Source organism: Shewanella sp. MF08487 (assembly GCF_050848685.1).
GTDB lineage: Bacteria > Pseudomonadota > Gammaproteobacteria > Enterobacterales > Shewanellaceae > Shewanella > Shewanella glacialipiscicola.
This window is the reverse complement of the sequence record NZ_JBOZPB010000002.1, coordinates 57,672-115,342: the sequence shown is the minus strand read 5'-3', so window position 1 is coordinate 115,342 and position 57,671 is coordinate 57,672. Positions and strand designations below refer to the sequence as shown.

The following is a 57,671-nucleotide window of genomic DNA, read 5'->3' as shown; positions in this document are numbered from 1 at the left end:
ATAGGTTTGTAATTTAACCGCATCCGCACCAGCCTTTTTTGCTTCTTCGATTATTCGTAAGGCTCGCGTTATATCACCATTATGATTTGCAGAGAGCTCGGCGATAATATAAGGAGGGTGATCTATCCCAATTAGGCGACCATTGATACTTATCTCTGTTGTCATACTTATCTCACTTTATTGGCGCCCGAATAAATATTTCGCTTGTGACTTGCTGATAGTTTGCCGAGGTAAACAATTGCTGCGATGCCGAATTATCTTGCATAACCCGAGCATGAATTGTCACATCCCGATGGATAATGTCAATGATCGCTAATGCTCTAGTCGCTATTTTTTGCCCATAATAACTAGGATCAATAAAAATCGAAATAACATATTCACATTGAGCAATACGGTTCAATCTCACCACGCCTAGATTAAGGTTACTGACATTATCAATAATCAGATAAAAGAAATGTTCCGCATTGGATAATTGGTTCTGCATCCACACTTGGTGCTCTAACCAACTTGGGGATTGAGGGTTGGGTGAATATTGCCGTGTCTGTGGTTGAATTTGCCAATTATAAACCTGTTCTATATCGTCATGAGTGGCCTTACGTAGGCCCAATGTCGATGGCAGATAACTAAGCAGACCATTGAGCTCAACCAATACCCGTTTTACACCTAAACCATCACATAATACTAAGTTTCTAGCTCTGAATTCGGTTAAGTTCGCAGTTAAAAATGCGTATTGCACAGTTAACTTAGTCGTAATCTCATCCAGCTCAAGATAAATAGCAGCGTTTGCTGCAACGAGATTATTGCAAATAGCTCTCTGATTATCGGCAAGGGGAATAAGGATACTCGGCAGTCCAAGACATGCCCTTTCTAATGCGGTTGTCCCTGCAGCACCAATTGCGAGATCATGCTGAACCATGATTTCTGCCATATTTTCTACATAATCAAAGTGTTTGGCTTTATTGCCCAATACCTTGATATATTTTTTAACGACTTGATAATGCGGTGCATGTTGCCCCAATAATACTGTTATTTGTGGACGGTCATCGGCCGGCAGCTGCAAAAAGGCTTCTAGCACTTTACCTGTTGCATTAGGCAGATCCATAGCGCCCATAGTAATCAGTACTCTGGGCTGCACAGTCGTCACGTGTCGATGCATGATGGTTTCGCGTATTGGCGCAAAGTTATCCGCTAATAAAGCATAATCACTGCCCGCTAAAACACGTTTGATAGTGCTCTGCAACACATATGCAGAATCTTCTCGCATTGGGGTTTGGTCTAATAACAGATCGGCAGCATGTAATCTGAGTAAATCGTCGATTATAAATAACTTACAATCCAGTACATTCCTAACATATTGCTCCCATTCGATATTAATGCCGTAATGATCGACTATTAATAGATCAACATCCTTTATTTGTGCCAACAAACTGTCTGCATCTTGCTGCCAAGACACTCCTAGCCAACTGGCGGCATAGTCAGCTTCAGCATTAGATTCTACGGCTACATTTGGCGTTAAGTTAACCTCATTAATAACAGGAGACGCTAACTCAACCACAGATAAACCGCGTCGTTGAATTAATCCAATAAGATCGCCCGGTTGACGGCGGCAAGCAAAGCTAACGCTATACCCTTGGTTAGTTAATTCCTTCGCCAATACAAGACAGCGCATAATATGACCACTGCCAATTTGTACTGCGGCATCTGCACGAATGACAATATTCATTTGGCTATAAACTTATCTGTATGTGACAACGCATATAAAGCTTCAGCAAATTCCCAGTCTTCTAAGGTATCAATATCTTGTACCCGTTTCCTAGGGAGTAAAACGACTCTTGCATTCGGAGAAAATATTGGTTTGCCTTGTTTAAATGCTGCAACCCTTCCCCAATAAAATTGGCCTGCATCATGATAGGCCTGAGGTAAATCTTGCGAACGAGTATTAAGATGCTTGGGGTCAAACATGCTGACCTCTCCCCCTACAGATAAGGTAATAGCTCTTTGAATAGGGAAAGAAAACGTTGTGGCACTAAAAACATAATCAATATCATCAGAGATTAAAGTACTCAAACCTTGTTGTAAGTCATGAGGTTGTACAAATGGCGCAGTTGCATAAAGACAACATATCAATTCTGGTGCCCAATCTTGCTGTTCACACCAAATAATCGCATGCTGGACAACAGTAAGCGTAGTGGCAAAATCATTAGAAATATCTGCAGGCCTAACAAAAGGTACTTGGGCGCCATAGGCTAATGCAACTTCAGCAATATGTTCATCATCGGTCGACACAATTACCTTATCAAAACATCCAGACTGAATTGCAGCCTCAATAGAATAGGCGATGATTGGTTTGCCGAAAAATGGTTTGATATTTTTATGCGGAATACGTTTACTGCCACCACGGGCCGGTATAATCGCTATTTTCACCGTGTTAATTCCTACCCTCATGACACTATTTTATTTATTGAGGCTTTTGCGGTTAAGCCATCAAGTCGCTAAGCTATATAACCATTAACCAAACAGATATTTCACAAGTAAAAGATACAATATCTAAATAATCAAGAAATTGTTTTTTATAACTTAAAGTAAGCAGCGAATGAGTATAAACGACAGCTTTACGTCGACACATGCAGTAACAGACGCTCGACAATAGCTTCAACTTGCGCTTGAGACACGCCGGGGTGAAGCGGTAAGGTCATTATTTCACGGTAAAATGCTTCCGCTTGCGGAAAGTCGCCCGCTTTAAATCCTAAAGTCATATAATAGGGTTGTAAATGCACGGGGAAATAATGTACGTGTACTTGAATATCATCTGCATGCATTTTTTCAAAAATTGTGCGTCGGTGAATAGGCTCAGGTAAGCGTACAATTTGCAAATGATAAGCGCTCAAACTATTTGATAAGGGCTCAACTGGCACAATAGAAGAACCCAAAAGTGCACGACTATAGCACTGAGCGAGTTTATTTCTGGTTTCAACATATTGAGTTAGACGACTCAACTGACTAAGACCTAAAGCTGCTTGCATATCTGTCATTCGATAATTGAAGCCCAGCTCATGTTGCTCATAATACCAAGGACCTTCATCTGGGCGTTGCATCTTATCAGGTATTTTGGTAATTCCATGACTACGATACAATGCCATTTTTTCGGCTAAGCTGGCATCGTTAGTCGTTGCTACACCACCTTCAGCCGTAGTGATTATCTTAACCGGATGAAAACTGAAAACGGTGATAGACGAATACTGACAAACGCCAATCGGCTTTTCAGCATAATATCCACCTATAGCATGGGAAGCATCTTCAATTACAGCTACGCCATACTCGGTTGCCAATGCGCCAATAGCTTTCATATCACAACTATGCCCTGCCAAATGCACGGGAATAATCACCTTAGGTAAGCGCCCTAAACGCTTGGCTTGCTGCAGTTTATGTTGAAGCATGACAGGACACATATTACCACTGCGAACATCTACATCGACAAAGTCTACCTCGGCTTTGCAATACAAGGCACAATTTGCAGATGCAACAAAGGTAATAGGTGAAGTCCACACTAGATCACCTTCACCCACCCCTAACGCCAAACAAGCAATATGCAGTGCAGAAGTCGCACTATTGGTTGCGACAGCATAATGAGCATGAGTATGCTGCATCACTCCTTGTTCAAACTCGGGAACCTTAGGTCCCTGTGTCAGATAATTAGAGTTCAATACCTCGACGACAGCATTAATATCCTGTTGGTTTATATCTTGTTTACCATATAAAATCATGCATTAGCATCCATAGAAATAATTTCACTTGGTGTTAAAAAATGTGTATTTGTGCCCGAGTGATATTCATAGCCCGATACTACCGGTAGTCCTTTTTCGCCCAGTTTATTGCAGCTGTAATCATTGTTACCACTAAAAAACTGAATACTTGGAGTGATCACAAAGTGATCGTCAAATTCCAAAGTATGGTGTGAGTCATCACTAGGGCACATAATCTCATGCATTTTTTCCCCAGGTCGAATACCGACTATATCTTGCTTTAAATTAGGTGCGTAAGCAGTCGCTAAGTCAGTCACTTTAATAGACGGTATCTTAGGGATAAAAATCTCTCCACCTTGCATCCTAGCAAAATTCTTTAAGACGAAATTCACACCATCTTGTAGCGTTATCCAAAAACGTGTCATGTCAGGATGCGTAATGGGTATAGACTCAGATCCATTGGCAACCAGCCCTTTAAAGAAAGGCACAACAGACCCTCTAGAACCGACGACATTACCGTAACGCACAGCTGCAAAACGTGTACTTCCCGAACCAACGATATTATTGGCCGCCACAAAAAGTTTATCGGAGGCCAGCTTAGTTGCCCCATAAAGATTAATAGGATTAGCGGCTTTATCTGTCGATAACGCAATGACTTTCTGCACATTATTGGCAATAGCAGCTTTAATCACATTTTCAGCACCATATATATTGGTCTTAATACACTCCATAGGATTATATTCCGCAGCTGGCACTTGCTTAATAGCTGCTGCATGAATGACATAATCAACATCACGGAAAGCCTGCATAAGACGATCGCTGTCACGTACATCACCGAGGAAATATCGCATACAAGGAGCATGGTAAGTCTGTTGCATTTCGTACTGTTTTAACTCATCTCGAGATAAAATAATGAGTCTTTTGGGCTTATATCTTTCAAGAATTGTTTTAGTGTATTTCTGTCCAAATGAGCCAGTACCACCGGTTATTAAAATCGTTTTATTATCAAACATTAGGGCTCCTCAGAGACTCAATTAACTTGGATTATTAAGCTGCGACAATGGAAAATACAACTGACACCCTGTTGTCTATTCAAAATAAATGCAAAGAATAAGCCAAGATGTCTACATTGATATACTTACTTAGGGTTTACTCAACCACAAAGCTCTTTTAGTATAGGCAGTTACCTGTAGAACTTACACAGTTTCATCGTCTAATTCCAGTTTAGCAGTGTAAAATGGAGCTGTAGCTAAACAATATCGCAAAGAGAGATAAAAATGGCTCCTTCTAGCCAAGTCATTATCTTAGTGAGAACATTTGCGGAGTAACAGTAGGTATCCTAAAGCAACCAAACGAGTTTGACTTATTGCACAAAGAGGAATGTATATACCAATGAATAACATATTAAATACCTTTTCGATAAGTCGATTCAACGAATATTATTTACCCAGCATTAATCGTCATACATTCGAAAACCTTGATTCTAAAACGCTTTATGATAAGAGATTCAAACGAGCATTTTCTCATCAAGATAAGCTTAATATTATCGTGGGAGTCGACTCTGGACTACTCGCTAATTACGTGCTTGAAAGTGATATAGCGGATGGCACTCAATTTATCTTTATAGAACTAGAACAAATACTACAATTCCTGACTATAGATATACCTGTCAATAGACAAAAAAATGTCAAAGTGTTAACTGAAACAGAGTTTCTTGCGGAACTCAGTAAAAATGATATAGAAATATACATAGCCAAAGGTGAGTATGAAATTTATGCATCACTTGGCGTTGCATCACAACATCTAGACATATACAGCGAACTATTCAATCGAATTGAAAACAAAATTAAAGATGAGTATTTTAATCACAGTATTGGTTTTACACAAAAAATATTTTTCAAAAAACAACTAGAGAACATCGCTGACAACCATACCCCAGCAAAAATCCTTAAAAACACATTCCCCGGCAAGACTTGTTTAATTATTGCTGGAGGCCCATCATTAGATGAAAATATTGATTGGATAAAATTGCATAACGATGATCTATTTATCATTGCTGTAGCAAGAATTGCAGGAAAACTAACAAAGAACTTTATTAACTTTGACATTATAACTTGTGTTGACCCTCAGGAATTAAACTTCGATGTTTGCCGAGAGATTTTTGCGATAAGTAATAATATTCCTCTAGTAAACTCTTATCACATCAGCTCCAAAATCCTTTCTCAGTGGCAAGGACCGAGCTTATATTTAGGACAACGATATCCATGGGCTAGCCACGGGGATAATGACAACATTATTACCTTAGGTCCTACTGTCACAAACAGCTCAGTACGTTTAGCGATTGAAATGGGGTTTTCAAAAATTCTCTTAACTGGAGTTGACTTTTGTTATTCAAAGTCTGGTTTTACCCATGCAAATGGGACTGTTGAAGCCAATCTAGGCCCTAACCTTGGTCATGACGGGAAATGGATTGAAACCTATGCCGGCTATCTTGCAGAAACCCCAATACAATTAATACATGCAATGACATCACTAGCTGAAGAAGTTAAAATTTATCCAGAGGTTGAGTTTATTAATCTGTCGAATAGCGCGGCAAAAATAGAGAGTATTTCTTATACAAATAAGAACAATATTAAACTTGAAAAATTTGGTAGTAAAGCACTTAAAAACGTAACAACACTAAGCTTAAAAGAAAAAGAATTAGACTTAAAGGATTGTCAGCAACATTGCCTAAAAGCAGAAGAAAAATTAAAGAGCCTCTACACTCTAATACAACAAGCACTAAAGCTATCCGAAAAATTAAATACTAACTCGACCAAAGCGGAAGAAGTGATAACTCAACTTGACAAAATAGAGTCTAAAATAAACAAAAAACACTCTAACTTCGCAACCCTAATAAAATTCTATGGATATTTTGAGTTTTCTAAATTCTTGACCACACGAGAGCTAAACTCATGGGATCAAAAACATATTAATAAAATGACAGTAAACTATTACACTGCGTTTAATTTAATTTGCAAAGACATTTTATCCTTAGTAAATCAAGCTAAAGAAGTTTTATGGTTGAGACAAAAAGAAATAGCACCAACATCATTAATAACACTTGCAAACGAATGGCTAAAAAAAGGTCAACCAGGCAGGGCTATAATTTGGCAACATGATCATGAAAGTAAAAAATTAAATCATGATGAAAAGGTTATATTAGCTAGATTAGGCACCCTATTTAATAAGAGTACGACTCAAGTAAACCAAGTGTATATTGACGCCTTAAACAAATCCTCATCAATGGAACAAGTCTACAAAAAAATTATTGGGCTAAATGCGAATAAAAATGGATATGCTTTATCCCTTACCGTAAAAAATTTATTGCCACTGATTGAGACTGATCTCGAGGCTAAAAGATTATATCATCTTGCCTTATCCTTCCAGCTCAACCTAGAGCAACAACCCCAACAAGCATTAGATGCCTTGCTTGCTCTACCCGAGGAACTTTGCACTGAGATGGAGTTAAAAAATATTATTTTGCTCGCTCTCAAATTGAGTAACCTTGAACTAGCGGTAGCAACATTGGTCAAAATTTTGGCTTATAGTGATGAATACATGCCGCAGTATGCACATATTTTAAAGCTTCAAGGCAAAATACAACAATCTGTCAACACCTACTTAGATTACTTAGAAAAATATCCATCGGATACGCAAACATGGATAAAGCTAGGGTTATTTATGATTGAAATCAATCAAGTAGAAGCATCCCACACTGCATTTTCTAATGCGACTGACGCCGATCCTAACAATCAAGTCGCACAAGAATATTTAGCAGAGCTCACGCGATTAATGACTTCTTCGCAATAATGTTATAAACCCGCACCGAACACTAATATTCGTGTTCGGTAATTTCACTATTACCTCACTAGATCGTATAATTAAGCTCATTTCAGCATTGCCCACTCGCATACCCAAGGAGATTTTGTTTGGCTCATACCTATATACCTTTAGATATTTACCGCCGTAAGTGGATTTTCAACCACAAAGACTTACCTGTTACCGATGAGGATAAGGCGCATATCCTACCGTTAACGGATAAAAGTGCTATGGAGGTTTGGAACCAATGGATCAGCAATAAAAGTAGTCGTGCGGAGCAATTTACTAAGGGAGATTGGGCAGCCAAGGCTGATGCTTGGACTGAAACAGATGGCTGGCAAAGTATTTGGGACAGTGAAGATAGCAGTTTACCTGCTATGTTAGCCGATTTCATTCAATGGCCAGATGAAACGCCGGTGTATTTTTGCTATGAAAAGTATCAAGTAATTGAAACACGTTGGGATGTATTTGTCCGCAATTGGAAATGTTTTTTGTTCTTCGATGACGGTCCAATTCTGATCTCTTCAAAACAAAAACAAGCAGTCATGTTCGAACAAAATGGGCAGTACAAGCTAGGTACTCGCGGTTAATTTAATCTTGTTTACACACAAATGGCATACTAATGCTTAACGCGAGTATGCCGAATTTTCCCATCACCACCTCATGCTTAAACGTTATTGGTCTATCACTCCCCCTTTCTTTAGATTAACATCCGTTTGCATTGTTGAGTGTTTGCGCAATCGATACCAACGTTTTGCAAAAATACTCATCAAAATCAGCTTTAAACCCAATAATTAGAATCTAAAAATGAGGTGTATTATGAAGTTACTCTCCACGCTGACTCTCGCAACAGCGCTATTATTACCTAACGCAGTCATTGCAAAAGACGTTTCAGGTGTGCAAGTTGCCGATAGTGTGACGTTAGATAGCCAAATTTTACCACTGAATGGCGCTGGCGTTCGTAGTAAATTCTTTATGGATTTATATGTGGGAAGCCTTTATGTACCGACAGTCTTAAATAACACAGCAGCAGTCATCAATGCTCCGATTGCAGTCATTCGGCTCAACATTACTTCAGGCATGATCACCTCCGAAAAAATGCGCGATGCGATCATCGAAGGGTTTGAGCACGCCACAGCGGATAACACCGTCGATATCCAACCGCAAATAGATGCTTTTATGGCGCTATTTAATGAAGAAATTAAAGCTGGCGACCAATTTACCTTAGTCGCCAATAAAACCCGCGGCGTAACGGCCTACAAAAATAGTCAAGAACAAACGACTATCGAAGGTGAGATGTTCCGTCAAGCACTGTTAAAAATTTGGCTAGGTGATAAACCTGCCCAGAGCAGCTTAAAAGAGGCCATGCTGGGCAAATAAATTAACTTGGCGTTAGAATTTGAAGCCGATATCCAAGGCAACTGCACCTTGGTTATCGATTTCAAGAGCCGTTTGGTTGGTCACTTCTACTTCACTATCAAAGTAGTAACCCGCGTACAGGTTAACAGAGAGCGCCGAAGTCGCTTGCCAACCGCCGCGCAGATAACTGACCCATTCGTTAGTTTCTACTACGGTATCATCATCTTCGATGAGGAAACGCTCGGTACGGCGCGAGCTACCAAAACCCATATTCCAAGTAGGATTAAATTTATAGCTTAATTCTAATCCTGCAGGGCCACTAAAACCGGCTTGGAAAGGGTTAGCCAGCGCCCAATGTTCATCTATCTGCCAGCGCATGGCGAGATAAGGCACTGTCCGTACCTCATCGATATCATTAAGATACGCAACCCCAAAACCAATCATATTGCCCGATTTTAATGCATACATTACCGATGCCACAACACCATAACTCTGTGCTTGGTCAGCCGATGCAGTATCAGCGTAAGCATATTGGATCTGCGGTGCTAACGAAAAAGACCAGCGTTTATCCATGCGGTAGTTTAAAGAAACCCCAGCACGATAACGATTAATGTGATCCCAACTTTGTCCGTCAATGCCAAATAATGATGAAACATTATTGGGTCCAGTAAGACTAATATTGCGCCAATCATAATTAAGTCGATCGTAACCGACATTAAAACCCACTGACCATTGCTGATCTAGCGGCATATTCATTCCAGCACTGAGCAATAGGCTGTCTCTTTGCAGATCGGTATTGCCATTGGCAACCTCTGCACTTTGAGTGCTCACCTGGGAGATATTTAATCTAAAAGGCTTTCTCTCCTGCGAAGGTTTATCTGCCGCGACCACTGCTCCACTGATTAATGGCAACAGTAATAGACCGCTTTTTAGTGTGAGGTACTTAGTGCTCAATTGTGGAAGTTGTTGATTAGCCACGCTCAATCCTTACATATAAATGTCGAAATATATTTTGCGCATATGATACGCGCTATCAAACAGAAAAGTTCATACATCCAATATTTAGATACAAAATGATACTTCTCAACTAGATTAACTAGATTAACTAGATTAACTAGACTAACTAGACTTTATAACTATAGTCGATGCGCCTTTAAAAACATTTCAGCACACCCTAAAATATATTTTTCTCTGTCACCAAGGAGTTCATCGACGGCCAATCCCAGCTCCAACTTTAATTTAAGTTCACCAAATAACATTAAACAAAAACGCACTGCACTATGGTGGGCATCACCAAAAAAATATTTGCCAAGTAAATCTACAGCAGCCAAATAATCAGCCAATATTGCCACAATATGTTGAGGCCCTGCCTCAAAAAATAACCGCGACACTTCGGGATGGCTTTCGGATTGGGCAACACAAGTTTTAAACACAGTGATGGTCTCTGGGCTAACTATCATCTCACCAAACTGCAGCGCAAATTGGGTCAAGGCTAATTCAGGCTCTGTTGGGTCACTTAACAAACCATCATTAAGGTTATGACTAACGCATTTAGACTCGATTGCCGCAACAAATAGCTCATCTTTACTGCCGAAATAGGAATACACGGTTTGTTTTGACACTCCCGCGAGTTTTGCAACTTCATCCATGCTGGTATGGGGAAAACCTTGACGACAAAATAAATCAATCGCAGCCACAAGCACTTGCTGACGTTTTTGATCGCTACGGCTCAGCGGTAACTGTGGTTCAGAGGAATGCGTCATATCAACTACCCACTCGTTAAACAGAAATAAGTTTACATTAGTTAAGCACAAAATAGACTAGACAGTCCAGTTCCGCACAATTAGACTAACAAGTCTAGTTACATTGCATTAACGTTTAACCTACAGTGGAAATACTGATTATGGATCTCACAGCAAGGCGCTTTTGGCGCACGACTCACATTTGCGTGTTTGCGTTTGCATCATTAACGGCCTGTCAAAAAGAAGTGACCGAACACGCCACTACAGTCATGCTGCCCACAGTAACGAGTCAAACGTTAATCTTAACGCCTAGTTATCAGCGTATTCAAACCTATACAGGCACAATCCGCGCTGGTAATACGACGGGTGTCGGTTTTGAATTAGCCGGCAAGTTAAACGAACTACAGGCCGATTCAGGCATTAAAGTGAAGCAAGGGCAAATACTTGCAGTACTCGATACCCGCCTACTCGAAGCGGAGCGTCAGGAGATCCAAGCCAGTCTGGCGCAAACCCAAGCCGATGTTAACCTCGCCACCAGCACCTTAAAACGTAATCAACAATTGAAAAAGTCGGGTTATGTCTCTGAGCAATTATTAGATGAAAACCATGGGCAATTAAGTAGCTTAGCCGCAGTGAAAAACCGTCTACTCGCCTCACAGTATGCCAACCAACTTAAGCTCGACAAATCCATCTTAATGGCGCCCTTTGACGGCACGATAAGCCAAAGACTACATAACCTAGGCGAAGTCATTACCGCAGGCAGCCCTATCTTTACCTTGGTGGGAAATATCAATTCTGAAGCCTATATTGGCATTCCTGTCGCGTTAGCGGATCAATTCTACGCCGGTCAGCAAGTACAAGTGAGTGTGCAAGATCAAATCTTTACCGCCAACATTGCCGGTATCAGCGCGGAAGTCAATCCCGTTAGTCGCACCCTACAACTCAGAATAAGTCTGCCTAAAGATGTCCGTGTGATTAACGGTGAAATAGCGTACCTGCATCAACAACAGCAAGTCGCACAAGCAGGCTATTGGGTGCCGATTTCGGCGCTGACGGATGGTATTCGGGGATTATGGAATCTATATGTCATCAAAAACCAGGAGCAGCAATCTGTCATTGAGCGGCGGGATGTGGAAATTCTCTACACCACCCAAGACATGGCTTACATTCAAGGCGCAATTGAGCCCAAAGAAACCTATGTCACCCAAGGGCTGCATAAACTGATTGTGGGTCAAGTCATATCTCCAAACCCTAATGCGCCGAGCCCATTATGATTAAAGCCTTTGTTGAAAATGGTCGTCTAGTTAGCCTCATTATCGCGCTATTAATTGTGGCTGGCTTTGGCGCCATATCGAGTCTGCCGCGTACTGAAGACCCAAATATTACTAATCGTTTCGCCTCAGTGATCACGCCTTATCCCGGTGCTTCGGCCGAGCGGGTCGAAGCCTTAGTCACTGAAGTGCTTGAAAATCAACTCAGACGCCTTGAAGAAATCAAGTTGATCCAGTCGACCTCTCGGCCGGGGATTTCAGTCATTCAATTAGAATTGAAAGACACGGTCACAGAGACAGATCCCGTATGGTCTCGGGCGCGGGATTTATTGGCTGACGCAAAAGTAAGCCTACCGGAGGCTATACCATCTCCAACTTTGGATGATCAAATTGGTTATGCCTATACTGCCATTTTAAGCTTAGTGTGGGATGCAAAAACACCTCTTCGAGTTGATATACTCAACCGCTACGCCAAAGAATTACAGAGTCGACTTCGGCTATTATCGGGCACTGATTTTGTGAGGCTCTACGGCGCACCGGCCGAAGAAATGCTCGTACAGCTTGACGGCAATAAGATGAGCCAATTACAACTCACCCCTGCCACTATTGCCCATATCCTCAGCAGCGCCGACAGCAAAATTGCCGCGGGTGAAATTAATAATGATCACTTTCGCGCCTTAGTCGAAGTATCAGGCGAACTCGACTCACAAACGCGTATTCGCCAAGTGCCACTCAAAATCGATGCCCAAGGCCAGATTATTCGACTCGGTGACATTGCTACGGTGACGCGCCAAGTCAAAACCCCCGCAGACAGCATAGCGTTAATCGATGGTGAACAGGGCGTTTTTGTCGCCGCGCGTATGCTCAATAATAGCCGCGTTGATCTCTGGCAAGCACAGGTTGAACAAGTGGTTAATGAGCTTAATCACGACCTGCCGGCCAATGTTCGTATCCAATGGTTATTCGAGCAAAACAGTTATACCAGCGAACGCCTCGGTGGATTAGTTATCAATCTCCTGCAAGGGTTTGTCATTATTTTATTGGTACTGTTACTCACGCTTGGGCTAAGAAATGCCGTTATCGTGGCGATATCCTTACCACTTACGGCTCTATTTACCTTAGCTTGTATGAAATATATTGGTTTACCGATACACCAAATGTCGGTAACGGGGCTTGTTGTCGCCCTTGGGATCATGGTGGATAATGCCATCGTGATTGTCGATGCCATATCACAAAGACGCCAACAAGGGATGAGTCGTCTAAGCGCAGTGAGTGAAACCTTACATCACCTTTGGCTGCCGCTTGCGGGCTCAACACTCACCACCATTCTTGCTTTTGCGCCCATAGTACTCATGCCTGGTGCTGCGGGAGAATTTGTCGGTGGCATTGCCATGTCAGTGATGTTTGCGCTGCTGGGCTCTTACGTGATTTCCCATACGTTAATTGCAGGGCTCGCGGGACGTTTTAGCCATGAGGGCAAAAATGATGTTTGGTATCAACACGGGATCAACCTGCCGCGGCTAAGCCAGTATTTTCAAACAAGCCTTAGAATCGCCCTCAAGCGCCCTATTCTCAGCGCATTAATTATTGGTATTACTCCCGCCTTAGGTTTTTACGCATCCGGTAAAATGACGGAGCAATTTTTTCCGCCATCGGACAGGGATATGTTTCAGATTGAAATCTATCTTGCGCCCCATGTGAGCTTAGAAAATACTCTGCATCAAGTGCAACTGATGGATAAACAACTTCATACCATTACAGGTATTAGCCAGGTCGATTGGGTGGTTGGCGGTAATACGCCTTCATTTTATTATAATTTAACCCAGCGCCAACAAGGCGCCAGCAATTACGCCCAAGCTATGATTAAAGTGACTGACTTTCAGCGCGCCAATCAACTCATTCCTGAATTACAACAGCAATTTGATCGCAGTTTCCCCGAGGCGCAAGTGCTGGTACGCAAATTAGAACAAGGCCCACCTTTTAACGCCCCAGTAGAGTTAATGATCTTTGGTCCAAATCTAGATACCTTGCGATCGATTGGCGACGAAGTGCGAAATATTCTCGCTAAAACACCGGACGTACTGCATACACGCGCAACACTCAGCGCAGGTGCGCCTAAGCTGTGGCTACAAGTGAATGAAGATGCCAGCTTAATGAGTGGTTTGAGCCTTACGGATATTGCCAAGCAAATCCAAATGTCGACCACTGGCGTTATCGGTGGCAGCGTGCTAGAGCAAACAGAGTCTTTACCTATTCGGGTTCGGTTAGGTGATAGCAGCCGCGAAGAAACCAGCCGTCTGGCAGAAATTCAACTCGTGGCGCCTTCGGGTGAGGCAATTGCATTATCAGCTTTATCTCACAGTGATGTGCTTGTAAGCCGCGGCGCGATCCCAAGGCGAAACGGCCAAAGAGTCAATACCATTGAAGCCTATATCGTCAGCGGAGTGCTCCCAGCCCAAGTGTTGAATGAGGTTAATGATAAAATAGCTCAACTACAGCTACCCTCTGGCTATCGAATTGAAATCGGTGGCGAAAGCGCTAAACGCAACGAAGCGGTAGGGAATTTATTATCAAATGTCATGTTAGTAGTAACCCTGCTATTAGCCACTGTAGTGCTGTCTTTTAACTCCTTTAGACTGACTGCGATTATCCTTCTAAGTGCCATACAATCGGCTGGGCTTGGGCTGCTCGCGGTATTTGTATTTGGCTATCCGTTCGGATTTCCAGTAATCATAGGATTACTAGGGCTAATGGGACTGGCCATTAACGCAGCAATTGTGATCTTAGCCGAATTAGAAGATATGCCGAGCGCTCGACTTGGCGATACAGAAACCATCATTACCACCGTCAGTCGTTGTGGCCGCCATATCAGTTCGACAACCATTACGACTGTTGGCGGTTTTATCCCACTCATCATAGCTGGCGGTGGCTTTTGGCCGCCCTTTGCTATTGCGATAGCGGGCGGAACATTACTCACCACGCTACTCTCACTTGTGTGGGTACCAACTATGTACTTACTGTTGATGAAACAGCGTAACCTGAAAACGCTAAGTGTTAAATGATGGCGCAAACAAAGTAAGGCTAAAGTAAAAAAATCTAAAAGTGCACAACAAAAAGTAATAACTAAAAACAGCTTAATACATCATCATTTCAAAAAAGTGGTGATGTATTAATCTAAAGGGTAAACAGTTACTTGATAGCCACTTTTAAATCCCTAGCATTCAATCACACACCACAATAGCCTAAATAAACCACTGGTTTAGTCATAACTTAACCAAAAAACGATAACAAATAATAAATCTTAGACTCATATCATGACCTCTAGCTAAATTTTCAGGTACATTGCGGCACCTTTACCCATAGGATCACATAATGAATTATAAACATTGGCCTATCGCAAAACAGATTGGGGCTCTCGCCTTTTTTCTTACCCTCATTATTTTTAGCATACTCAGTACCCTTTCCTACAAAGCGGCATCAAATGTCCTTGAAGATAAAGGCATTAGTGCGATGAAGGCTGAAATCAATGCCTTATCAAGTATGCTAGAACTGCAATATGACAGTCTGTTACAACTTGCTAGGCGCAATGCTGATATTTTTAAAGAAATGTATCCAGGGCAATTTAGTAAACCGAATAAAACCATTAACGTTATTGGCGTAAGCACTCCTGCGCTACTTCACGAACAAGAACAAATTAATACCTCAAAAAGTAAGGTCGACCGCTTTTCGAACTTAACGGGCGGTAATGCCACCATATTTGTGCGCGACGGTGACGATTTTGTGCGTATTGCTACATCACTCAAAAAAGCCGATGGTAATAGAGCACTTGGCACTTTCCTGGGTAAAAGTCATCCTGGTTATCAAACTCTGATTGGCGGCAAAGACTATGAAGGTTATGCCAAGCTGTTTGGTAAAGACTACATGACGGTTTATCGCCCGGTGAAAGACACTCAGGGACAAGTCATTGGTATTTTGTACATTGGTTTTGAAATAAGCGCCGTATTACAACAACTCCAACAAGCGGTGAATGGTTTAATCTTAGAAGAAACAGGCCATTTCATATTAATGCACAAAGTTGACAATTTACTGGTCGCGCACCCTCAATTTGCTACTGGCGAAAGAGTCACAGATACCATGTTAGATGGCTTGAGCCTAAGCCAAGCAACACAGGATAATACCGACTGGCGTTATGCTAATAGCAAAGATGAAGCTATGTTTGCCCACAGTAAAACAGTGAATGGCTGGAACTGGGTGCTCATCGGCCAAGTAAAAATCAGTGAGCTCAATGAAGAGAGCATGTATTTACTTAAAATCAACGCGATTGTGGCAATGACTGGTATAGCACTAATCACCGCATTACTGTCAATGGTGCTAATCAGAACGCTTAAGCCATTACATGTATTACAAAATCATATGGAAACCTTAGGCCACGGTGATTTTAGTCGCCAATTAACAGCATCTGAACCGCAAAGCCAAAACGAAGTTGATAAAATCACCTCGAGTGTATCAATAATGTCCGCAGAGCTCAGGCAACTCATCATCGCATTGCAAACCTCGGTCACTAGCCTAGAGCAACAAGCAATACAAGCGCAAAACGTGGCACAGCAAAATGGCGAAGAAGCGCAAGCTTTAATGCTACAAACCGATCAAATAGCCACGGCAATTGAAGAGATGTCAACGTCAATCCGTGATGTTGCCAATCATGCTCAAGCCGGCGCAGACCAGAGCCAACAGGTAGATGTTGCGGCTAAAGAAGGTCAAAAACAGCAAGTTCAAGTTGTACAAGACTTGCTCAAGCTAAGCCAGCAGCTCAATAGCAGCCATCAGTCAGTCGAAAAAGTTAGCCAAGAAAGTGAAGCGATTAGCAAAGTGACTGAAGTCATTAATAGCATTGCTGAGCAGACTAACTTACTCGCACTCAATGCGGCCATTGAGGCTGCGCGAGCGGGCGATCAAGGTAGAGGTTTTGCTGTGGTTGCCGATGAGGTCCGAGTTTTAGCCCATCGAACACAGTCATCCATTTTAGAAATTGGCCAGACTATTGAAAAACTGCAAACGCAAGTCAAAAACACTACAACGCAAATGAGTCAAAGCCGTCAGTTAGGTATAACATCGGCCGCCCAAGGTGAAGCTACCGGTGAACAGCTTAAGGAAATCACTCTGCGAATTGGTGAACTGGCAATTAGCTCATGTAACATTGCCTCGGCGACAGAACAACAGAGCAGTGTGGCCCAAGAAATTACTCATAACCTGCATCAGATCAGCGAGCTTGCGAGTGAAGGTGAGTTGCGTGCCTCGCAGACAGTCCATTCAGCGAACGAACTGTCCTCTTTGGCTGCAACTTTAAAGCGCCAAATAAGCCAGTTTAAAGCCTAGAAATAATCTTGTAGGGTGTTAATGACGTATCAATGCCGCCTAAATAGGCGGCATTTTTAAAGGTTAAACTTATAACAATAAATAATTAAAACAAGGAAAAAATAAAGATTAGGTAGGAATGTAGAGAGAAAAATAATCTAAAGTGAACGCTAACTAACCATCACACGCAATGCATGTTGCACTGATTTCCGCCCTTACCAATACGTTCTTGCGAATAGCTTCAAGCTTAACTGCCACAATGGTGTACAACATTATGTTCTCTTCCTTAGCGTCACTTCCCTATTATCCCGCTATATGCACTAGGGCGTGTTGACGTTTCGAGATGAAATTTTGTTCGCTCTGGCAAGCTCGTGATCACGAAACGAAGAGTGACATGTAGTTATTCTACTCAAATGACGAGTGACAAAGAGCAAGAGCTTGCCAGACGAACCCTTCGGGCAGCGTTTGGCTGGCGTTTCTGCTGCATTATCGCCCGTTTATGTAGAATAACTACACTGCACGGGCTTTGCCTTGCATAAAAGCCAGCCAACTCGCTGCAAAAATAACCCTGAAACGTCAACACGCCCTAATAATGGCCCAATAAAAAACCCCGCAAGCGCGAGGTTTTCAAATCGAGTTTAGACGTTATTCAGCATCATCTGCCGATCTGTCCATATTCTCAGTATTTTCAAGCCATAAGGCATTGATGATACCGAAAGAACAGGCTAACAAAACCCCTAATAACCACGTGAAATACCACATAGTAGATGCTCCTTAAATTGTCAGTATTAGTAGAGTGAGGCTTTATTATCTTCGATATGTTTACGGCCGATACGACCAAACATTTTGAAGTAAGTCCACGCTGTGTAACTTAATACTAAAGGTACAAAAATCGCAGCGGCAACCGTCATCACACCTAAGCTTGTTTCACTGGCTGTTGCATCCCACATAGTCAAACTCACATTCGGATCTAATGACGATGGCATCACAAATGGGAACATCGCTGCACCGCAAGTCAAAATGACCATAGCCACTGTGAGTGAACTAAATAAGAAGGCAAAACCGGAACGGTTAAAGCGACTCACTAAAATCACTAACAAAGGTAATACCACACCTAAGATTGGGAACAACATAGTGATGGGATATTTATCATAGTTAGCTAACCATGCACCAGCTTCAATCGCAACCGTCTTTAATGCTGGGTTAGAAACCGCATAATGATCGAGTGTAGAAGTCACCACATAACCATCAATCCCATTGGCTAGCCACACGCCTGCTGCTGCAAATAACACTGCCACTAATAACGCAAAGAATTGCGTGGCTTTTGCTGCACGAACGCGCAGTTCACTATCAGTCTTCATTTGCAGCCAAGAAGCGCCCTGCATCATGAACATGCTTACGCTCACCAGACCTGCGAGTAGACCGAAAGGATTCAACAGACCAAATAAACCACCGTGGTATTTAGCCCGCAGGAACTCGTCAAATTCAAACGGTACGCCTTGTAATAAATTACCAAAAGCGACACCGATGATCAGCGGAGGCACAAAACCACCGACAAACAAGGCCCAATCCCATGACTTACGCCACTTTGGATTTTCAATTTTTGAACGGTAATCAAAGCCAACTGGACGCATATAAAGCGCAAACAGTACCAACATCATGGCGACATAAAAGCCAGAAAAAGACACTGCATACACCATAGGCCAAGCGGCAAATAGCGCGCCACCCGCTGTAATTAACCACACTTGGTTGCCATCCCAATGGGGGGCAATAGTGTTGATCATAATGCGGCGTTCTGTGTCGTCTTTACCAATAATCGGTAGCAACGCACCCACACCCATATCAAAACCGTCCGTTAACGCAAATCCGATGAACAGTACGCCGATCAAAGCCCACCAGATAACTCTCAACGTTTCATAATCAAACATAATGAAATCCTCTGCTTAAGCTTCTAGTTTCTCGAAATGATAACGACCCGTTTTTAAACTACTCGGACCAATACGGATAAACTTAAGCATTAAGAATACCTCAATCACCAACAGCACTGTGTAGAACAAGGTGATAGACAAGATGCTGAACCATAAGTCGCTAGTCGTTAAGCTTGAGGCTGACATAAAGGTCGGTAATATCTCTGAAATAGTCCAAGGTTGACGACCATACTCAGCGACAAACCAACCACACTCGATGGCAATCCAAGGCAATGGCAAACTATAAAGCGCGGCTCTAAGTACCCATTTTTTCTCTTGAATTTGATGACGAGTGCTTTGCCAAAATGCAGCAGCAAAGACAAACAACATAATAAAGCCTGCAGCCACCATTAAGCGGAAACTCCAGAAAATAGGCGCTACGTTTGGAATAGAATCTTTAGCAGCGGCTTTAATTTGTTCTTCGGTCGCATCGACAATATTATCGGTATAACGTTTGAGTAAGAAACCGTAACCTAAGTCCACTTTAGCGTCTTCAAAAGCCGCTCGTAGTTCAGGAGTCACATCACCCGCACGCAGTTTGACTAACATCGCATACGCTTTCATACCGTTACGAATACGTACTTCATGCTCAGCAATTAAATCATGGATACCCGTAACTTGTTCATCAAGTGAGCGGGTAGCAATAATGCCCATTGCATAGGGGATTTTAATTGCATAATCGGTATGCATGGTTTCCTGATTAGGGAAACCGACAGCGGTAAAGGCTGCTGGAGCAGGTTCAGTGTGCCACTCAGCTTCAATCGCCGCTAATTTAACACGCTGTGCCTCACCCACTTTATAACCAGACTCATCGCCTAACACGATAACCGATAAAATCGACGCCATACCAAAACTGGCCGCAATCGCAAAAGAACGACGAGCAAAAGGCAAATCACGCTTTTTGAGGATGTAATAAGCACTGATCGCCAATACAAACATGGCACCAGCGACATAACCAGATGCCACGGTATGGACAAATTTCACCTGCGCGACGGGGTTAAAGACCACCTCAGAGAAGCTTATCATCTCCATACGCATTGTTTCGTAGTTAAACACAGAACCGACAGGGTTTTGCATCCAACCGTTTGCGATCAAAATCCACAGGGCTGACATGTTAGAACCAAAAGCTACTAACCAAGTCACCATTAAATGTTGGCGTTTAGAGAAGCGATCCCAACCAAAGAAGAACATACCCACAAAGGTCGATTCTAAGAAGAACGCCATCAGGCCTTCAATCGCTAATGGCGCGCCGAAAATATCGCCTACATAGTGCGAATAGTAAGACCAGTTCGTTCCGAATTGGAACTCCATCGCCAAACCCGTCGTCACACCTAAGGCAAAGTTAATTCCAAATAACTTACCCCAGAACTTCGTCATATCTTTATAAATTTGTTTATCTGTCATCACATACAGTGATTCCATGATCGCCAGCAAGAATGCTAGCCCCAGAGTTAAGGGAACAAATAGGAAGTGATACATGGCTGTCAGCGCAAACTGCAACCGTGACAGCTCAACAACCTCTGCAACAATCATCGGTGACTCCTTACGTGGTGCGTCCAATGGCTATGGACATAGGCAATTATTCGCAACAAGTGCCTTGGTAGGATAGTGAGTTTCATTTTGTGCTTATATCTGTCATCAGTATAAACCGTTAAATTTAATCTTTCGCATTACATCCAAGCTGCAAGGTGTAAAAAGTCCTCAGCCTCATAACATATCGAGATATGAGTCACACTATTACATAACATTGGGAGCAATACTTTACTACTTAATAGGTCAAATGAGTCATCAATATAAATATCAGCAAGTTAAGATATATATTTACGCTCATCTACTGTTATTTTATACGCCTGAGTTTGATTCAAATCAATCAAACCCAGTGGTTTAGATGGGTTTTGCGGCAAGGCACACACTTCCCTACAGGAAGGTATTGACAACATCCACCAACGAGAGTAGTGAACTTGCATTATTCTATATAAAGCCATGGTTTTACACCTTAGCCACAAAAATCGTACGCTAACAGTCGAAACCAGAACAAATTAAAAAAATAGCAACAATCATACTAATAACAAATAACAAACAAAAACACATTAATAAAAATAAATTAATAAAAAACAATATTTTATATTTGCGCGGTGTATTTCAACCAATAAATAAAAAAATTAACCATTATTTTATCTAATGTATAATTGTATTTTTTCTCGTTTGATAAGCGCATTTGAGTTGTCTAATATATAGCCTGTGTTAAGGAGACAATTGGGTTACACGGTGTCGTCGCCCAGCCCAAACCTACTTCGCGCACATTGGTATTAACTTTTGGTGTGGAGATATTGATATGACTAAATTATTTGAACGTCTGGTTAACAGTTATAAGCGTGTTTTTGTTGAACTTTATACCGCTAATGAACTTAAATAACACTCCGAATGACTCGAAAAAGTCATTGGATTAATTTGACGTCCTATTAACAAAAAAAGCCCCCATCTCATTAAGATGGGGGCTTTTTTTGTTAATACTCATGATGGTTTTCTTGAGTGATAAAGTGAAGTAAAACAACCTGTCGTTCATCAACTCGGCTACGACCTACTTAGTAATAGGTATTTAATGCTTGAAACGACTATTTTATCACTTTGATCTATTAGCATATTTACAATAAGTATTAATAGCCTGAAATATATCGTTTTTTGTAAAAGTGCATTTTAAATATGAAAAAAGGAGCGAAATTATCGCTCCTTTTTTACGCTGACATAAACCGGATTTTACCCTTCAACAAAGGCAAAAGCCGTTGACTTTAAACGCTTAACCTAAGGTCACTCGCGCATTACGGAACATACGCATCCAAGGGCTATCTTCACCCCAAGCATCAGGATGCCAAGAGTTAGCTACGGTTCTGAACACGCGTTCGGGGTGCGGCATCATCAACGTTACGCGGCCATCAGTGGTACAAATTCCAGTCAAGCCATTTGGCGAGCCGTTCGGGTTTTGTGGATACTGAGTCGCGATATCACCTTTACCATTGACAAAACGCAGTGCAATCGTGCCTGACGCTTCGGCAATCGCCAGCGCTTCAGGGCTAGCAAACTCAGCCAAACCTTCACCGTGGGATACAGCAATGGGCATACGTGAACCGGCCATACCTTGGAAGAATAACGACGGGCTCTGTTGCACTTCAACTAAGCTGAAACGCGCTTCGAAACGCTCCGAGCGGTTACGCACAAAACGTGGCCAGTGCTCGCTGCCTGGGATAATTTCTTTCAGGTTCGACAGCATTTGACAACCATTACACACGCCAAGGGAGAAACTTGAGTCGCGTTCAAAGAAACGAGAAAACTCATCGCGAGCACGCTCATTAAACAGAATCGACTTAGCCCAACCTTCACCTGCGCCTAATACGTCACCATAAGAGAAACCACCACAGGCCACTAGGCCTTGGAACTCCTCTAGGCTGATACGGCCAGATAAAATGTCCGACATGTGTACGTCACGGCTTTCAAATCCAGCACGATCAAAAGCAGCTGCCATTTCCACGTGGGAGTTAACGCCCTGCTCACGCAAAATCGCCATCTTAGGCGCAGCGCCCTTAAGAATATAAGGCGCGGCAACATCAATACTAGGGTCAAAACTTAAGTTAACGGTTAAGCCTAAATCGGTTTCGTCTTGTTTAAGTTTGAACTCTTCAAGCGCGCACTCAGGGTTATCACGTAGAGCTTGCATACGATACGTGGTTTCTGACCACACAGTACGCAGCGCCACACGGGTATCACTGAAAATTTCACGCGCGCCATCTTTAATGGTGATGCGTTGATCGTCGGCTAACGTTCCGATCACATGGCAAGGCACGCCAGCGATAGCGAACTGAGCGGCAATTTTCGCAGCATTGTCACGGCTCACTTGCAGCACAGCGCCGAGTTCTTCATTAAAGAGTCGTTCTAAATCCGTGCCCTGCAAGTCTTCTACATCTATGTCTAAGCCTGTATTACCGGCAAAAGCCATTTCCACTAAGGTAGTGAATAAACCACCGTCGCTACGGTCGTGGTAAGCGATAACCGATTTCTTAGCCACCAGATTTTGCATGGTTTCAAAGAACCCGCGCAGCAGTGCAGCATCGTCAAGATCCGGCGCTATATCACCCAGCTCACCAAACACTTGGGCTAAACAAGAACCGCCTAAACGATTTTTACCCGCACCTAAATCCACTAACAGTAAAGACGTTTCGCCTTTATCTGTGCGTAGCTCTGGCGTCACTGTATTGCGAATATCTTGCACCACACCAAAGGCGGTAATGACCAATGACATAGGCGACGTCACGGTTTTATCCGCGCCATCTTGCTGCCATGCGGTCTTCATCGACATAGAGTCTTTACCGACCGGAATGGTCAGGCTAAGCTCTGGACATAGTTCTTCACCCACGGCTTTCACCGCTTCATAAAGACCCGCATCTTCCCCAGGGTGGCCCGCTGCAGACATCCAGTTGGCAGAAAGCTTAATACGCTTAAATGAACCTATATCGGCACCGGCGATGTTCATGATTGATTCAGCCACTGCCATACGGGCAGAGGCGCCAAAATCAAGCAGTGCCAGCGGTGTACGTTCACCCAGTGACATAGCTTCACCGGCGTAGGTATCAAAGCTCGCCGCAGTCACAGCGCAATCGGCCACAGGCACTTGCCATGGACCCACCATTTGGTCACGGTTCACTAAACCCGTTACAGTGCGATCGCCAATAGTGATAAGGAAGGTTTTATCCGCGACCGTTGGCAAGCTCAGTACGCGTTTAACCGCTTCTTTAACATCAATCTTGTTTTGTTCGAGCGCTGGCGATACCGCTTTAGCCGATACCACATCGCGGCTCATCTTAGGCGCTTTACCTAATAAGACTTCGAGCGGTAAATCGATAGGATTATTATCGAAATGGCTGTCGCTAAGGGTCAGGTGTTTCTCCGCTGTCGCTTCACCCACAACCGCAAACGGGGCGCGCTCACGCTCACAAATTGCAGTAAATAGTGCGAGGTTTTCAGGGGCAACTGACATCACATAACGCTCTTGTGATTCGTTACACCAGATTTCCAGCGGGCTCATGCCAGGCTCATCCGAAGGCACATTACGCAGATTGAATAAACCGCCGCGCTCGCCGTCATTCACAAGTTCAGGGAAAGCGTTCGACAAACCGCCCGCGCCCACATCGTGGATAAATTGGATAGGGTTTTTATCGCCAAGCTGCCAGCAACGGTCAATCACTTCCTGACAACGACGTTCCATTTCTGGGTTTTCACGTTGCACAGAAGCAAAGTCGAGATCTTCACTCGATTGACCCGATGCCATAGATGATGCGGCGCCGCCACCCAAACCAATGTTCATCGCAGGGCCGCCCAGCACAATCAGCTTAGCGCCAACGGTGATTTCGCCCTTCTGTACATGTTCTTCGCGAATGTTACCTAAACCACCGGCCAACATAATGGGCTTGTGGTAACCACGCACTTCAACGCCGTTATGGCTGCTGACTTCCTGCTCGTAGGTACGGAAATAACCGACCAGTGCAGGACGACCAAACTCGTTGTTAAATGCCGCGCCGCCCAGTGGGCCTTCGGTCATGATATCGAGCGCACTCACGATACGATCTGGCTTACCGTAGTTACCTTCCCATGGTTGAACAAAACCTGGGATTTTTAAATTTGATACGCTAAAGCCCGTTAAACCTGCTTTAGGTTTAGAACCACGACCCGTTGCGCCTTCATCACGGATTTCACCACCCGAACCGGTTGCAGCGCCAGGATAGGGGCTGATGGCGGTTGGATGGTTGTGGGTTTCCACTTTCATCAGGATGTGCATAGGTTCAGTGTGGTAGTTGTACACCCCATCTGGATCGGGGAAGAAACGACCGGCAACCGAGCCTTCCATCACAGCGGCGTTATCTTTGTAGGCCGACAACACATGATCTGGCGTGGTTTCAAAGGTATTCTTGATCATTTTGAACAATGATTTTGGCTGTACTTCGCCATCAATCGTCCAATCTGCGTTAAAAATTTTGTGACGACAATGCTCTGAGTTTGCCTGAGCAAACATCATCAATTCAATATCGTGGGGATTACGGCCTAAACGGACGAAGTTTTCGACTAAATAGTCAATTTCGTCTTCGGCTAAGGCGAGGCCCAGTTCAGTATTGGCTACCTCTAATGCACGGCGGCCTTCGGCAAGAATATTTACACTCTTAAATGGTACTGGCTCGGTGCGTTTGAATAACACATCAGCTTTAGCAAAATCATCGAGAATGATGTCAACCATGCGGTCATGCAGCAGTGCATTTAAGGCATGTTGCTGCATTGCAGTCAGTGCATCTGATTCAACATAATAGGCAACGCCTCGCTCCAAACGCTTCACTTTACCAAGGCCACAATTATGGGCAATATCAGTGGCTTTTGAAGACCAAGGAGAAATAGTACCGGGACGAGGCGTGACAAACAGAAGTGAACCTTGGGGGATATGAGTTTCTATCGCGGGTCCATAGGTGAGAATTGTTTCAAGTTGCTGGCGTTCGTTAGTGTTGAGCAACTCGCTCAAATCCGCTAAATGGACATATTCAGCATAGATTTGGCGTACCGGAAGCGCCGCATTCTCGCAGGCCTCCATCAGCTTTTGCATTCTAAACGTCGAGAGTGCAGGGGCTCCGCGGATGATCTCCATCACGTCTATTCACCTTATTATTTATTATTGCAGGGGTCAGAATTGGCGCTATTATAGGGAAATGTCTGTCACAAATCACCTGCGACCTTACGCAAAACAGTGTTTCCTGTAATATAAAAAGCGGCATATTTTTAAGTCATCATTTACCTCTATGAAGGATTTTTTTACGTTATCACAGACAAACGGATATAATCCCACCAATGTTGGTCAGTTCATCACTCATGTCCTACTGTTAATCCTTTATTTATAACGTTGATTTTATTTAATATAAGCACATTTAATGACTCGATTCTTGTTGGTTTTTATCCTAGGTTTCTTACTGACTGCCTGTCAGCCTGTTACCGTGGACGAAACAGAATTTGTGCCTAAAAAATTAACGGAGTTAAGAGTTGGCACCTTGTACGGGCCACAGATTTATATGACCTCTGGTCAAGGCGATAGCGGTTTTGATTACGATATGGCGGTGTTGTTTGCTGAATACTTAAACGTGCCACTAAAAATGGTGCCTTACACTAACAATGCCGAACTGTACGAAGCTCTCAAAAAGAATCACATTGATATTATTGCCGCGGGCATGACTGAAACACCCACCAGACGAGAACAATTTCGCCTTGGCCCACCGCTATACCGTGTTAATCAAGTCTTAGTTTACCGCGAAGGCATGCCGGTCCCTAAAGACATCAGCGATTTAAAAGGTAAGATTACTGTGATTGCCGATTCGGCCTTCGTCGAAACCTTAACCCAGTTGCAAAAACATTATCCAACACTGGTATGGGATCAAATTACCGACAAGGACAGCGAAGAATTATTGGCGATGATTGCCAATAAAGAAATTGATTACACCATAGCCGATTCCAGCAGTGTACAAATCAACCGCCGCTATTTACCTGACTTACGTTTAGGCCCAGTGTTAGAAGAAAAACTCAATATTGTCTGGTTATTACCGCCCAATCGTAGCGACCAGCTCATGAGCCAATTATTGGCTTTTTGGCATCAAGAAAAACGCGCCGGTACACTCGACCACTTAAATGAAAAATACTTTGGCCATGTAAAACGTTTCGATTATGTCGATACTCGCGCATTTATCCGCGCCATCGAAACCGTATTACCCCGTTATCGTCACTTATTTGAAAAATACGCCGGCAATTTAGATTGGCGTAAACTGGCGGCGACGAGCTATCAAGAATCGCACTGGAACCCGAATGCTCGTTCAGCAACGGGGGTACGTGGCATGATGATGCTGACCCAACCCACGGCTAAGGAAATTGGCATTACTAATCGTTTAGATGCCGAAGAAAGCATTCGCGGCGGCGCGGCTTACCTAAATGATATGATCAACCGTTTGCCAGAATCGATCCCCGAAAGTCAGCGTATGTGGTTTGCACTGGCGTCATACAACATCGGTTATGCCCATGTTGAAGATGCGCGAAAGCTGGCTGAATCAATGGAGTTAAACCCGAATGCATGGCGAGATTTAAAGAAGGTGTTGCCGTTACTGCAAAAGCGTAAATACTATCAAAAAACTCGCTATGGCTACGCTCGTGGCAGTGAAGCGGTGCATTATGTCGATAGTATTCGCCGCTATTATGACACGCTGGTGTGGATGGATAATCAATCAAAACAACACCCTGATGACGATAGCAGCGATTTAGAGGAAGAACAGCCCACACTCCCTGCTGGAACATTAAGCCCAGATCAGCCTAAATAACCTCACTAACCTGTAGAGACGTAAGCTTATCCAAGACTCAGGCTAAAACACATCTGTAGGCTAAACGCATGCTGAATTAAGCTTATCTAACCCGTGCTATTGCCGCATTTAAGTGCAACTGTTACTGTCTTGGTTTAACGGCTACGATAATGCGTTAACCGACAGCAAAATAACAATAAATGGGGTCTATATGAAAAGAAAAGCCATCAGCAACACAGCTGCGCGTCGTCGCACTTTACTAAAAGTCCGTCATAGACGTATTTTAAATCGTCAAAAACTGTTCTTTACTTTTATCCAATCTCAAGATTAATCCTGCCACTTAAATCAATGTTTACTCAATCGATTGCTGCGCCTTTTGAGCCTGTTTCAGGGCTTTTTTTTCATCTCTGCGACGTTTAAAAAAACGACTCAATTGCGCGCTACAAGCCTCGGCTAATACTCCAGAAGTGACTTCAACTTGGTGATTAAATGCAGGATGCTGCAGTAAATTGATCACGGTACCAGCTGCGCCAGTTTTTTCATCCCGTGCGCCAAAAACCACCCTTGCAATACGGCTATGCACCATAGCACCTGCACACATGGCGCAAGGCTCAAGCGTGATATATAGCGTTGCATCTAACAAACGATAGTTTTCGACTAAGCGCCCCGCCTCCCGTAAACATAAAATTTCCGCATGGGCACTAGGATCGTGTTGGCTAATCGATAAATTATAACCGGTGGCAATTTGTTGGCCGTCCTTTACCAATACGGCGCCCACTGGCACTTCGCCTGCGGCCTCGGCTTTTTCGGCCATCTGCATTGCTACTTGCATCCAATATTCGTCTTGCTGTGATGGCTCATCTAGCTCAATTTGATCCACTCATGCCCCTATCTCATCGCCAAAAATAAGGCGGATTATATCAGTCAATTAACCATATTTCATAACAGAGTCATTCAACCCAAGTTACTCCATAAACAACAAAAAAGGCGCACTTGGCGCCTTTCACGTTAATTCAAATAATTAACTTATTCCCATTCGATCGTCGCTGGCGGTTTGCCAGAGATATCGTAAACCACACGGGAAATGCCATCGACTTCGTTGATGATACGGTTAGACACACGGCCTAAGAAATCATACGGTAGATGCGCCCAATGGGCGGTCATAAAATCGATTGTTTCTACGGCGCGCAGTGATACAACCCAATCATATTTACGGCCATCACCCATTACGCCGACAGAGCGCACAGGTAAGAACACCGTAAAAGCTTGGCTGACTTTGTTGTATAAGTCGGCTTTATGCAGTTCTTCGATAAAGATAGCATCGGCGCGGCGCAGCAAGTCACAATATTCTTTCTTCACTTCACCTAATACGCGCACACCAAGACCTGGTCCTGGGAACGGATGGCGATAAAGCATATTGTAAGGCAGACCTAACTCAAGACCAATTTTGCGTACTTCATCTTTAAACAGTTCGCGCAGTGGCTCAACTAGACCCAGTGCCATATCAGCAGGCAGACCACCCACGTTATGGTGAGATTTAATCACATGGGCTTTGCCTGTGGCGCTGCCCGCAGATTCAATCACATCGGGATAAATGGTGCCTTGGGCTAACCATTTTGCATTGGCACATTTTTTTGATTCTTCATCAAAAATTTCTACAAATACACGACCGATGATCTTACGCTTAGCTTCTGGATCGGCCTCGCCTTTCAGCGCGTCAAGGAAGCGGTTTTCTGCTGCAACATGAATAATATTCAGGCCAAAATGATCGCCAAACATATCCATCACTTGCTCAGCTTCGTTCAAACGCAGTAGACCGTTATCAACAAATACGCAGGTCAGATTTTTACCGATAGCACGGTGCAGCAGCATAGCCACCACCGATGAATCAACACCACCTGATAAACCGAGGATCACTTCATCATCACCGATTTGCTTTTTCAAGCGCTCAATCGCATCTTCGATAATTGATGAAGGTTTCCAATTTGCCGCGCAGCCACAAATGTCTAAGGCAAAGTGTGATAACATGCGCTGCCCTTGGCGAGTGTGGGTCACTTCTGGGTGGAATTGTACTCCGAAGAATTGCTTTTCTTCATTGGCCATAGCTGCAAACGGGCAAGTGTCGGTTTTAGCAACCGCAACAAATCCTTGAGGAATCGCCGAGACTTTGTCACCGTGGCTCATCCATACATCTAGTAGTGGCTTGCCTTCGCCGCTGACTGCATCTTCAATGCCTTTAAATAACAAAGAATCTGTCAGCATTTCTATTTGCGCGTAGCCAAACTCGCCCTCACCCACACCTTGAATGACTTTACCGCCCAGCTGCTCAGACATGGTTTGCATGCCGTAGCAAATACCAAGCACAGGAACGCCCGCAGTAAATACGTATTCAGGTGCACGTGGCGAATTTTCAGCCGTCACACTTTCAGGGCCACCAGCAAGAATAATACCGTTCGGGGCAAATTCGCGGATTTGGGCTTCTGTTACATCCCACGCCCACAATTCACAGTACACACCGATTTCACGGATACGACGGGCAATCAATTGAGTGTACTGAGAACCAAAATCGAGGATCAGTATCTTGTGCTCATGAATATCGCTCATGGGTAACCTTTATCTCATCTATTGTTTTAACATTGCTCAACGCGGCAATAGCCAACGTTGAGTATTGAATCATAGGTTGTCAAAGAGGCGCCTTAGCGCCCTCTCATCAAACGCTTAAGAACCTGAACGGTAGTTTGGTGCTTCTTTAGTAATCATGACATCGTGTACATGGGATTCACCCATGCCCGCAGAGGTCACTTTAACAAATTGCGCTTTTTCATTCAGTTCGGTAATTGTGGCACAACCGGTTAAGCCCATGCATGAACGCAGTCCACCCATGTGTTGATGAATGATTTCTTTCAACTTACCTTTGTAAGGTACGCGACCCTCAATGCCCTCAGGCACCAGTTTGTCGGCCGCATTGTCAGATTGGAAATAGCGATCTGAAGAACCTTGAGACATAGCACCTAATGAGCCCATACCGCGGTATGACTTATAAGTACGACCTTGGAATAGTTCTGTTTCGCCAGGGGCTTCTTCTGTTCCTGCGAACATAGAACCCGCCATAATGCACGATGCGCCCGCTGCTAAAGCCTTAGCTAAATCGCCAGAAAAACGTACGCCGCCATCAGCAATAACCGGAATACCTAAGCCTTTCAATGCTTCAGCCGCATCAGAAACGGCAGTAATTTGCGGTACGCCCACACCTGTTACGATACGCGTGGTACAAATAGAGCCAGGGCCGATACCTACTTTAACTGCGTTAACGCCAGCTTCAACTAGCGCTAATGCACCTTCCGCCGTGGCAACGTTACCGCCTATAATTTGTAAATTGGGGTGCTTAGCACGGGTTTCACGAATACGTTGTAAAACGCCTTCTGAATGTCCGTGGGAAGAGTCGATAAGTAGTACGTCAACACCGGCTTTAACGAGTGCGTCAACACGCTCTTCATTACCCGCGCCAGCACCCACGGCTGCACCAACGCGTAAGCGGCCTAACTCGTCTTTACAAGCGTTAGGTTTACGTTCGGCTTTCTCGAAGTCTTTAACGGTGATCAAACCTTTTAGTTTGAAATTATCATCAACAACAAGGACTTTTTCGATGCGATGCGAATGCATTAGCTTTTGCACTTCATCCAATTTAGTGCCTTCGGCAACTGTGACTAAACGCGATTTTGGCGTCATCACCTCTTCTACCGTTCGACTCCAGTCCGTGACAAAACGCACGTCACGTCCGGTAATGATTCCGACGAGTTCATTGGCATCGTTAACAACGGGGTAACCCGCAAAACCATTCTTCAATGTTAATATTTTGAGGTCAGCTAAGGTTGTTGATGGGGTAACAGTAACAGGTTGTTGAACCACGCCTGCTTCGTAAATTTTCACTTTACGAACTTCCTCGGCTTGCTGTTCAATACTCATATTTTTATGAATAAAACCTAAACCGCCTTCTTGCGCGATAGCGATCGCCAGACGAGCTTCGGTTACTGTGTCCATAGCAGCAGACACAAGTGGGATATTCAATTCAATGGTTTTGGTCAGGCGAGTTTTTAGGATGGCGGTATTTGGGAGTACAGTCGAATGCGCAGGAACAAGCAACACATCGTCAAAAGTAAGCGCTTCTTTAATTAAACGTAGCATTTGCAACATCTCCCCATTTGAGTAGGATTTTAGAGGTGAAATATTGCGGCGGGATTATACCTTGCATATCGCCACTGGTAAATGGAAAATAGTAAATATCACCCATTTTTTGAGTAAAACGATGCAAGGCACCAAAAATAATATTTACACTGTCTCGCGGCTCAACGGTGAAGTCAGACAAATTCTCGAGGGACAACTGGGTAAAATTTGGCTCAATGGTGAAATATCTAACTTTTCATCACCCAGCTCAGGTCATTGGTATTTAACCTTAAAAGACCACTCATCACAAATTCGTTGCGCCATGTTTAAAGGCCGTAATCAAACAGTCAGCTTTAAGCCTATCAATGGTCAGCAAGTGTTAGTTAAAGGCGCGATCAGCGTATATGAACCCAGAGGCGATTATCAATTATTAATTGAGTCCATGCTGCCCGCAGGGGATGGACTACTCGCCCAGCAGTTCGATGCACTCAAGATGAAACTCGCCGCCGAAGGGTTATTTGCCGCTGACACTAAAAGGCCTTTGCCGAAAAACATCCAACGTATTGGCGTTATTACTTCACCAACGGGCGCGGCCATTCGCGATGTGCTGCACGTATTAGCAAGGCGCGATCCTTCGATTGAAGTCATTATTTACCCGACTCAAGTGCAAGGCGCTAATGCCGACATCAACATTTGCCAAGCGATTAATATTGCCAATCAAAGGTTAGAGGTCGACGTATTACTGCTTACTCGCGGGGGTGGATCGCTTGAGGATTTGTGGTGTTTTAACAGTGAAGCCCTCGCGCAGACCATTTATAACAGCGCTCTGCCCATTGTTAGTGCGATAGGTCACGAAGTCGACACCACCATCAGTGATTATGTTGCTGATATTCGCGCGCCAACACCTTCAGCAGGCGCCGAGTTATTATCCCAAGATAGCGACAATAAAGCACAAAAATTGGCAATGGCATTATCGCGTCTAGCGCAAAGCGCAAAGCATTATCAGCTCAAGCAAGAACGACGTTTAAGTTTGCTTGAACACCTATTGCAGCGCCAAGATCCTAAACGTAGCTTGCAGCAGTTCGAACAACGATTCGATGAGATGCAATTAAGACTAGAGTCGGCGCTATCGAATCGTTTACACATACTCAGCCGCCGCCAGCAGTTGCTCACCAGTCGCCTTGAACAGCAGTCTCCCAAGCATAAGCTCGCGATTGAGGGTAGCAGGCTCAATTATCTTGCCAGTCGCTTACAGGATGCATTACAGGACAAACTGAGCCAAAGTGAGCAGAGGATAAAATACGCGGCCCATCAGCTTGAAACCGTCAGTCCGCTTGCTACCTTGAGCCGCGGCTACAGCATTACCACCGATGTGCATAACCAAGTTATCGATTGTACCGATAACGTAGCAATCGGTGACAGTGTGCAAACCCGCTTGCGCCACGGGCAACTGATCTCAACCGTTACGCAGATAACCTTGCTCGAATAGTCCACGTAACGCCATAACATTCAACGGTTAAACGCGCTTAAAACACAAAAGGAACCCTAGGGTTCCTTTTGTTTCAAATGTGCATGATAAATAACACTATTTGGCTTTTCTGTCTTTGATATGGCTTTGCGCGCGCTTGCGACGACGCTCTTGGCTCATGGTCAACTTTTCAGTCTTGTTTTCAAATGGGTTATCACCCTCGTGGAAACGCAGCTGAATCGGCGTGCCAACCACTTTAAGTGAACGACGGAAGTAGTTCATCATGTAACGCTTATAAGAATCAGGTAAACGACTCACTTGGTTACCGTGAATGACCACGATTGGCGGATTATAACCACCCGCGTGAGCATATTTAAGCTTCACACGACGACCATTGACCAATGGTGGTTGATGATCGTCCTGCGACATTTGCATGATACGAGTCAGCATAGAAGTGCTGACGCGGCGCGTGGCGCTGTCATAAGCTTCTTCAATTGATTCAAATAAATGGCCAACACCAGTACCGTGCAGCGCCGAAATAAAGTGAATACGGGCAAAGTCAATAAAGCCAAGGCGACGGTCCAGCTCGCTCTTCACTCTGTCTTTAACGCCTTGATCTATACCATCCCACTTGTTAACAGCAATCACCAACGCACGGCCCGCATTAAGTGCGAAACCTAATAGACCTAAATCTTGCTCGGCAACACCTTCACGGGCATCGATAATAAGCAACACCACGTTGGCATCTTCAACTGCTTTCAAAGTTTTGATCACCGAGAATTTCTCAATGACTTGATGTACTTTACTGCGACGACGTACACCCGCAGTATCGATAAGCACGTATTCGCGGCCTTCACGTTCCATTGGAATATAAATGCTGTCACGAGTTGTACCAGGCTCGTCAAATACCACGACACGTTCTTCACCTAAAATCCGGTTAGTAAGCGTTGATTTACCAACGTTAGGCTTACCGATAATCGCCAACTTAATAGGTAAATCTTGCAGGCGCTTTTGCTCAGCTTCAGCTTCTTCTTCGGTGTATTCGCGCTCTTCGGTCACTTCACCGTCTTCTTGGCGCACAATGCCCATAGCTTCGGCATAAGGCGTTAGCGCATATTCAATCATGTTGGTGACGCCGCGTCCTTGAGACGCTGCCATTTGGTAAACTTCACCTAAACCTAATGACCAAAATTCACCACAGGCTGAGTCGGCATCAATACCGTCCACCTTGTTAGCAACCACAAAAGTGGTTTTTTGACGGCTACGTAAATGCTGAGCAATCGACAGATCCGCAGCAGTCAAGCCCGCGCGCGCATCGGTCATAAATAAAACGACATCGGCCTCTTCAATGGCGGCAAGGGATTGCTCGGCCATTTTAGTCTCGATCCCCTCTTCAGTGCCGTCGATACCACCGGTATCCACCACAATGAACTCATAGCCAGATAAAAATGCGCGACCATATTTACGGTCACGTGTTAGGCCAGGAAAGTCAGCAACCAACGCATCACGCGTGCGCGTAAGGCGATTAAATAGGGTGGATTTACCGACGTTCGGCCGACCAACAAGGGCCACTACAGGGATCATGATTTTGCCTCTAAAAAACTTTTCAATAAAAAGCCCCCGGAACACACTTCCAGGGGCTCTACAAGGATAACACTGTTACTATGGAAGTGTTACAACAGCTAACTTTCCGCTGCGACCTTGAACATAGATTTTATCATCCACCACTAATGGTTGGCTGTATAACCCAGAACTGTCCACTTGGACACGACCTACAATCGTCCCTGTACTGCGATCGATAAAATGTAGGTAACCTTCAAAATCACCTACTACTAAATAGTCTTGATACACAGCGGGCGATGTCAACGTTCGATTGGCGAGCTCTGAGTTACTCCACAACTCTAAACCGTTACGTTTATCAACCGAGTAAATACGGCTATGATCATCAACTAAAAACAAGCCTAAACCCGCTGAGGCTAACTCGTTAAAGCTAGAATACTTACGCGTCCACACGACACGCCCTGTGCGCAGTTCCATCGACACTAAGTTACCGTTGTAACTTACTGCATATAGGTTGTCGCCTAGGATCAACGGCGTCATATCCACATCGGCCATACGCGTAAACTCGTTACCACCGGTTGGGTTATAAATCGCTTGTTCCCATGCAGCTTGACCATTATTTTTGATCACTACAGCCACTTTGCCATCGGCGGTACCAATGAAGAAGCCACCGGCTTCGTAAGCTGCTGAACCAGTCCCACGCAGGGTTAGGTTCGGTAATTGCATTTCATACACCCATAGCTTAGCGCCTGTATCAACGTTAAATGCTTCAAGTGAGCCTGAACTAGTGCTAACCACCACCACATCATCGGCAACCGTAGGTGCTGACAGTAACTCGCCGCCTGCAACTACATACCACAACACTTGGCCGTCTTCGGCGTTCAGTGCAGCAAGCAGCCCACTTTCACCACCTATAAATACTTTATCACGCGCAGCAGTCACGCCAGCGGCAATACGCGCGCCTTTGTTTTTAGCTAAGACATTGTCGCGAAATTCTTCACTGAAATCTTTAGTCCACACGCGCTCGCCTGTCGTTTGATCAAAGGCGATAACTTGTCCATAGCGATCGGCAGCAAATATTTTGCCGTAATTCACAGCCGGAGCTAGGCGAGAATAATAGTCACCCACGCCACTACCAACAGAGGCGCTCCAACTCACTTCAGGAAACACAGTTGCCTGAATTTCCGTTAGCTCACTCACTGGCTCCTCTTCAACATCGCTCGACGAACAGGCGGATAACATAGCCAGACTTAATCCAGCGGCCAGCAGGTTTTTGCACCAAGACTTCATCAAAGGATCCCTTATGCCTGATTTAGGCTATCAAGTTTGATTTTAAGCGCTGGGCTTGTCACCACACCACCATTATCCATGGCAGCTTGATAAGCTGTTTTTGCCTTCTCAACTTCACCTTGACGAACTAAAAAGTCACCTTTCAATTCTTCGCGTTGGGCGATAAACGCTTTGTCCGTCACTTGCTCTAATGTTGCAAGCGCTGCATCTATTTGACCTTGCTCTGCTTGTACTCGTGCTAAACGCAAAGTCGCAATCACATCCAGGCTTGCACCCGGTTTAGCCGCGATAACCTTGTTCAAGGCTTCGATTGCTTTAGGGTAATCCTTGGCTTCTACCGCAGTTTTGGCCACGATCAGTTCTAATAAGGCTTGATAACCCTTTTGATCATGACTTTTAGAAAACTCAGCTACGCCCGCAAGCATTGCAGCCTCGTCAGCAGATTTAGTCGTCAGCTCGTGAAACGCTTTTGAGGCTTCTTCCGCCTGCGCGACTTTAGCGTCGGAATAGTAATTCCACGCATATAAACCACCTAAGCCCACCACTGCACCAATTAAAATTGAACTGCCATAATCTTTCCAGAACTGCTTGATAGCATCAACTTGTTGTTCTTCTGTGCTATAAATTTCCACGCGCACGTCCTCTTATGTAATCTGTTACTTAATGGCCAGTTCAGCTAAATATGCACTTAAGGCATGTCGAGCTATCCGTTGTTGTTCGTTGTTATTGCGTAAATGTTTCACTGTAACCATACCGTCAGCGAGTTCATCCTCACCTATCAGTAACGCTACACTTGCGCCGCTTTTATCGGCACGTTTCATTTGTTTTTTCAAGTTACCGCCGCCACAGTGACTCATCACCTTAAGCTTTGGCAGCGCACTACGTAATTCCTGCGCGGCTTTAATGGCTTCGACAAGGCAGCTATCGCCCATAGCGATAACATACACATCTACAGCTGCGGGAATATCTTCTGTCAGCTCTAAGGTTTCAAGCAACAATACAATGCGCTCTAGCCCCATCGCAAAACCGACTGCGGGCGTATCTTTACCGCCTAATTGAGCAACTAAACCATCGTAGCGACCACCAGCAAGTACTGTACCTTGCGAGCCTAAACTAGATGTAACCCATTCAAATACAGTGCGATTATAATAATCTAAGCCACGAACTAAGCGCGGATTAATGGTGTATTTGATGCCAACAGCGTCAAGTAGTTCACGCAATTGTGAAAAATGTGTCTTCGATTCTTCACCAAGAAAATCCATCAACTCTGGCGCATCGGCCAAAATAGCTTGTACATTGGGATCTTTTGAATCCAATACCCGCAGTGGATTAGTGTACATGCGGCGCTTGCTTTCTTCATCGAGCGCATCTTTATGCTGCTCTAAAAACGCAATCAAAGCATCACGATAAACCGCGCGCTCGGCCGGATCGCCTAAGGTATTCAGCTCTAATGAAACGTGCTCACTAATCGCAAGTTTTTCCCACAGGCGGGCCGATAGCATCAAAACTTCAGCATCAATGTCAGGCGTACCTATGCCATAAACTTCAACCCCGAATTGGTTAAACTGGCGATAACGACCTTTTTGCGGGCGTTCATGACGGAACATAGGACCCATATACCAAAGGCGTTGCTCTTGGTTATACAACAGACCATTTTCGTTACCCGCACGTACAGTTGATGCAGTACCTTCTGGGCGCAGCGTTAAGCTGTCACCATTATTGTCTGCGAAGGTATACATTTCTTTTTCAACAATATCAGTTACTTCACCGATAGAACGTTTAAAAAGATCGGTATTTTCCACTATTGGAGTGCGGATTTCGCTGTAACCGTAAGCACTGACGCTTGAACGTAGTACCGCTTCCACTTTTTGCCATAGAGGACTTTGAGTTGGCAGAATGTCATTCATTCCGCGAATCGCTTGGATCTGTTTTGCCACGGTATCGACTCGTCTGATTTCGCTAAATTAATAAAAAAGTCACGCATTATAGGCTTTTCAAGACTAAACGTAAAACGACCCCGTCGGTTTCGGGGTATAGCTCAAAATCATTAGGCGTAATCTATACCCCAATGCGTACGCATATTACTCAGTTGTATCTTTTACTTGAATACGGTTCGCCATTAAGCTGGCTTTAGCGCGTATTTTCGCCTCAAGAGAATCGACTATATTGTCGTTATCAAAACGCTCTTTCTGACGTTCGCCCTCGTCATAATATCCGCTCTTATTGTATCCGCCAGTTAAGCCGATATGTGACACTAAAGCTTCACCTGGGCCATTTACTACGCAGCCGATAATAGACACATCCATAGCGGTGGTAATGTCTTCGAGGCGACGTTCTAACTCATTAACTGTGCTTATCACATCAAACTCTTGACGAGAACAAGATGGGCAGGCAATAAAGTTAATACCGCGGCTACGAATACGCAGTGATTTTAAAATATCAAAACCCACTTTGATTTCTTCGATAGGATCCGCTGCCAGCGAAATACGCAATGTATCACCAATGCCTTCGGCCAATAGCATGCCTAAACCTACCGCTGATTTGACTGAACCGGCGCGCGCGCCGCCCGCTTCGGTAATACCCAAATGCAAAGGCTGACGAATTTGTTTTGCTAATAAACGATAGGATTCAACCGCTAAAAAAACATCAGACGCTTTAACGCTGACCTTGAATTGATCGAAATTTAATCGGTCCAAAATATCTACATGACGCATCGCTGATTCAAGCAAGGCTTGTGGTGTTGGCTCTTTATACTTGTCCATTAGATCTTTTTCTAATGAACCACCATTTACACCAATACGAATAGGAATATTGTGGTCACGGGCACATTCAACCACGCTACGAATACGTTGTTCATTACCGATATTACCTGGATTAATGCGCAGGCAATCGACACCGTACTCGGCCACTTTTAAGGCTATACGATAATCAAAATGGATATCGGCCACTAAAGGCACATTAACCGCTTGTTTAATGAGCTTAAAAGCTTCAGCCGCATCCATAGTCGGTACTGAGACACGTACGATATCGGCACCGACTTTTTCTAAGGCACGAATTTGAGCAACCGTTGCCTCGACATCGGTGGTCTTAGTATTGGTCATTGACTGAACGGCAATCGGCGCCCCATCACCAATCGGTACATTACCCACATAAATGCGGGTGGAAGGACGTCTTTTTATGGGAGTTTCATTATACATGCTTAATACGCTCTATTTCAGTTCGTGCTGCAGATCATTACGCGGTCATCAGACTTTAGGCAAGGTTAGACGTGCAACACGCCCCTTGGGGAAATCCGCCAAACTAACTATTTGACCATCTAAACTTAAGGTTGCCACATGGGGCGCACCTAAAATAATTTTAAACGGCGGCATACCGCTCACTTGCACGACAGCGCCAGCACCTTTAACGCCATCGACTAGGGCTTTACCTTTCGCATCGACAATGTTTATCCAGCAATCACCGCTCAACTGAAGATCTATCGTAGATTGGCCTTCAACCACTGCCGCGGTATTGACGTTAGTGACTGGAGATACCGGAATAGGTGCAGGAGTTGATGCGACAAGAGGCTGCTGAACCATTGGAGCCGTTTGCGAGGTGGCCGTTGCAGCAGCGACCAAACCACCATCTTCATTGCTCGTGTCAGCTGCTCGAGCATAATTATTGTCGGTAGGTCCAGTGCTGACATCGATAGTGCTGGCATCGGTATCTTTAATTGGGCCATCAATCGACATAGAGCCATTAGCGGCTATATCGGTCAATTGTTGACTGGCATCGGTTTCGGTCAAAAGTACGTCGCCCGGCAAAGTTTGATTGACCGCCGCGACCTCTTCAGCTGTAGGTTGTGATAAATCAACCGTTGTCAGTAAGGTTGATTTTTGCATCCACCAAACGACCAATAAACCAAGTAACACAATGACAATAAAAATACTCAGCCAAGTTAAACGTTTGTCACTGGCTTGATAGGTTGTTTTACGAGAAAAGCTTTGCATTGGCGGCTCAGCCACTACCGGCACTTGGCGTAATAAACAGGCTTCAATCAAAGCAGTATCAGCATTAACCATACGAGCATAGTTTTTAACATAACCACGGGCATAGGTTGGCGATGCTATGTTGGCAAAATTATCAGCTTCAATCTCCTCAATAACACGAGGACGTAAGTGCAGTTTTACTGCAGCGTCTTGAAGGCTGAGGCCCATTTTTTCACGGCCATTTTTTAATAAAGTTCCAAGCGTTACATCTGACACAGTAGACTCTGTTACTAAGGATTCAACTGGTGCATGGGTTTCATGATCTTTCATTGATGCAAATTAACTCTGTATTGCTTGGCCTGAGGTGATGCTGGAAATTTGGCAAGCAATAAAATACCAAATTTTTTCACAGCGGCATCATCATTCACTGCCTGCTCTATTTTAATTCTGAGCGCTAAACTTTCTGGAGTTTGCTCTGCAACTTGGTGGTAACGCGCTAATTGATTTCGCGCCTGAACATAATCACCTAGTTCGGTTTCTAACTCAGCTAACTCCAGCAACGACACCGAACGTCTCGGGTCATACTTTAACGCCATCTGAAAATACTGTCTTGCCTTTTCTGTTTGTCCAGCTTCTCGGCTACAAAGGCCTAAGTTTTCATAACTTGAAGCGGTACGCGTATATTTGGGCATTTCAATTGCGGCCAAAAACATTTTTTCAGCTTTGTTGTATTGCTTTTGTTGACACAAAAACACCCCGAAATTATTCATGGAATCGCCTGAGGCGTCCTTAGTACTAATGGCATTCATGTACGACTCTTCGGTACGTACTAAATCGCCCACGGTTTGGTAGTAATAAGCCAAAGCAATATGGACATCTTCAAGCTCTGGAGCATATTCTAATGCTTTATCGAGATTATATTTAGCTTGTTCTGAATTGCCTCGATTTAAATAGGTTAATCCCAGTTGCATCCGCTCGCGCGCAGCGGCGACCTTGTCTAACTTTCGCTCCGAAACAGGAATATCGGTTCCGGTATAAGTACGCTCAGTAACGCACCCTGTAATGAATAAAGACAGGGTTAACACTAACGAAAACTTTGGCAATCCATGCTTCATTGGCAAGCCTATAAATCTGTGCAAACAAAGAGTTAATCCATTGTGACTGATATCTGGTTTTCTTGCATGCGTTTTTTTGCTAAACGCTTGGTTCTATCGCGAATATCTCCGGCTAACTGACCACAGGCCGCATCAATATCATCGCCACGGGTTTTACGCACTATCACAGTAAAACCGTATTCCATTAACACCTTAGAAAAACGATCAATTCGAGAATTAGACGAACGGCCGTAAGGTGAACCAGGGTAAGGGTTAAATGGAATTAAATTTATCTTACAAGGCGTATCTGCCATCAATTTAGCTAACTCATGGGCTTGGTCTGTGCTGTCGTTAATATGATCGAGCATCACATACTCAACTGTGACGCGGCCACGGTTAGCATTGGACTTAGCAATATAACGACGAATACCCGCTAAAAACTCATTCAGCGGATATTTTTTATTAACGGGGACTAAAATATCACGCAGCTCATCATTTGGTGCATGAATACTGACCGCAAGAGCCACATCAATCGCATCACCTAATTTATCTAACGCTGGCACTACGCCCGAGGTTGATAGGGTCACGCGGCGTTTTGATAAACTAAAACCAAAATCATCGAGCATAATATCCATTGCTGGGATTACGTTGGCTAAATTCAGTAATGGTTCGCCCATGCCCATCATCACCACGTTAGTGATAGGACGCTCGCCGGTGTCTTTAGCAAAACCTAAAAAGTGCGATACACGCCAGATTTGGCCGACGATTTCAGAAACCGTTAAGTTACGGTTAAAACCTTGCTGGCCGGTAGAGCAGAAAGTACATTCAAGGGCACATCCCACCTGTGATGATACACATAAGGTGGCACGTTCCTCTTCAGGAATATAAACCGTTTCGACTTCTTGGCCTTGGCCAACGTTGATTGCAAATTTGATAGTACCGTCGGTCGACTTTTGAAAACTGGCTATTTCAGGTGCAACGATTTCGCAGCGCGCCGCCAACTTTTGACGTAACACTTTGTTGATGTTGGTCATCTCTTCGAAGTCACTGACACCGAAATGATAAAGCCATTTCATGAGTTGGTCGGCACGAAAGGGTTTCTCCCCCATATCCGCAAATAATGCGCGCATTGCCTTACGATCAAGGTCTAACAAATTGATCTTTTTTTCACTCATATAACTAACCTCAACATCAAAAACCGAATCCTGCAACAGGGCGGCGAATTATACAGACGCAAATAAATTTTAGCCAGTAACTCAATTAACCTATGATAGAATACTGCTGGGCTAATGTTGGCCTAAAATACGGAGTTGTAATTCCACCTATATGTTAACCCTCATCATTATAGTGCTTGTCGCTGTCGCAGTATCTTTTCTGTGCAGTGTGTTCGAAGCGGTTCTTCTTTCTGTTACCCCCAGTTATATCGCTTCACTCGAACAGACCGACAGTGCCGCAGCCTCTCGTTTACGTAAATTGAAAGAGAATGTCGAGGCTCCTTTAGTGTCAATTCTCACCCTAAATACGATTGCACATACCGTCGGCGCAGCCGTTGCGGGTGCTCAGGCTGCAAAAGTATTTGGTGACGACATGCTAGGTGTGTTTTCAGGCGTATTAACCTTTATTATCCTGTTCTTCTCAGAAATTATTCCTAAATCACTGGGTGCTAACCATTGGCGTCGTCTTGCACCGAGTGTTTCTATTGCCGTGACATGGATGAAGCGCGTAACCAAACCGTTGATTTGGATGTCACAGCAAGTGACTCGTTTGATGGGTAAAGGCGATGAAGGCCAATATATCCGTCAAGAAATGAGCGCAATGGCAAAAATCGGCCATGAATCAGGTGAACTCGATGAGCAAGAGTCAAAAATTTTAACTCAAATGCTTAAAGTTCGAGATATGCCAGTCACTGCAATTATGACGCCGCGGACAGTGATGTTCTCGTTACCGATTGATTTAACGCAAAATGAGTTTGTGCGCCAGTATCGCGACAAGCCTTTTAGCCGTATTCCTGTGTATGACCAAGATCATGATGATGTGATTGGTTATATCACTCGCACCGATGTTCTGCTGGCTGAGCGTTATACACCTGACGCCCCGATTGGCGAACTCAAACGCAGTCTATTTGTCGTGCCTGAAACGGCAAAAATCCTGCCATTATTTGAGAGAATGATTAAACGTAATACCCAAATTGCTATGGTTGTTGATGAGTACGGCAGCAGCCAAGGGATTGTAACTCAAGAAGATATTATCGAGTCTATGTTAGGACTGGAGATTGTTGACTTGAACGATCCTGCTACCGATATGCAACAATTAGCCCGAAAACTGTGGACTAAGCGCATGAAACAAAAAGGCATTCGTCTATCCGATGATGGTGATTTTGAAGCCGCATCCGATGACGATGAAGCCAAATCAGGCTAAAAACGGGTGTAGTTTAGATATTAATGATGTAAAGGGAGCCTAGCTCCCTTTCTTGTTTTAGGGGAGAAAGTTATAATCTCCCGCCGTAATAGAGGTCCGTTATGAAACAGAGTTACACACTCTCACTCGCGCACATTAATGATACCCATTCGAATTTTGAATCCAGTCGCGTTCAATTTACCCTAACGGTAGGTCATCTTAAGTTTGATATGGCTAGCCATAGCGGTGGTTATGCCCGCATAGGCCACCATATCGCCAAAGCGCGCCAAGAAGCGATTAAAAACAATACTCCTTTTATCTTCTTGCACGGCGGCGATAGCTTTCAGGGTACACTTTATTTCAGCCACTTTAAGGGTAAAGCTAACGCTCACTTACTCAACTTGTTAGCGCCCGATGCCATGGTCATTGGTAATCACGATATTGATGAAGGTAACGCAAGGCTTGCCGAGTTTGCTAAGCAAATTGATTTCCCATTGCTTGCGGGCAATATGGATTTAAGCCAAGAGGATATTAATAAACCGGGTTGTTTGCGCGGTTTACCTAATATTTTGGACTATGACCATGAGCTAAAACTGGCCAAATACCTACTTAAGCCTTTTCACGATAAAACGCTAGCCATCATCGGCATTACCTTAGATCAGATGAAAGAAATAGCACGTCCCGATCCCGATACCCATTTTGTTGATGCCATTGCCACCACGGCGCGTACGGTTGAGCATCTTAAACAACAAGGTATCAAGCATATTATTGTACTCAGTCATTTAGGCTTAGATCAGGATAAACGTCTTGCGGCCGAAATCGATGGCATTAGCCTTATCGTAGGGGGACACACTCATACGTTACAGGGTGATTTTCGTGCGCTGGGTTTGAGTAATATGCCCTACGGTGAAGTCATCAATAACACGCCGATAGTGCATGCGGGCAAATATGCAGAAGTGGTAGGCCTAGCCGAGATAACCTTTGATGCTGAAGGTAAAATGCTAACCTTAAACGGTGGCAACTACTTCATGCTCGATCAACATTTTGTACTAAGTGCTAATGTCGCGGTCAACGATACCGACTACCAAGCTGTACGTCAGCAACTCAACCAACATCCACATATTTTGTGGGATGAAGCCGATGCCGATATCGCCGGCGTGATTAGGGATATCTATAAACCCGCTATTGCCGAGATGGAAAATTATGTCATCGCACAAATCCCTAAAAATTTAGTGCATACGCGTTTACCCTCAAAAAGCTTACCCCACGGCAGTCAAGTTGCGCCTTGGGTTAGTCGCAGCATGTTTCAAGAGGCTAAACTTGTCGACCCACGGATAAACTTTGCCCTGCATAACGCTGGCGGTGTGCGCCAATCTGTTTCCCAAGGGCAATTGACGCTTGCAGATGTGATGGGGCAATTACTGCCCTTCGAATTACCACTGGTAAAGTATGAAATCCAAGGCCAGTTTCTGTATCAAGCATTAGAGTCTGCCATTAACTCAGCCACTAACAATAGCGTGCTGGGTACAGGTGCAGGTAGTTTCCCTTATACCTATGGTTTACGTTACTACTACGATGGTAGACGGCCATTGGGCGAGCGTTTATTTAGGCTAGAAATGATGCAACAGGGCAGCCAATCCCTTTGGCAGACAGTAGAATATGAATCACTATATGTAGGTGTTTCAACCTCTTACACCGCAGCGGGGAAAGAAGGATATCATCCACTGCTGCAAGCACGCTGGCAGGAATCGATGGAATCATTGACCTTACCACAGGCATTTATTCGTTTTTTAAAGCGCTCACCTAATTTATCGGACTTGTGGTCACAACACGTGCATTACACCAGCCACAGGCCGCGCGGCAAATAAACGCTGCACCAGGTAGTTGCGTATCCTTCCTAAATGGCAAACTCAAACTTAAAGCGACAACCTAAAATAGCCAAGCACATTGGGGTAAACGTTCAGTAAACCAAGCCTGCGCTTTACCCTCCTTATCTTTACGCCACGCCATAAATACCTTTTGGGCTGGACGCGGGATTTCTACCTGACAAGCAACTAAAGCCCCTGTAGCCAATGCATCCAAGATCAGGTGCTTTGGAATATAGCCCACACCTAACCCTAATTGCTGCGCTTTAATTTTCGTCTGCATATTCGGCACTCTAATCACTTGGCGACTATCAAATAAACCACTTGAACGCTGCGCCAGTGCAGTTGAACTATCGGCTACCACAATCGAGGGAAACTGCAATAAAGCCTCCGTAGGAATAGGATCTCTATGTTGCGCTAATGGGTGGGCAGGATTCAAAGCAAACACAAACTCTAATTCACCCATTTCAACCACATGATATTGGCCTTTGGGCAGCTCACCCGTCACGCCAATCGCAATATCGGCACGGCCCGAATAGAGTGCATCCCAGCCGCCACCCAAGGACTCTTCACTAATATTCACGGCAACTTGCTTGCCTAGCTCAGTAAATTCACCAATCAACTGCAATAGGGGTAAATCGGGCACCACGGTATCTATGGCTAAGGTTAGCGAAGACTCCCATCCCGTCTCCAATTGACGTACAGCCTCTTCAAGCCTTGATGTTGCTGCGAGGATTTCTCGACCTTGGCGCAATACCAGTTGACCAACTAAGGTCAGCTCAGCGCGCTTACCCTTACGTTCGAATAATTTTGTGCCTAAATCACTTTCTAGTTTTTGTACTGTGTAAGTCAACGCCGAAGGTACTCGAAACAAAGACTCAGCCGCAGCAGAAAAACTGCCTTTCTTATCAATCGCATCGAGCACGATTAATCCATCGAGACTAATAGATGGCAGCATACAAACCTCACATTCAAATTATTTGAAATAGAAATTGAAAATGTTCCGATTTTATTCAGTAAAGGTCAAGTCTACACTGCTTAGCAATAAAGATTGTTCTTCCAACATCACGGATAAAGATAATGAAAATCCGTAAATAAACCAGATTAAATATACTTAACCATAATTTAAATAATTTGAAAAAAGGAACACACCATGAAAACACTCATCACAAAAATACTGAAATCGACCCCGAGTTTTGCCCCACTGGCACTGCGTATTCCTATCGGGATTATCTTAATTGCCCATGGTTCACAAAAACTGTTTGGCTGGTTTGGTGGCTATGGCTTAGAGGGAACAGGCCAATGGATGACGTCAATTGGCCTAACGCCCGGTTACCTAATGGCTTTAATGGCAGGTTCTAGTGAGTTCTTTGGTGGACTGTTGTTGTTATTGGGTCTACTCACTCGCCCAACGGCTCTAGTATTGTCATTCACTATGGTTATCGCGATTTTCTCAGTACATATAGGTAATGGGTTGTTCCTTGCTAACAACGGTTATGAATTTGGTTTAGCACTACTTGCAGCCACAGCGTCACTGGCAGTTTCAGGTGCAGGTAAATTATCACTCGACAATCTTTTAGCTAGCCGCATCAAATAAGGGGAATCAAGATGATCACACTACGCAAAGCACAGGAGCGCGGTCAGGCAGATTTAGGCTGGCTTAAGAGTCAACACACTTTCTCTTTTTCTAGCTACTATGATCCAGCCCACATGGGAGTTTCGTCCTTAAGAGTGATTAATGATGACACAGTGGCACCCGGCGCCGGTTTTGATACCCATGGTCATAAAGACATGGAGATCATCAGTTACGTGATATCCGGCACTATCGCCCACAAGGATAGCTTCGGCAATATCAAAACCTTACCCGCAGGCGAGTTTCAATTAATGTCAGCGGGTAAAGGCATTTACCACAGTGAGTTCAATGCCTCTAATACCGAGCCTCTGCACTTTTTACAGATTTGGATCCGCCCAGATACTTTAGGCATCGATGCGGCTTATCAGCAAAAAGCCTTCGAGCAAAGCTCAGCGCTGACGGCTGTAGTGACTCCCACTGGAGACAATGGCACGCTTAAAGTACAACAAGATGCCACCGTTTATCGTTTAGTGCTGAACGAAGGTGAAAGCGTAACAATGGACAGAACGCCCATACAAGCGAGTCGTCATCTGTATGTGCAATTGATTGAAGGCACATTGGATATCAACGGCACGACATTGACTCCAGGTGATGGCGCACATTTATCCCAGCTTACCAGTGTCGACTTTAGCGCGACTGCTGGCCAAATCACCGCGTTAGTATTTGACTTATCGGCTAACGCCTAATATTTAGCGGCGCGAATTAACAGCAGTGCTTACCTATTAGAGGACAAGGGTCATGCTAAAGTTAACCAGAACTTGAGCGGCCTGCCCTTTGCTCTTATCTAGCGTATTTAAAAAGCGTTTATGCTCATTTCGGCGCGTATTACGAAAGCCCTGCTTCTCAAAAAAAGGCCGCGCTAAATAGGATGCCTCTACCGTTAATCGTTTAAGGGCTAAGGCTTTCACTTGTTCAAATAACGCAAAATACAAAGTGGTTGCTACGCCAGAGCGTGCATATTCAGGATGGACAAATAAACATTCGATTTCGGCTGACGCCTCAACCTCAGTGTCATCACCCAGCTTAAGATTGATGAAGCCTACCAGCATGTTTTCTGTCTCAGCCACCCAAATAGTGGTTCCTTTAAGACGCTCAAGCCAATAAGTATCACTGCGGCTCTCGCCTTCGATATAAGCCCAAGCTGAACGTTCAGCAAACGAGTAATACTCGCCTGAGCCTTGCATCACACTTGCCTCAAAGATTGCCGCGAGCTGCGAGACATCCGCTGGCGTAAATAGTCGAATCTTCATTCTCAGCCCTTATACTCAATTGTTAATAGATTGAGATTAACGGTATTTTGCTACAAATAAAATAGTCACCTTCAATTGCCTTACGCCCATGCTTTACTGCACGATTCTTTGCACCACGGTTTAAAACCAAAGTTGAACAATGATTAAATCTCTTTAACCATATAAAAGCCGCGAATAATTTGCCCTCGTTTTTGCTGGTAACTGGCCTGTACCTGCGTAAAGCCCATTTGATTAAATAATCCTTTCGATAAATAGGATGCATCCAGGCTCAAACGAGAATACCCCTGCGCCTTAGCCCAATCTTCTACAACAAGGTAAGCACGTTCACCTAATCCCTTGCGCTGATAATCAGGATGTATATATAAACTATCAAGGTAACCTTGCTGGCTAAAATGGGTTTCAATATTAATGAAACCGATACACATTGCCGATGTTGCTAGGGCATCTTTGGCCAATACCACCCACGCTTTTGAGCGTCTTAAGCGCAAATCCCAATATTTAGCCGATCTTGGCGCCGCTGACCAAGCCGCAAGCTGCGCAGATGAATAACGGGCATGATTGATACTATGCACGCAAAGATGAAATAACTCACTCACCTCAAGGGCATAACATGATTGATAAGGCTGGATGTCAAACTGTTCAAACGCCGCCACTTAATTGTTCCTCCGACTAAAGCATATAGCTAAAAATAGTGATATTTTGCCGCGTTTAGCCCCATTGAGATAGCCAAAAACTGATATTTAACGCCATTAAGCAATAGAAACAAAAACGGCCTCGAAAATATCGAAGCCGCTTAATCGATGAGGTACAAAGTGAGTGCACTCAATACAACTGACTATTTCTTATTGATTTGGCCCACAAATAACAGTTTATCAAAGGTGCGATTCAAAGTTTTGCTAGTGAATTCATTCATCCACATTTGCTCAACTACAGACACTTTATCGCCTTTATTCACTTGAGTTTCAGGACCCGCTGCCCAAAAAGTTGTGTCAGCTTCTTTAATTTGTACGTAGGTGTAACCGCCACCATTCATAGTATCAACAACAGTACCTTCGTGGGTTACGCCCTGCGCCCAAGCACTTGACATGCCTAACGCTAACGTTGCTACCGCTGCTAATTTTACCAATTTTGCTATCATGCCTATGTTCCTTTTGTTTTACTAATATGCCGCATTAAAGCACGCTCACAACAATAAATCGCTAATCTCTATCACGAAATACAACACTTATCGCAAAAGCAATATTTTTATGCCAAGACAGGGAACTCATTTCAATAACGGTTTTAGCATGCCTTCTAAGCCATTTAGCTTAACTTCATACATTAAGGCTAATTGCTCACCCAACTTTCCCTGAGGAAACCCTTGTTTATGAAACCACACAAGATAAGGTTCGGGTAATGTTAATAATTTACGCCCTGCGTATTTGCCAAACGGCATAGTCTGGTTAACCGCATCAATTAGTAACTGTTGATCCACTTCATTATCCCCCACGCTATTTAGCGCTATATATTACCGCAAAACCAAATCATTTGCCTGTGCGCTCCAGTCGCAAAAAATAGCTGAGAGATGCTATCAAAAATACCATCTTCTTATTTACCAGCACTTATCGATATAGGGCTAAAATGCGTTAGAGCATAAGCTTTTTAACATAATATGCCTGCACGTTTAGCTTATTAGGCCAGTAACAATACGCACATATACGTTTTCAAATCAATTATCTATAAACGGCAATCTTATAAACGCTTAATCGTAAACACCATTAGATTTAGATGTTTGAGATAACACGCACTGGTATCGGCTTAAATATGCTCAATACCAAGCGATTTAAACACTCGTGACTTACGTTAATATTTCGGCCACTCGTGAACGGTAGCTAAAAGCAGGAAAGTGATAGTAATCTGCAGGGTAATAAAGTCGTCACTCTGTTGTTTTTACCCCAAAGGTTGACTTCACTCGGCTTTGTCCCCATTAGCTAATAATATAGTTAACGACATTTCATCTTGCTAAAGGCACATTATGCTCGCGATCTCACTCACTGTGCTACTTAGCGTTGCCGCAATGGCTTGGTTAATCTCAACCCGTTGGCGTAAAACATTACATCGACGTCGTATAGCGGCAAGACCATTTCCTAAAAGTTGGCGAGTGATCCTTAAACAAAGGTTACCTTACTTTCATGCACTACCAACCGATTTACAGCTACAACTCAAGCGGCATATTCAAATATTTATTGATGAAAAGATATTTGTTGGCTGCGATGGTTTTGAAATTACCGATGAAGTTAAAGTCACCATAGCCGCCCAAGCTTGTCTTTTATTACTGAATCGTAAAACGGATTTTTACCCCAAACTGACACAAATCTTAGTCTATCCCGATGCCTTTATCGTTAATAATCAGCATCAAGATGCAAACGGTATTATGTGGGCAGAGCGCAATGTACTGGCGGGCGAATCGTGGGAATATGGCAAAGTAGTGCTCTCGTGGAAAAATACTGTAGATGGCGCCGCCGATCCCCACGATGGCAATAACGTTGTTATCCACGAGTTTGCCCACCAGCTCGATCAAGAAGACGGCCAAGCCAATGGCGCGCCAATACTGCAACATTTTGCCGATTACAGTTCTTGGTCCGAAGTACTAAGCAAGGCTTTCATCCAATTACAACACAGCGCAAACTTTGGCACGCCCTCATTATTTAATTACTATGGTGCGACGAATCCCGCTGAATTTTTTGCCGTTATTACTGAAGTCTTTTTTGAAAAGCCAGAGGATTTCTACCAACAACACCCAGACTTGTATCGGGAACTGAGCCGATTTTATCAACTCGATCCGATAAACTGGCATTAACCCATAAAAGTAGAGGCACACTAAATGCTCAAAGACACTCATGCATTCGCAGTTAAAGGCACCACTGTTAATCGCGCCGTTAATATGAGTCGCGCGACTAATGCCAGTCGTGCCACTAGTGTTAATCGCGCCAGCTTGGGGTTACTGCTCAGTGCTTTAATGCTTGGCGGCCTTAATGTAAGCGCACAGGTACAGGACTCGCTAACACAAAGCGCTCAAACACAAAACACTCAAGTCCAAGGCGCTGCAACGACTTCGAATCCTGATCGACAAGCGGCGGCTCACGTATTAGATTTACTCAACCAATATTCAAGCGATGCCGATTGGGATAAGTATTTTGCCCTGTACCGACAAGACGGCATTTTTATTGGTACGGATGCGAGTGAGCGTTGGGGAGTGGCGGAATTTGAACATTACTCCCGCCCTACAAAAGGTTGGCGCTATGATTTAACCGAGCGACATTTAATCCAACATGGCGACGTAATATTGTTCGACGAGTTATTAAATAGCCCCGCCTATGGCGTCAGCCGAGGAACCGGCACTTTGATTAAAACCGATGGTAACTGGAAAATTGCACAATACCACTTAAGTTTCCCAATCCCCAATGAGATAGCGAAACAGGTCACCACCGAGATTAAAGCCACAAATAAACAGTAACGCCGCACTCCCATAAATGCGGTTTCGAAAGAGCAAAGTTTAAAAAATAGCTTTAAAATACAGTAATTCACCGCGAGCACTACCTTAAAGAAACAGTAAAACACACATTTGCCAATTGGGAGAAGTGGATGAAGCTTTGAAAATCTACGTCTTCAAATGCCCTTTGTGAAGGGCCCCGATCTGCGTAATAAAACCCGATCACTTTGCTATCAACCAACAAAGGCGCCAGTAAAAAGCCCTGCCGTGACAGGTGCCGCGCTTGCAACTCCTTGCACTGCCCCTGCCATTTTTTAGAACAGGGATCGTCCACCAAAAGTGGCGCCTTATGCTCCATCGCTTGATGGAATAACCCACGCTTGTCAGTTAAATCGATAATAAACTCTTGTTTTATCGCATCGGCATCACGACCTAGTATCACCCTAGGTTGAAGCTGTTTACGGCTTGGCGATAACAAGAGTACGCCGCAGCGGTCAACACCTACTCCCTCAAGAATGCCTTCAAGAACCGTTTGCATTATCTGATTAAAATCCGCTTTATTAATGGCAAAGCCTGTCAATTCCCGCAACTTAGCCAACTGCACATTCAAGTTGGCTTGATAGACTGGCATATCTAACGGGATGGGCGGCAGATCGGGTTCAGCTGCGACAATACGTTGAGGATCAGGTAAGTAATCGAGTAACACATTAGCACCGTACACTTCTGCCAACTTATGGGTCGCATTCGCGCAGCGTTGCATCCGTACCAAAAACTCACTCTCTTCTAGCCCAGTAAAACTCGCCGCTTGAGTCATGCGTTTTGCTAGTTCGAGCTTATTGAGAGTGGGCTGAGATAAAATGTCGCAAAGCTTATCAGCAAGAAAAATAGCACGAATGTCTGGCCGCTGGTCCTCAGGATAATTCAACGCTTGGATAAGCAACTCCCCCAATCCCCAATTACGGGCAATACTCTGGGTGAGCTGCAAAAAAGAAGCACCTAGTGCTTCGCGGGTAGCACTTCTTTCTTCGGCGGGCGTCTCACATTGGCTGAGCGTTAAATCTAACTCTTCGGTAAACTCGCCCCCAATACTCCAAAAAGCGCTCTCGCCGATGTGATACAACAAAGAGGCAATAAAGGCTTCCTCCTGCATCTCCTCGTCATGATGACTGAGCATCATCCGCGCAATCATGGCTGCTTGAAATGCCTTGGCCATCAACTTGATTAATCTTTGATATACATTTGGGGCGAGATTTTTACTCTCTAACAAGCTTGAGAGTAACTTGGCGGTGATACAGATATTTCGCACCGCATCGAAACCAAGCACTATAGCGGCGCGGCTAACGGTGGAGATTTGGCTACTCCCCTTATGGTAAATAGCACTATTGGCGACTCTAAGAATACGAGAGGTTAAGGCGTTATCGTGCATCACGCTACGCCCAAGTAATGCAAGAGAGGAAACGTCATCCTTGGCGAGTTTTTCTAGCGATTTAACCGTCGAACACAGTGCGGGCATTTCTAATTCACTGATCCGATTTGTCCAATAATCGACCCCTTTATTAGTATTGTTATTAGGCTTCAACCTAAATTTACCTTAGTTTTATAATCTTGTTGTTTTGAGTATAGATAAGCACAAATATTTCGCCCGTAGTCTAAGGCTTGATTTCACAAATAAATCCTTGATGGCTTAATAATACCAATCGTATTGGCTATGCAGACACAGTTAACGTGAACATAGCCAATGTGATTGTTATAATTCAACATCACGTTATACCCGTAAATAAAAATGCCCGAGACAAAGCTCGGGCATTAAAGATTTCAAAGCAAGCTGTGCTTAGGCGGTAAAGTGCTGCTTAACAACACGCAGCACTTTATCTATGTCCTGACGGTTCACATCTTTGTGAGTCACAAGCCTAATCGTACGCCCAGGGCTTATCAAAATGCCTTCTGAACGACAGTGTTTCGCCAATAAATCTGCATCAACATGGGCCGCTAATTTGACAAATAACATATTGGTTTGTACTGCGGTTAAATCTATGTCAAATTCGCTCAACTCGGCTAACTGGCGAGCCAAATACGCCGCGTTGTCATGATCTTCACTCAGTCTTTGCACTTGCTCCGTTAATGCGAGTGTACCCGCAGCAGCAAGGATACCTGCTTGGCGCATGCCCCCACCGAGCATCTTACGCCAACGTATGGCTTTGTTAATTAAACGCTCGTCACCTAAGAGCAATGAGCCGACAGGTGCGCATAGTCCCTTCGATAAACAAATCGATACTGAATCAAAATGCGCAGTAATGTCACTTATTGCAATATTCTGCGCAATGGCAGCATTAGCGACCCGCGCACCGTCTAAATGAATTTTTAAACCACGATTAAAAGCAAGCGCCTGCGCGCTGGCTAAATAGTGCTGTGGTAGCACCTTACCGCCAATCGTATTTTCTAAACTAAGCAAACGCGTGCGAGCAAAATGGATATCATCAGGCTTAATCGCAGCTTCAATATCGGCTAAAGCAATACTGCCATCCATTTGATTGATAATGGGCTGTGGTTGAATACTGCCTAAAACAGCCGCACCACCCCCTTCAAATTTATAATTGTGCGCTTGCTGGCCGCACAGGTACTCATCACCACGTTCGCAATGGGCCATCAAAGCCAATAAATTAGCCTGGGTTCCTGAGCAGGTAAATAATGCGCTTTCAAAGCCAAACATGTCGGCGGCCATCTCTTGCAAGTTATTGATGCTAGGATCATCACCATAAACATCATCGCCAACTTCCGCTCTGGACATGGCCAAACGCATCGCGGCGGTTGGCTGAGTAACGGTATCACTGCGTAAATCTATCATCTTGTTCTCGACTTAGGATCTGCTTGGTACTTTATAGGCACAGGACTCTAGCGCCAAAAAACCATGTTGTATAGTTTGCCATATACTCCAAAGGCACACTAAGCGATAAAATGTACGCTTACAATGGCTCTTTGGTATACAAAATAATGTAAACCTGAATATACTCAACAGATTGTTACTATCACGTCTCTCGCTTGTTTAAGCTGTTTAACTTGGCGAAATGTGTCTAAATCGATAGAATGACTCGCTAAGATGGTCGTGCTACAAAAAGTCATAACTCTTAGTGATTTTATCTAAGGCTTATCATATAAAAGGGGTTTGTGGTGAATAATTCCCAGTCCAGCTGGATTAAACTGTGGTTTTTAATCCTATGTTTAAGCCTAATATCGCCTGTATTTGCTTGGACAGATAACGATCGAGATGGCGTACCGGATATTAAAGATGCCTGTCCAAATACGCCGCTCAATACCGCTGTTATGGCTAATGGTTGCCCTGAAGCGCCAGTTGAAGCGGCTAAAGTCACAACAGGGGCGTCACTCGACTGTGGCTCTACCAATCTTAATCAGGCCAGCGCTGATTGTTATGATATTTCATCGGCGGTAGTGTATTTTGATTTTGCGATTGCTGAAGTTAACTTTGCTCAATGGAAAACTCTCGCTTTTGTGAAAGCATTTTTAGAGCAAAATGATGTTGCATTAACTTTGGTTGGGCACACGGATGTCGTCGGCACTCCAGAGTTTAATTATCAACTCTCCCTGCAAAGAGCTCAAAACGTAAAACGGATTTTAGTTGAAGATTATGGCTTTAATCCAAATCGCTTTACTGTAGTTGGTAAAGGAATATCTGAACCTGTCGCGGATAACCGTTCTAGCGAAGGGCGCAGTTTAAATCGACGAGTACAATTTATCGTCAACAATTAAGTAGTTTTGTTCGCGTACATTTAAGGAATGACTCAATGGAAAACCTAGAAGGTTTATTAAAACAAGCACCTGATTTGCTTGTAACTTATGGCTTAAAAATATTATTTGCGCTAATTATTTTTTTTGTAGGTAAATATTTTGCTGGTATAGCACAAGGATTAGTACGCAAGTTACTTAATAGTCGAAAAGTAGATCCTACGGTTGTCTCATTTGTCGCGAACCTCACTTGGGCGATAGTGTTTGTATTTGCGGTCATTGCCACCTTAGGGCAAATCGGTGTACAAACGGCATCTCTGGTTGCGGTTATCGGTGCGGCAGGTTTAGCAATAGGCTTAGCCTTACAAGGTTCTTTGTCTAACTTTGCCTCGGGCGTATTAATGGTATTATTCCGCCCTTGCCGTGTCGGTGACTACATTGAAGCTGCGGGCATTGCTGGCACTGTTGAGGAGATCACTATTTTCTCGACTAAACTTCTTACGCCAGATAACAAACTTATTACCGCACCTAATTCATCAATCATGAATGGCACAATCACTAACTATTCGGCAATGGATACACGTCGTATTGATCTAGTGATTGGCGTCTCTTACTCTGCTGATATTGCGCTCACTAAACAGATTTTTCAGAATATATTAGACAATAACCAATATGTGCTAAAAAATCCGGCCTATACAATTGGACTCTCAGAATTGGCAAGCTCATCAATTAATTTCGTAGTCCGTCCCTGGGTAGCAAAAGCGGATTATTGGACAGCCCGTTTCCAGCTTCTTGAGCAAATAAAAAATGAATTAGATGCCGCGAATATCGGTATTCCATTTCCACAAATGGATATCCATGTCAAAGAATTACCTTTAAACAAGTAACTACTCAGCAATGAAATGTTAGTTGTTGGCGAGAGCTATAATACTTATCAATTAAGCTAATCCATTTATAAAAGGCCTATCACATACGAATAGGCCTTTTTTATGGTTCTGAGTACCATTTTAGCGTACCGTAAAGCACTGATAGCTGCTAAGACACTGACATTCATTCGCAAGGAAAACTCATGCAAAAATACGTTTCATTTTTAGCCGCAAGCTGTATTTATGGTTTAGTTCTGGTAAGCCAAAATGCAATCGCCAATGATAAAACACAGGTTCTTATGGGCGAAAAAACCGTCAGCCTAGAAGGTAGGCTACCTAAGTTGTCGCAAATGGCGCCAGGATTTAAAGTCGTTGATGAACATTTTACGCCAGTAATGCTAAGTGACTTTAAAGGCAAAACCGTACTCATCAGCGCAGTTCCCAGCTTAGATACGGGCGTTTGTGCATTACAAACTAAACGTTTCAATAGCGAAGTGAGCCATTTTTCTGATGATGTCGTGATATTAACGATCAGTACCGATTTACCCTTCGCACAAAAGCGTTTTTGCAAAGTTGAAAACGTAGATAAAATAAAGGTGTTATCAGATTCTGTATGGCGTGATTTTGGCGAAAAATATGGCTTGTTAATTGAAGATTATGGCTTGCTGGCTAGAGCTATTTTCATTATTGATGCCGAGGGTAAACTGCAATACCAAGAGTTAGTCCCTAACATTACAGAGCATCCTAATTATGCCGCCGCACTTGCGGCCCTGAAAACTATCAAAGCTCAGTAGTCATTCAAATCAACAGGGCAGCCTTAGCTGCCCTGTCTTACAACAATCAGCAAAACGACGAATATGACAACTAATGCGTATGTTGATCGCCATTGGCCTGATAATCAAAGGTCGGCATAGACCAATGATATCGCAGTGCTAACATACGCAGACTAAAACCAACACTGAGACAAATCAACAAATTAATCCACTCTGTCAATTGATAGTCTTTTAAGAGGATATACAAACTTGCCGTCAGCAATGAAATCACCGCATAGAGTTCTTTCTTAAAAATCAAAGGCACTTGATTACACAGAATATCGCGGATCACGCCGCCAAATACGCCAGTGACTAATCCCATCACTACGGCAATTGTCGGGCTAAATCCAAGCATTAAGGTCTTCTGCGCACCCACGATAGAAAATACCGCTAAGCCCAAGGCATCAATGGCTAAAAATAACTTAGA

At 44.0% G+C, this 57,671-nt stretch carries 47 protein-coding genes (2 of these 47 cut by a window edge); 17 read left to right on the top strand and 30 right to left on the bottom strand.

All coding sequences use genetic code 11. The features are described from left to right. The 5 genes from pseI to pseB form a co-directional block, all read right to left on the bottom strand. A protein-coding gene (pseI, locus tag ACRN9H_RS01860) for a pseudaminic acid synthase (protein WP_432312224.1) crosses the window boundary here: on the bottom strand, window positions 1-165 show its beginning. The gene continues 885 nt to the left of window position 1, outside the view; the window shows 165 of its 1,050 coding nt (coding positions 1-165); the start codon lies at window positions 163-165; the stop codon falls past the left edge of the window. Between the two features lie 7 nt (window positions 166-172). After that, window positions 173-1,723 (bottom strand): UDP-2,4-diacetamido-2,4,6-trideoxy-beta-L-altropyranose hydrolase, encoded by a 1,551-nt coding sequence (pseG, locus tag ACRN9H_RS01855; RefSeq protein ID WP_432312223.1) that lies wholly within the window; start codon window positions 1,721-1,723, stop codon window positions 173-175. Further along, complete coding sequence (pseF, locus tag ACRN9H_RS01850; RefSeq protein ID WP_432312222.1) at window positions 1,720-2,424, bottom strand: pseudaminic acid cytidylyltransferase; 705 nt, start codon at window positions 2,422-2,424, stop codon at window positions 1,720-1,722. The genes pseG and pseF overlap by 4 nt, the downstream gene beginning before the upstream one ends. Before the next feature lie 188 nt (window positions 2,425-2,612). Then, on the bottom strand, window positions 2,613-3,764 hold the full coding sequence (pseC, locus tag ACRN9H_RS01845) for a UDP-4-amino-4,6-dideoxy-N-acetyl-beta-L-altrosamine transaminase (RefSeq protein WP_432312221.1): 1,152 nt from the start codon (window positions 3,762-3,764) through the stop codon (window positions 2,613-2,615). Further along, window positions 3,761-4,756, bottom strand: a complete 996-nt coding sequence (gene pseB, locus ACRN9H_RS01840) for a UDP-N-acetylglucosamine 4,6-dehydratase (inverting) (protein WP_432312220.1) — start codon at window positions 4,754-4,756, stop codon at window positions 3,761-3,763. Before pseB ends, pseC begins: the two co-directional genes overlap by 4 nt. Before the next feature lie 379 nt (window positions 4,757-5,135). Here pseB and ACRN9H_RS01835 point away from each other — a divergent pair, with 379 nt between their 5' ends. The 3 genes from ACRN9H_RS01835 to ACRN9H_RS01825 all read left to right on the top strand — a co-directional run bounded on the left by ACRN9H_RS01835 (window position 5,136) and on the right by ACRN9H_RS01825 (window position 8,984). Then, window positions 5,136-7,595, top strand: coding sequence for a 6-hydroxymethylpterin diphosphokinase MptE-like protein (locus ACRN9H_RS01835; RefSeq protein ID WP_432312219.1), 2,460 nt, complete (start codon window positions 5,136-5,138; stop codon window positions 7,593-7,595). A 119-nt stretch (window positions 7,596-7,714) separates the two neighbouring features. After that, window positions 7,715-8,194: a DUF2947 domain-containing protein gene (locus ACRN9H_RS01830; RefSeq protein WP_432312218.1), complete on the top strand. Its 480-nt coding sequence runs from the start codon at window positions 7,715-7,717 to the stop codon at window positions 8,192-8,194. A 229-nt stretch (window positions 8,195-8,423) separates the two neighbouring features. Continuing rightward, a complete protein-coding gene (locus ACRN9H_RS01825; protein ID WP_432312217.1) occupies window positions 8,424-8,984 on the top strand; it encodes a chalcone isomerase family protein in 561 nt (186 codons plus the stop codon). 12 nt (window positions 8,985-8,996) lie between these two features. Here the strand turns inward: ACRN9H_RS01825 and ACRN9H_RS01820 are convergent, their stop codons facing one another. Together ACRN9H_RS01820 and ACRN9H_RS01815 are read right to left on the bottom strand one after the other, a co-directional pair. Then, complete coding sequence (locus tag ACRN9H_RS01820; protein ID WP_432312216.1) at window positions 8,997-9,941, bottom strand: DUF6268 family outer membrane beta-barrel protein; 945 nt, start codon at window positions 9,939-9,941, stop codon at window positions 8,997-8,999. A gap of 158 nt (window positions 9,942-10,099) precedes the next feature. Continuing rightward, window positions 10,100-10,726, bottom strand: coding sequence for a TetR/AcrR family transcriptional regulator (locus ACRN9H_RS01815; RefSeq protein WP_432312215.1), 627 nt, complete (start codon window positions 10,724-10,726; stop codon window positions 10,100-10,102). A 140-nt stretch (window positions 10,727-10,866) separates the two neighbouring features. Between ACRN9H_RS01815 and ACRN9H_RS01810 the strand changes: the two genes are divergently transcribed. From ACRN9H_RS01810 to ACRN9H_RS01800, 3 genes are all read left to right on the top strand, one after another. Next, on the top strand, window positions 10,867-11,979 hold the full coding sequence (locus ACRN9H_RS01810; protein WP_432312214.1) for an efflux RND transporter periplasmic adaptor subunit: 1,113 nt from the start codon (window positions 10,867-10,869) through the stop codon (window positions 11,977-11,979). Next, window positions 11,976-15,038 carry an efflux RND transporter permease subunit gene (locus ACRN9H_RS01805; RefSeq protein ID WP_432312213.1) on the top strand — a complete coding sequence of 1,021 codons (3,063 nt, stop codon included), beginning with the start codon at window positions 11,976-11,978 and terminating at the stop codon, window positions 15,036-15,038. Before ACRN9H_RS01810 ends, ACRN9H_RS01805 begins: the two co-directional genes overlap by 4 nt. A 310-nt stretch (window positions 15,039-15,348) precedes the next feature. Next, complete coding sequence (locus tag ACRN9H_RS01800) at window positions 15,349-17,352, top strand: methyl-accepting chemotaxis protein (RefSeq protein ID WP_432312212.1); 2,004 nt, start codon at window positions 15,349-15,351, stop codon at window positions 17,350-17,352. Between the two features lie 624 nt (window positions 17,353-17,976). Here the strand turns inward: ACRN9H_RS01800 and cydX are convergent. From cydX to purL, 4 genes are all read right to left on the bottom strand, one after another. Next, window positions 17,977-18,093, bottom strand: a complete 117-nt coding sequence (gene cydX / locus ACRN9H_RS01795) for a cytochrome bd-I oxidase subunit CydX (RefSeq protein ID WP_220773850.1) — start codon at window positions 18,091-18,093, stop codon at window positions 17,977-17,979. A 26-nt stretch (window positions 18,094-18,119) separates the two neighbouring features. After that, complete coding sequence (gene cydB / locus ACRN9H_RS01790; protein ID WP_432312211.1) at window positions 18,120-19,259, bottom strand: cytochrome d ubiquinol oxidase subunit II; 1,140 nt, start codon at window positions 19,257-19,259, stop codon at window positions 18,120-18,122. A gap of 15 nt (window positions 19,260-19,274) precedes the next feature. Next, a complete protein-coding gene (locus ACRN9H_RS01785) occupies window positions 19,275-20,831 on the bottom strand; it encodes a cytochrome ubiquinol oxidase subunit I (protein WP_432312210.1) in 1,557 nt (518 codons plus the stop codon). 1,264 nt (window positions 20,832-22,095) lie between these two features. Then, the gene (purL, locus tag ACRN9H_RS01780; RefSeq protein WP_432312346.1) at window positions 22,096-25,977 is read right to left on the bottom strand and encodes a phosphoribosylformylglycinamidine synthase; all 3,882 of its coding nucleotides are present in this window, start codon (window positions 25,975-25,977) and stop codon (window positions 22,096-22,098) included. A gap of 280 nt (window positions 25,978-26,257) precedes the next feature. Between purL and mltF the strand changes: the two genes are divergently transcribed. Beyond that, entirely contained in the window at window positions 26,258-27,685 is a 1,428-nt protein-coding gene (mltF, locus tag ACRN9H_RS01775) for a membrane-bound lytic murein transglycosylase MltF (RefSeq protein ID WP_432312209.1), read from the top strand. 331 nt (window positions 27,686-28,016) lie between these two features. Here the strand turns inward: mltF and tadA are convergent, their stop codons facing one another. The 3 genes from tadA to guaB form a co-directional block, all read right to left on the bottom strand. Beyond that, window positions 28,017-28,544: a tRNA adenosine(34) deaminase TadA gene (gene tadA, locus ACRN9H_RS01770; protein WP_220773156.1), complete on the bottom strand. Its 528-nt coding sequence runs from the start codon at window positions 28,542-28,544 to the stop codon at window positions 28,017-28,019. A gap of 146 nt (window positions 28,545-28,690) precedes the next feature. Further along, a complete protein-coding gene (gene guaA / locus ACRN9H_RS01765; RefSeq protein ID WP_432312208.1) occupies window positions 28,691-30,268 on the bottom strand; it encodes a glutamine-hydrolyzing GMP synthase in 1,578 nt (525 codons plus the stop codon). A 114-nt stretch (window positions 30,269-30,382) separates the two neighbouring features. Next, a complete protein-coding gene (gene guaB / locus ACRN9H_RS01760) occupies window positions 30,383-31,849 on the bottom strand; it encodes an IMP dehydrogenase (RefSeq protein WP_220773154.1) in 1,467 nt (488 codons plus the stop codon). Between the two features lie 121 nt (window positions 31,850-31,970). Here guaB and xseA point away from each other — a divergent pair, with 121 nt between their 5' ends. Further along, a complete protein-coding gene (xseA, locus tag ACRN9H_RS01755) occupies window positions 31,971-33,317 on the top strand; it encodes an exodeoxyribonuclease VII large subunit (protein ID WP_432312207.1) in 1,347 nt (448 codons plus the stop codon). Between the two features lie 96 nt (window positions 33,318-33,413). Here xseA and der read toward each other — a convergent pair whose 3' ends face one another. The 8 genes from der to ACRN9H_RS01715 form a co-directional block, all read right to left on the bottom strand. After that, the gene (gene der, locus ACRN9H_RS01750) at window positions 33,414-34,880 is read right to left on the bottom strand and encodes a ribosome biogenesis GTPase Der (protein WP_432312206.1); all 1,467 of its coding nucleotides are present in this window, start codon (window positions 34,878-34,880) and stop codon (window positions 33,414-33,416) included. A 78-nt stretch (window positions 34,881-34,958) separates the two neighbouring features. Further along, window positions 34,959-36,146 (bottom strand): outer membrane protein assembly factor BamB, encoded by a 1,188-nt coding sequence (gene bamB / locus ACRN9H_RS01745; RefSeq protein ID WP_107883379.1) that lies wholly within the window; start codon window positions 36,144-36,146, stop codon window positions 34,959-34,961. An 11-nt stretch (window positions 36,147-36,157) separates the two neighbouring features. Next, window positions 36,158-36,778, bottom strand: coding sequence for a tetratricopeptide repeat protein (locus ACRN9H_RS01740; protein ID WP_432312205.1), 621 nt, complete (start codon window positions 36,776-36,778; stop codon window positions 36,158-36,160). 24 nt (window positions 36,779-36,802) lie between these two features. Continuing rightward, the gene (gene hisS / locus ACRN9H_RS01735; RefSeq protein WP_432312204.1) at window positions 36,803-38,083 is read right to left on the bottom strand and encodes a histidine--tRNA ligase; all 1,281 of its coding nucleotides are present in this window, start codon (window positions 38,081-38,083) and stop codon (window positions 36,803-36,805) included. 144 nt (window positions 38,084-38,227) lie between these two features. Next, window positions 38,228-39,343, bottom strand: coding sequence for a flavodoxin-dependent (E)-4-hydroxy-3-methylbut-2-enyl-diphosphate synthase (ispG, locus tag ACRN9H_RS01730; protein WP_432312203.1), 1,116 nt, complete (start codon window positions 39,341-39,343; stop codon window positions 38,228-38,230). A gap of 48 nt (window positions 39,344-39,391) precedes the next feature. Beyond that, complete coding sequence (locus ACRN9H_RS01725; RefSeq protein ID WP_432312202.1) at window positions 39,392-40,444, bottom strand: RodZ domain-containing protein; 1,053 nt, start codon at window positions 40,442-40,444, stop codon at window positions 39,392-39,394. Then, a complete protein-coding gene (pilW, locus tag ACRN9H_RS01720) occupies window positions 40,441-41,229 on the bottom strand; it encodes a type IV pilus biogenesis/stability protein PilW (protein ID WP_432312201.1) in 789 nt (262 codons plus the stop codon). Before pilW ends, ACRN9H_RS01725 begins: the two co-directional genes overlap by 4 nt. A 32-nt stretch (window positions 41,230-41,261) precedes the next feature. Further along, window positions 41,262-42,383 (bottom strand): bifunctional tRNA (adenosine(37)-C2)-methyltransferase TrmG/ribosomal RNA large subunit methyltransferase RlmN, encoded by a 1,122-nt coding sequence (locus ACRN9H_RS01715; protein WP_432312200.1) that lies wholly within the window; start codon window positions 42,381-42,383, stop codon window positions 41,262-41,264. Window positions 42,384-42,534: 151 nt separating this feature from the next. Here ACRN9H_RS01715 and ACRN9H_RS01710 point away from each other — a divergent pair, with 151 nt between their 5' ends. Then, window positions 42,535-43,626: a CNNM domain-containing protein gene (locus ACRN9H_RS01710; protein WP_432312199.1), complete on the top strand. Its 1,092-nt coding sequence runs from the start codon at window positions 42,535-42,537 to the stop codon at window positions 43,624-43,626. A 101-nt stretch (window positions 43,627-43,727) separates the two neighbouring features. Further along, window positions 43,728-45,473 (top strand): bifunctional metallophosphatase/5'-nucleotidase, encoded by a 1,746-nt coding sequence (locus tag ACRN9H_RS01705; RefSeq protein WP_432312198.1) that lies wholly within the window; start codon window positions 43,728-43,730, stop codon window positions 45,471-45,473. A gap of 61 nt (window positions 45,474-45,534) precedes the next feature. Here the strand turns inward: ACRN9H_RS01705 and ACRN9H_RS01700 are convergent, their stop codons facing one another. Next, window positions 45,535-46,428, bottom strand: coding sequence for a LysR substrate-binding domain-containing protein (locus ACRN9H_RS01700; RefSeq protein ID WP_432312197.1), 894 nt, complete (start codon window positions 46,426-46,428; stop codon window positions 45,535-45,537). A gap of 195 nt (window positions 46,429-46,623) precedes the next feature. Here ACRN9H_RS01700 and ACRN9H_RS01695 point away from each other — a divergent pair, with 195 nt between their 5' ends. Both ACRN9H_RS01695 and ACRN9H_RS01690 read left to right on the top strand, forming a co-directional pair. After that, window positions 46,624-47,067, top strand: a complete 444-nt coding sequence (locus ACRN9H_RS01695; RefSeq protein ID WP_432312196.1) for a DoxX family protein — start codon at window positions 46,624-46,626, stop codon at window positions 47,065-47,067. 11 nt (window positions 47,068-47,078) lie between these two features. Then, window positions 47,079-47,789 carry a pirin family protein gene (locus ACRN9H_RS01690; protein WP_432312195.1) on the top strand — a complete coding sequence of 237 codons (711 nt, stop codon included), beginning with the start codon at window positions 47,079-47,081 and terminating at the stop codon, window positions 47,787-47,789. A 36-nt stretch (window positions 47,790-47,825) separates the two neighbouring features. Here the strand turns inward: ACRN9H_RS01690 and ACRN9H_RS01685 are convergent, their stop codons facing one another. The 4 genes from ACRN9H_RS01685 to ACRN9H_RS01670 all read right to left on the bottom strand — a co-directional run bounded on the left by ACRN9H_RS01685 (window position 47,826) and on the right by ACRN9H_RS01670 (window position 49,827). Beyond that, window positions 47,826-48,353 carry a GNAT family N-acetyltransferase gene (locus tag ACRN9H_RS01685; protein ID WP_432312194.1) on the bottom strand — a complete coding sequence of 176 codons (528 nt, stop codon included), beginning with the start codon at window positions 48,351-48,353 and terminating at the stop codon, window positions 47,826-47,828. Window positions 48,354-48,496: 143 nt separating this feature from the next. Next, window positions 48,497-49,006 (bottom strand): GNAT family N-acetyltransferase, encoded by a 510-nt coding sequence (locus tag ACRN9H_RS01680; protein WP_432312193.1) that lies wholly within the window; start codon window positions 49,004-49,006, stop codon window positions 48,497-48,499. A gap of 182 nt (window positions 49,007-49,188) precedes the next feature. After that, the gene (locus ACRN9H_RS01675) at window positions 49,189-49,491 is read right to left on the bottom strand and encodes an NrfJ (RefSeq protein ID WP_432312192.1); all 303 of its coding nucleotides are present in this window, start codon (window positions 49,489-49,491) and stop codon (window positions 49,189-49,191) included. Between the two features lie 126 nt (window positions 49,492-49,617). Beyond that, entirely contained in the window at window positions 49,618-49,827 is a 210-nt protein-coding gene (locus ACRN9H_RS01670) for a DUF3820 family protein (protein ID WP_076496591.1), read from the bottom strand. A 540-nt stretch (window positions 49,828-50,367) separates the two neighbouring features. Here ACRN9H_RS01670 and ACRN9H_RS01665 point away from each other — a divergent pair. Further along, window positions 50,368-51,192 (top strand): zinc-dependent peptidase, encoded by an 825-nt coding sequence (locus ACRN9H_RS01665; protein WP_432312191.1) that lies wholly within the window; start codon window positions 50,368-50,370, stop codon window positions 51,190-51,192. Between the two features lie 24 nt (window positions 51,193-51,216). Continuing rightward, on the top strand, window positions 51,217-51,849 hold the full coding sequence (locus ACRN9H_RS01660) for a nuclear transport factor 2 family protein (protein ID WP_432312190.1): 633 nt from the start codon (window positions 51,217-51,219) through the stop codon (window positions 51,847-51,849). Between the two features lie 79 nt (window positions 51,850-51,928). Here the strand turns inward: ACRN9H_RS01660 and ACRN9H_RS01655 are convergent, their stop codons facing one another. Further along, window positions 51,929-53,404: an HDOD domain-containing protein gene (locus tag ACRN9H_RS01655; protein WP_432312189.1), complete on the bottom strand. Its 1,476-nt coding sequence runs from the start codon at window positions 53,402-53,404 to the stop codon at window positions 51,929-51,931. Between the two features lie 252 nt (window positions 53,405-53,656). After that, the gene (ltaE, locus tag ACRN9H_RS01650; protein WP_432312188.1) at window positions 53,657-54,670 is read right to left on the bottom strand and encodes a low-specificity L-threonine aldolase; all 1,014 of its coding nucleotides are present in this window, start codon (window positions 54,668-54,670) and stop codon (window positions 53,657-53,659) included. A gap of 323 nt (window positions 54,671-54,993) precedes the next feature. Here ltaE and ACRN9H_RS01645 point away from each other — a divergent pair, with 323 nt between their 5' ends. From ACRN9H_RS01645 to tpx, 3 genes are all read left to right on the top strand, one after another. Beyond that, complete coding sequence (locus ACRN9H_RS01645; protein ID WP_432312187.1) at window positions 54,994-55,590, top strand: OmpA family protein; 597 nt, start codon at window positions 54,994-54,996, stop codon at window positions 55,588-55,590. A 35-nt stretch (window positions 55,591-55,625) separates the two neighbouring features. Further along, entirely contained in the window at window positions 55,626-56,453 is an 828-nt protein-coding gene (locus ACRN9H_RS01640; protein WP_432312186.1) for a mechanosensitive ion channel family protein, read from the top strand. A gap of 182 nt (window positions 56,454-56,635) precedes the next feature. Further along, entirely contained in the window at window positions 56,636-57,226 is a 591-nt protein-coding gene (tpx, locus tag ACRN9H_RS01635; protein ID WP_432312185.1) for a thiol peroxidase, read from the top strand. Window positions 57,227-57,296: 70 nt separating this feature from the next. On the opposite strand, the gene ACRN9H_RS01630 is transcribed toward tpx, so the two are convergent. Continuing rightward, on the bottom strand, window positions 57,297-57,671 hold the 3' portion of the coding sequence (locus ACRN9H_RS01630) for a trimeric intracellular cation channel family protein (protein WP_220773740.1). The gene runs 267 nt beyond the window's last position; the window shows 375 of its 642 coding nt (coding positions 268-642); its start codon lies off the right edge, out of view; its stop codon occupies window positions 57,297-57,299.

What these genes read in the sequence shown, in the direction of transcription:
- pseG (WP_432312223.1), bottom strand. Translation starts at nt 1,723, where the DNA reads ATGAATATTGTCATTCGTGCAGATGCCGCAGTACAAATTGGCAGTGGT.
- pseC (WP_432312221.1), bottom strand. Translation starts at nt 3,764, where the DNA reads ATGATTTTATATGGTAAACAAGATATAAACCAACAGGATATTAATGCT.
- pseB (WP_432312220.1), bottom strand. Translation starts at nt 4,756, where the DNA reads ATGTTTGATAATAAAACGATTTTAATAACCGGTGGTACTGGCTCATTT.
- ACRN9H_RS01835 (WP_432312219.1), top strand. Translation starts at nt 5,136, where the DNA reads ATGAATAACATATTAAATACCTTTTCGATAAGTCGATTCAACGAATAT.
- ACRN9H_RS01825 (WP_432312217.1), top strand. Translation starts at nt 8,424, where the DNA reads ATGAAGTTACTCTCCACGCTGACTCTCGCAACAGCGCTATTATTACCT.
- ACRN9H_RS01815 (WP_432312215.1), bottom strand. Translation starts at nt 10,726, where the DNA reads ATGACGCATTCCTCTGAACCACAGTTACCGCTGAGCCGTAGCGATCAA.
- ACRN9H_RS01810 (WP_432312214.1), top strand. Translation starts at nt 10,867, where the DNA reads ATGGATCTCACAGCAAGGCGCTTTTGGCGCACGACTCACATTTGCGTG.
- ACRN9H_RS01805 (WP_432312213.1), top strand. Translation starts at nt 11,976, where the DNA reads ATGATTAAAGCCTTTGTTGAAAATGGTCGTCTAGTTAGCCTCATTATC.
- ACRN9H_RS01800 (WP_432312212.1), top strand. Translation starts at nt 15,349, where the DNA reads ATGAATTATAAACATTGGCCTATCGCAAAACAGATTGGGGCTCTCGCC.
- cydX (WP_220773850.1), bottom strand. Translation starts at nt 18,093, where the DNA reads ATGTGGTATTTCACGTGGTTATTAGGGGTTTTGTTAGCCTGTTCTTTC.
- cydB (WP_432312211.1), bottom strand. Translation starts at nt 19,259, where the DNA reads ATGTTTGATTATGAAACGTTGAGAGTTATCTGGTGGGCTTTGATCGGC.
- ACRN9H_RS01785 (WP_432312210.1), bottom strand. Translation starts at nt 20,831, where the DNA reads ATGATTGTTGCAGAGGTTGTTGAGCTGTCACGGTTGCAGTTTGCGCTG.
- purL (WP_432312346.1), bottom strand. Translation starts at nt 25,977, where the DNA reads ATGGAGATCATCCGCGGAGCCCCTGCACTCTCGACGTTTAGAATGCAA.
- mltF (WP_432312209.1), top strand. Translation starts at nt 26,258, where the DNA reads ATGACTCGATTCTTGTTGGTTTTTATCCTAGGTTTCTTACTGACTGCC.
- guaA (WP_432312208.1), bottom strand. Translation starts at nt 30,268, where the DNA reads ATGAGCGATATTCATGAGCACAAGATACTGATCCTCGATTTTGGTTCT.
- guaB (WP_220773154.1), bottom strand. Translation starts at nt 31,849, where the DNA reads ATGCTACGTTTAATTAAAGAAGCGCTTACTTTTGACGATGTGTTGCTT.
- xseA (WP_432312207.1), top strand. Translation starts at nt 31,971, where the DNA reads ATGCAAGGCACCAAAAATAATATTTACACTGTCTCGCGGCTCAACGGT.
- der (WP_432312206.1), bottom strand. Translation starts at nt 34,880, where the DNA reads ATGATCCCTGTAGTGGCCCTTGTTGGTCGGCCGAACGTCGGTAAATCC.
- bamB (WP_107883379.1), bottom strand. Translation starts at nt 36,146, where the DNA reads ATGAAGTCTTGGTGCAAAAACCTGCTGGCCGCTGGATTAAGTCTGGCT.
- ispG (WP_432312203.1), bottom strand. Translation starts at nt 39,343, where the DNA reads ATGTATAATGAAACTCCCATAAAAAGACGTCCTTCCACCCGCATTTAT.
- ACRN9H_RS01725 (WP_432312202.1), bottom strand. Translation starts at nt 40,444, where the DNA reads ATGAAAGATCATGAAACCCATGCACCAGTTGAATCCTTAGTAACAGAG.
- pilW (WP_432312201.1), bottom strand. Translation starts at nt 41,229, where the DNA reads ATGAAGCATGGATTGCCAAAGTTTTCGTTAGTGTTAACCCTGTCTTTA.
- ACRN9H_RS01715 (WP_432312200.1), bottom strand. Translation starts at nt 42,383, where the DNA reads ATGAGTGAAAAAAAGATCAATTTGTTAGACCTTGATCGTAAGGCAATG.
- ACRN9H_RS01710 (WP_432312199.1), top strand. Translation starts at nt 42,535, where the DNA reads ATGTTAACCCTCATCATTATAGTGCTTGTCGCTGTCGCAGTATCTTTT.
- ACRN9H_RS01705 (WP_432312198.1), top strand. Translation starts at nt 43,728, where the DNA reads ATGAAACAGAGTTACACACTCTCACTCGCGCACATTAATGATACCCAT.
- ACRN9H_RS01700 (WP_432312197.1), bottom strand. Translation starts at nt 46,428, where the DNA reads ATGCTGCCATCTATTAGTCTCGATGGATTAATCGTGCTCGATGCGATT.
- ACRN9H_RS01695 (WP_432312196.1), top strand. Translation starts at nt 46,624, where the DNA reads ATGAAAACACTCATCACAAAAATACTGAAATCGACCCCGAGTTTTGCC.
- ACRN9H_RS01690 (WP_432312195.1), top strand. Translation starts at nt 47,079, where the DNA reads ATGATCACACTACGCAAAGCACAGGAGCGCGGTCAGGCAGATTTAGGC.
- ACRN9H_RS01685 (WP_432312194.1), bottom strand. Translation starts at nt 48,353, where the DNA reads ATGAAGATTCGACTATTTACGCCAGCGGATGTCTCGCAGCTCGCGGCA.
- ACRN9H_RS01675 (WP_432312192.1), bottom strand. Translation starts at nt 49,491, where the DNA reads ATGATAGCAAAATTGGTAAAATTAGCAGCGGTAGCAACGTTAGCGTTA.
- ACRN9H_RS01665 (WP_432312191.1), top strand. Translation starts at nt 50,368, where the DNA reads ATGCTCGCGATCTCACTCACTGTGCTACTTAGCGTTGCCGCAATGGCT.
- ACRN9H_RS01660 (WP_432312190.1), top strand. Translation starts at nt 51,217, where the DNA reads ATGCTCAAAGACACTCATGCATTCGCAGTTAAAGGCACCACTGTTAAT.
- ltaE (WP_432312188.1), bottom strand. Translation starts at nt 54,670, where the DNA reads ATGATAGATTTACGCAGTGATACCGTTACTCAGCCAACCGCCGCGATG.
- ACRN9H_RS01640 (WP_432312186.1), top strand. Translation starts at nt 55,626, where the DNA reads ATGGAAAACCTAGAAGGTTTATTAAAACAAGCACCTGATTTGCTTGTA.
- tpx (WP_432312185.1), top strand. Translation starts at nt 56,636, where the DNA reads ATGCAAAAATACGTTTCATTTTTAGCCGCAAGCTGTATTTATGGTTTA.